Origin of the sequence: Mariprofundus sp. EBB-1, from assembly GCF_003665155.1 — a bacterium.
In the GTDB taxonomy this organism is placed as follows: Bacteria; Pseudomonadota; Zetaproteobacteria; order Mariprofundales; family Mariprofundaceae; genus Mariprofundus.
The window spans coordinates 1-44,615 of sequence record NZ_RCFQ01000026.1; the positions used below are offsets into that span (position 1 = coordinate 1).

Consider the following 44,615-nt stretch of genomic DNA (forward strand, 5'->3'; position numbering starts at 1 on the left):
CCAAAAAAACCTTCGTAGAGCAAATTGAAGCGGATAACTTAGAAACCCAAGATATTTTGACTTTCATGCGCATTTGCAGATGTACATTGAAACCTGATCTGCGTTTTCACACACTCTGGGCCAATAGCGGACGATCAGAGATACAATCCGATGTTCTATCAATGATTTAATAACCCCATATTTAGGTTATCCATATTAGCCAATCTTTATAGCTAATGCTTCTAAAAGATCAAAATATTCATCCTCTATTTGAGGGGATTTAAGGTTATTAAATAAATGCTCCTTAACTTGATTTAAAAATCCTGCGACCTCATCTTGTGGGCAATTATTACTGCGTAGCCATTGTTTAAGCCATTCGATCTTGCCTGCTGATATGGATAGATCAGACAGCTCAATCTTAACCCATCCGTGTTGGACTCGGGCAATAGAATCAGCAACTTTTTTAATCGCATCTGCCTTAACGAAGTCTTCGCCTGTTTTAGCTTGAGTGGATGGGATTAAATTTGAATAGACAAGCCATTCTCCATAACCTTCATATTTCTTTTGTTGCTCCAGCGATGGCGGATCATTATCAGCAATAATCCAACATGCTCGATTAGCTAGCTCTATAAGCGGAGTAATCCTACCAACATCCTTCACTCCTTTAGCGTGACAACAGCCCACTTTCTTTAAGCCTTTAACTTCAGCAGTTAACCCTCGCTTATTCAAAGCCACCTTAAATAGCCTTTTATCCCGCCATCCTTCAAACACAATATTTCTTTCATTTAAGCTTTCGAAAACCGAGTATCCAAGAGCATTATATATCACTTCTTCATCAACAATGTTCGATTGCTCAACCCTTGCAATTGTTGTTTCTTCTTTTTTCTTAGTGACAATCAAGTGCCTATCCACGTTTTCTCTATCAATCATGAAGATTGAGTGCGTACTAAAAATAACCAAGTTGCTACTTGATATTTCAATAAGTTCATCACGAAGGTGCCTTGCGCCTGATGGATGCATCCCAATATCAGGTTCATCAATTATTAAAACAGCGTTTTCTAATGTGCCCACCCGTTCTTTTGCCGAAATCATCAGCAGGAAAGTAATAAACCTTTTAAATCCATCGCTCCTTCTTGAGAAGTCATAAGCATTAAATTCATCTTGAATATTAGCTACAATATTAGAACCATTTTCCGCCAAGGAAACTTGAATGTTTTTATAATCTTTCCAAACTGCCCGTATATGTTCCGTAGTTATTCGTGCCACACGCTTCAGAAGGTTGCTCATACCATTTTTTTTCTCTCCAGCCTTACTGAGAGCCTGTTGAATACTTGTTGTACCTTCAAACCCAGACAGTTCAAACATATGGCGAAGAGGAAGGCACGAGTTAGGGTCTGCTGTAAATGCCGCTAGTGGTATAGCCCCTGGCATAAGGTTGTCATCACTGTATTGCCACACTCGACAATCAGGATGGTCATCAGCAATTAGCTTAACTATCTTAATGCCTATCACATCCCATAGATACTTAAAATCCACATCTTCTAGATAGGCATCTGCGATTGCACCGGAATCAAAGTCGCCCAAATATATGAGCTCAGATTGATTTGATGCCACTTCCTCTGGCTGCTTACTTTTTGCTACCGTATAAGCTGCAGGCCATAAAGCTGAGGGCTTCTTCCAGTTGGTATTAACATCATAGTTTTTGTGACTATTGGGCATACTCCAATATTTATGGCTTTTGCTTTGGGAAATAATGTCGACTTCATATAAGCCTCCTTTATGCATCCGACAAACATCTAGGAGAGTGTGGTTTTTACCGTCAATTGTAGTAACTACTTTTCCACAAGAAGGTGAGCCAACTATAAGAGACATGCACTTATCCAATTCTTTGTATGCTTCACCATCAAAAGGGTAAATAAATCTAACATAGGACTCTTCAACAGGAGCTTCATCAGGCATAACTTCTCTTTCATCATTAACGTCTGGGACATATTGGTCAGACAGCATTGAAATAGCTCGCAGTATATTAGTTTTTCCTGATTCATTAATGCCAACCAGAACAAGGCAGTCTGGATCCCAATTTAGATCTATGTGTTTTATCGACCTAAAATTTTTAATTATTACATTTTTAACCCTCATACTTCCCCCGTCCCAGTAACTCGAGGGTCTACGGATACATGAACCATATCTCCCCTAATATTCTACTATAGCCTAAATCTGTGGGTTATCCATGCATGAACTAGATTGGATGAAATAGTGCCTGGTACTACTTCCGAGCAGGACTCGAACTTCAAGGGCTCGCGAGTGTCCGAGATTGGCCTTCACGACGGTCGCATTACGGCCGAACCTCGTCGTTGGCAACTCACGAAAACTGGGCTGGCCTAGTTTCTTTCTTTACTATGCATTGATTAGCCTAGCTGCCTAATCAAACTGTCGTATACTTCTTGTTCATAAGGGTATTTTAAGACTTCAAATGCTGGCCGTTCTCCATTTTCGTACATTCGCCATATTTGGTTATAGCAGTGCCAAATTGATTCTAATGCAGTCTCCATTTCATCGAAACTGAGCTGATCTGTAATTTCTGCGATAGAGGAGTAATCTAAATGTATTGCGTGAGCATATATTTTTGATGCAGCATCGCTATATATACCCTTCATACGCTTTGATCTTTTACGGACAATTATAGCCAGATTTTTGAAATCATCATTATTTGGCTCATAGACATTTTCCATAAACGAATCAATCCATTCATTTGCATTAGAACTACCTGCTATCTTTCTACATCTAAGTGATTCGGCAGAAAAATCATCCATATTCTCAAGGCACTTTCTTATTACTTGCTGGAAATTGAATGTTCCATTTTTACCTTCATACAAGCGCCTAATTCCTATGAAGAGATTTGTTCTGACAGATACCTCGAATATTTTCCAGAAATCTGGGTTTTCATTTATTTTATTTACATCATTCTGTCTTGAGACAAACAACCTAAATTGCTTCAACGCGTACAGCATCCTGAGAGTTGTCTCAGTTTCTCTTCTTAAATTATCGATTGTTTCACGCATATTGCGTTCCTATATGCACTCTTATTTTCCTTGATGTTGGATGTGAAAGAGCAAGCAAGGAATATGATAAAATCATCTTGAACGTATTATAGACTATCACTGCAAGGTTTCCGAATGTCGCTTTTTGGCCGGAATCCGCCCTTGGGGTTTGGTCTGGTATGATCAGGGAACAGAGTCCTGAATGGTTAGCGTTGTAATCATTCGGACATTGATATCTCTCATCTGCTGGTTTGGCGAACTCGCTTCAAAGTAATACCTGACAAAGCCGAATTATTTTGCTTTGACCTTGACCCTGCTGGTTACCTTCGAAACACCTTTTATGCTTTTTACGATCTTGATCGCTTTGTTTAGCTCTGTTTTGGATAGGGCACGACCAAACAGGAACACGTGGCCTCCGACAGAGCGCCAGCGAAAGTTGGTGACATTCACATTCTTGCCTTCCAATAGCAGGGCATTGGTCTTTTTTTCTATGACGGTATCATCTACAAAGCCTTCGACAGCGCCTTTATCCTTATCGTTTTTCTTGTGGACAATGATTTCGTTGTAAACCTTTTTAACGCCTTTCACTAATTTCGCGATTCCGCTGGCCTGTTGCTTCTGTTTGAGGGTTTCAACGATTCCCGTAAGCATAACATCCTGTTCATAGACATCGGAAGATACTGAAACGACATCGGAGCCCATCTGATCGGTGATCTTGGAGACAATGCTGGCTTTGATTTTGGTGTCTTTGCCGATATCCGATGAGCTGCGATCTTCAGCTACCGCTTCCACTGCACCTTTTATATACCCCAGCGGATTGAAATCAAAAGCATGAACAGGACTTACGTGGCATAAAAGAGCGAATAGAACGGGGTAAAATATTTTCTGCATGTCAGGCCTCCCGGGAGTTAATGATCTCATTATAGCTGTTTGAACGCTTCACAATACCGTTGATGCTTGATGTAATCTATGTGGGATCAGGGCTGATCCAATCCTCCTGCTGCGTTCGTGAGGGCGGGACAGGAACACTGGCAGCTATTGGATAAACAGCGTTTAAAGGCCGCTTGAGATGGACTCAGGCTGTTGGTTTCTGTTTATCTGACTCGGTACTTATTTCTGTAGCCTTGATGGGTTCATTGCTGATATTTTCATCAGTTCCTGAGTCTCCACTCGCATTGCTACCCTGATCCGATTCCACGTCTGTCGTTGTATCTTTATCTTCGACAGTTTGTGTGTCTGTTGTGTTCTCCGGACTCTCGTTGTTCGGAGCTGAATCCGTATCGGCGTCAGCTTTACTTGCAACCACTTCAGGTTTGATTGGTGTTTCTTCATCGAGATCCGGGCTTCTGTTCAGCTCATCCATCAGTTTTGGAGTATCATCATTGTTACATAATTCCTGCGCTCCCTGGGCCAGATGTTCATAAACATTGCGGCAATTTTCCGTTAATGCATTGACCTTGAAAGCAGTTTTCTGGAAATGATTGGTAACTTCAGAGCGGTATTTGTTCAGCTCTTCCCTGCTTGCTGCCAATTCCGTCTCAAGATGTTTGTTACCCTTGCGTCTGCCGCTGACCAGGTAACCAATAAGGAAAGCAGTGATAGCAATCGAAATCATAATTATAATGCCGGTTAGGGAAGTGATTTCCATCTGTTGAACCTCCAAGGCTTGGTAAGCTTAACAGGTAGTATAGCGGCGAAAAATGCTGTTGGCATCAAGGAATTGATGATTTGTAGGTGCACAATGAATGTGTCTGGAACCCTCAGATATGTAGCCAACGTTCCAATATTCGGAATGACCGGATTTTAAACTGCTTGTTTGAGCTGGCTTTGGTGGCTGGTTGAAGTTGCCTGGGTGAGGACATCTTTGAACATTGCCGCGGTTAGGCGGCGGGTCTGGGTGTTGTAGCGCGAGCAGTGGTAGGAATCGATGAGTGTGCGGCCATCGGGGAGTGTGTGTTGGGCAGCATGGCCGAAGCTTAACGTTGATAATTTCAGGTCATAAGCTCGCAGGATTGCATCGTGGGCTATTTTTCCGAGAGCTAGTAAATTACAAGATTTCGGCAGGGTATTGATCTCTGCAATGAGGTAAGGAACGCAGTTTTTTATTTCAGCGGTGCTGGGCTTGTTCTGGGGTGGCAGGCATTTGACTGCATTGGTGATGCGTACGCCGTGTAATGTGAGACCATCATTGGCAGATGTGGATGCTGGGGCAGAGGCAAGTCCTAAATCGAACAGGGTTTGATAAAGTAGTTCACCGGAGGCATCACCCGTGAATGGGCGGCCGGTGCGATTGGCACCATGCATGCCGGGCGCAAGACCTATTATCAGTAGTGTTGGTGTTTCATCCCCAAAGTCGGGTACTGGTGCGCAAAAATAATCCGGTTTATCTGTTTTGATCTCATCAAGAAAGCTGTTGAGGCGCGGGCACTTTTGGCAATCTGGGTTGAACGTGGAGGGGTTAAACATCGGTTTTAATGATGCGTTTCTACGACTTCATTTTTAACTGATTTGCCAGTTGTCTTAAAGCACGTCCACGGTGCGAGATGGATGATTTCTCTTCGGCTGTAGCATCGGCAAAGGCCTTACCCAGCTCAGGGCAGAAGAAGAGCGGATCATAACCGAAACCACTGTTGCCGGATGGTTGTTCAAGCATGTGGCCTGCGACGCTGCCTTGAGCTTTTAACGCTTTATCGCTATCCGGCCATGCCAGATGCAGTGCGCAGACAAAATGGGCGGATCGGTTGGGATTGTTTTTGAGTTCGGCCAATAGTTTGCGGTTGTTGTCGGCATCTGTGGCTGATTCACCAGCGAAGCGCGCTGAATAGACACCCGGCGCACCGTTTAAGGCATCGACACAGAGGCCTGAATCATCAGCGATGGCAGGGCAGTTGTTGACTCTGGCAAAGGCTTCAGCCTTTTTTTGTGCATTTCCTGCAAATGTATCTGCATCTTCAATGACATCGATGAAAACAGTCTGCTCGGCATCGATCAGTTCGATACCAAGCAGTCCTAAAATCGCTGAAATCTCTTTACGCTTTTTTGCATTATTGCTGGCAACAACAAGTTTCATTTTAGATCGCTTCACGCATGGTGTTTCCTCAGAAGTAGTTTATAAGCTATATAATCATTTACCGCAGAGACACAGAGAGCGCGAAGTAAAGGCAATAGCGTGTATCAAAGAGTGTTGAGAAGAGAGCGTGTCTTTCATGTTACCTTTTGACATTCTCTGCGTAACTTTGCGTACTCTGCGGTAAAATGTTTGTGTTTTATTTGTTGGCGATCCAATTATTGAGCGCTTCAGCCGTTCTTGGTGCGCCACTCATGCGCCGTCCATCACCAGCAATAAGAGCCGGCGTGCCATGAATATTTAGTTTGTTGGCTATTGCAGCAATGTCATCAATAGGTGTTTTGCATGATGTGTCGGCCGCCTGACGTGACTTTTCATCAGCCAACTGGCCATCAAGCATGACATTTTGCAGCATTTTATGCTGATCTTTACTGCACCAGATGGCTTCGGATTTTTTGCGGGAATCAGGATGCAGCTGAGAAAGTGGATAGAGGAAGGTATAGATTTTCACGCCCTTAACCTCTTTGAGTGTGTTTTCGAGGCCTTTGCAAAATGGGCAATCAGGATCGGTGAAGATAGCGATGCTTGTTTTCGAATCTTTGTCACCGGATACGATGGCTTTATCCAATGGAAGGGAGCTCCATTCAACGCGGTTGATATCTTCAAGTCGTTGTTGGGTGAGATCCTTCTGCTCTTGCATATCGAGGATGTGGCCACCGCGCATGAGGTAGCGGCCAGTGTTGTCGGAATAGAGAATTTGGGTGCCAACCTGTAGTTCATATAGTCCAGGCATGGGTGAAGCTTTAATCGCAACGATAGGAACCATCGGTAGTGCTTTACGAATTTGCTCGGCTGTTTTGTTGTCCATAGTAGTGGCTTCGCCCGCTAAGGCCTGTGTGGATAGCAACATCATGGTGATCATCAGTAATAAAGTGCGCATGTGAACTCCTTAAATATATTGGCGACATCATGCTACGGGAGCGCCGCACTGTGAAGGGTATAAGTTGCGCGCATCAGGGTAATCGGACTAAAACATTAAAGGCAATTACCGCAAAGTACGCAGAGTTCACCCCAGGGCGCTTTCTCTTGCGCAAGCACAATTCACCTTGCCGCAGAGTAAACCTTTATATTTTAATATGTTGGGTTTTATGTGTTTAGCTCTTAGCGTGAGAGTGCTGTAGTGAATGATTTGTCTGTCCAATCTTGTGGTCCCAGATGGTGCTGGCTAATGCTGCCATCGGCGGCAATAAGCAACGTGGTTGGCAGGCCACGCACGCCAAGCTGTCGGGCTTGATCTGAATCGCTGAGCAGAGCCGGTATATTGATCTTTTCTGCGGTAAGAAATGCTGTGACATCGCTAATATGATCATCGAGTGAAACTGGAATGGTGGTGATGCCCTGATGAGTATTAAACCAGGCTGAGAACTCAGGTAGTTCTGATTGGCAGGGTGGGCACCATGAGGCCCACAGATGCAATATAACTGGCTTGCCTTTCATTTCTGAGAGGTGATGCGTGGTACCGTTCTGATCGATCCATTGAAATTCGGCTGCTTGGGCTGACATTGATGTGAAGATGAGTAAAACAAATGTGATCCAGTATTTCATATTAAGCTCCTTTGCGCGGGTAGTCGGTAAATTATATGAAATCTTGCAACTGGAAATGCTTACTCCATGATTGCCTCTATGCGTAAGTGTTTTTCTCTCTTTATTGTTGCCACGCTGCTGTTTGTCAGCAGTGTACCGATGATGGGTGAGGCAGCAACGTGTGAGATTCCTGTGTCAGCAAACATGCAAGTGGAACAGGTGGATCATGATGCTGTGCAGTATCAAGGTGTGGTGAAGATGGCCGCATATTTACCCTTGAACCGCATGGAGTGCGGCTGTGGTTGTCATCGCACTATTGATGCCTTGCCGCATTTGTTGGCTCCTTACGCTTTTTCTATAGATAGACATAAAACCGACCGCTCTGTTGTGACCCACGCAGTACGATTGCCTGTGGTGCTGATAGCCAGGGCTATTCAGGTTCAAGTTCCACCTCCACGCGTCTGATTTTTTCATTCCGGATCATCGTTTTAAACGACGGTCCCAGGTATCTGTTCTCAACGTGATGTTGTTACAGTGCCAGATCATGAATAATGAATGTAATAGGGTGGATATCATAATGAAAAGAATAAAATTAGTGCGTTTGATGTTGGGGCTGTTTGCACTGCTATTGCCGCAGCAGGCCGCAGCGTATATGGGTATTTGCTGTGGCAAGTGTGGTGGTAATATGCCGATGAATATTGCTGGTGGAGGTGTGCCGGAAACCCATGAGTTTCGTTTCAAGATCAATCCGGAATTGATGCACATGCAAGGTTTGCGCAGTGGTACAACGACTGTTGATGGTGGCTCACTGCTAGGAAATCCTGCGCTAGGGAAGTATATGGCTGTGCAAGAACGTATGGACATGAGCATGCTCAATATTTCTGCCGGTTATAGTTTCAGTGAGCGCTTTTTTGCCGGTGTGATGGGCATGTATGTGGATAAGCGAATGGATATGAAGTTCAGCTCTATGATGAGCATGCCAGCGATGGCCGGTGTGCCCGGCTTTACCATGAAATCACATGGTGTGGGTGACACCATGCTGATGGCCAAATACCTGTTGTGGGCCGATGATATCTTGATTCCGAGCAGTCAGGTTTCTCTGTTTGCTGGTTTGAGTCTGCCCACCGGTTCTATCAGTCAACGAAATAGTGAACATCCAATGGCAGTACGTAAAAATGAACTTTTGCCTTATGGTATGCAGCTGGGAACGGGGACTTATGACCCTACCTTGGGATTGTTGTATCAGGGTTCAAACTCGCCCATGTGGTGGGGGCTTAATGGTATGTACACGGCGCGTTTGCATGATAATAGCCAAGGTTATCGGCATGGTAACAGAGGCAAAGTGGATGCCTATCTGATGTATCAGCCGCGTGTGGATACCGTGCTTGAGCTTCAACTTAATGGGACGTGGGATGGTACATTGAAAGGGCAGGCCAATGCAGCACTTTCCGGTGCATCCGGGCATGCCGTACAGGGCAATGCTGCTTCACCATTTATGACGCCATTGTGGGATACCAACAATTACGGTGGAACGCAGTTGTTTGCGACAACAGGGGTGCAGTGGCAACCGATGCCATTCAATATTATCAATGCACAAGTGAGTCTGCCGCTCTATCGCAGGCTCAATGGCGTGCAAATGGAGACGGATTGGCGCGTATCGTTGACATGGTATGTTGAGTTGCCAACAGCGAAAAGCATTCGTTCTCAAAAGCTCGATCATGGCCCAAGCCACTTGGGATTTTAGGCGTTTATCATGAGAAAAGTAATGATGATTCTGCTGTTTTCTGTGATTTTACCCGGTTTGGCATGTGCTGAAATTCCTGATGCAAACTCCCCGGATGCACAGGTGTATGCCAACCATTGTGCCAGTTGCCATGTGTTACCGCATCCGGGCCGGTTGGATTGGCAGGGCTGGCGTAACATGCTCTATTTGATGGAAAAGCGTATGGAAGAACGTGGTGTGGATAAACCGACTGCTGAGCAGTGGCAGGCGATTGCGCGTTATGTGAAATCGCATGCACGTTAGATTGAGTGGTATGAAAAGAGGGAGGATGAACTGGATGCGGATGTTGATGATGATGTGTGCACTATTTCTGCATTCAGCGTTGATCTATGCAGATCCGATGGAAATATTTGGTGTAGTACAACCGAAGGTTCGTATGATGGCGCCGGATTTTTCTCTGAAAGGTGTGGATGGCAACATGCGAACGCTCTCTTCTCTACGCGGTAAATCAGTGATACTACACTTTTGGGCAACATGGTGCGCACCTTGTCGTCAGGAGATGCCTGTATTGCACGCGTTGAGCAAAGAGTTGGAGGATAAAAACTTTGTCTTGCTCTGCGTGAATGTGGATCGCGGTAATCAGGACGGTGTGAAAGCATTTATGGAGGAGATTAAGCCCGGTTTTAATTCCTTGCTTGATCCTGAAGGTGATGTGCGCAATGCCTATTCGATTCGAGCTCTACCAACGAGCTATTTGATAGGCAGGGATGGCAAAATTTCGGGTTTGATTATGGGTGAGCGTGATTGGAGCAAAGCTGCACCAGCCTTATTTAACATGATGCAGGGAGATGTGAAAGATATTGTGGAGTAAATTTTCGAGTTTTATGATTGCTTTCATTAGTTTATCGATTCACTCTGACTTCTTAGCGATATGAAAAAGGCACATCTTCTCTGTGTATCTTGCAGGGTGTCAAATGGCGTTGTATTGAGATGATGAAGGTGTGCGAATAACTTTGGTACTTGCGTTTTACGAAATGCATACGATACTTCGCGCACATATTAAATCCGGTTTATTCAGAGCGGTGGAGGGTGCAGGCCCTACGAGACCGCGGCAACCGCCCAACGATACCTATACGGAATCCGAGGAGAATGGTGCCAATGCCTGCCTGAGAAGTTTACTTCGAGGGAGCGATGATGCGGGTTGTTACGGTTTGGTGCACGTTCGCGTGTACTCTCTCTTTCAACCTTCGCCATCATTGCGGAGGTTTTTTTATATCTGCTTTTTGCTTGCAGATATCATTACGCTTCTCTGAATACCGTCATGGAGTTTGATGAATGAATATTGTACGTGCTTTGAAATGTCGCGAATGTGGTCAGGAATATGATATTGAGCCGACGCATGTGTGTGAGTTCTGTTTTGGACCGCTGGAAGTGGTATATGACTATGAAAAGCTGGATGGGTATTTTACCCGGGAGCTGATTGAGTCGCGTCCACAGACCATGTGGCGTTATAAAGAGCTGTTGCCAATCAATGGTGATCCGACTGTAGGGGCTCAGAATGGTTTTACACCATTGGTGCGTGCGAAGAACCTTGAGAAGGTGCTTGGTGTTAAAGAGCTTTATATTAAAAACGATTCAGTCTGTTATCCGACCCTCTCATTTAAGGACCGTGTGGTATCTGTTGCTTTATCCAAAGCTGTTGAATTCGGCTTTACAACCGTGGCTTGTGCATCAACCGGTAACCTGGCTGGTTCGGTAGCGGCCAATGCAGCGGCAGCGGGCTTGGAATCCTATGTGTTTATTCCACATGATCTGGAGCAAGGTAAAATCCTTGGTGCTGGTGTGTTTGGTACCAATATCATCGGTATCAAAGGTAAATATGACGATGTAAACCGTTTGTGCTCGGAAGTGGCCGGTAAATATGGTTGGGCATTTGTGAATGTGAATGTGCGCCCGTTTTATGCTGAAGGTTCCAAATCACTGGGTTATGAAGTGATGGAGCAACTGGGCTGGAAAGCGCCTAAACATATTGTTGTGCCGATGGCTTCAGGTTCTTTATGTACTAAGGTTGATAAATCAATTAAGGAATTTATCAAACTTGGTCTGATCGAAGATAACCAAACAGCAGTATATGGTGCTCAGGCAACGGGTTGTTCTCCGATTGCCAAGTCTGTGAAAGATGGTACGGATATGATTCATCCGGTGCATGCCGATACGATTGCCAAGTCTTTGGCGATTGGTAATCCTGCTGATGGTTACTACGCCAACCGGGTGATCAATGAATCCGGTGGCTGGGCTGAAGATATTTCGGATGATGAAGTGGTTGCAGCCATGAAGCTATTGGCTGAAACTGAAGGCATCTTTGCTGAAACGGCTGGTGGTGTGACACTGGGCTGTGCCAAGAAGATGATTGAATCAGGTAAGTTGCCGCGTGATGAGTCCATTGTATTGTGTATTACTGGTAATGGCTTGAAGACAATGGAAGCTGTGGCTGATGCGGTTACTAAGCCACGTATTATTGAAGCAAGCTTGAAAGAGTTTGATCTGTTAGCAGAAGCCGACGGCGTCAATGTGTAACTGACTCAGTTCACTACTGACGTTCTATAGACAGTGTTGAAAATGCTCACAAAAAGGCAGGATGCCGTTTGCACAAGCTTTAGCTTGCCTGAGAGAGCCATGGATGGCTCGAATGACTTACAGTAGTAAGCTGTGCTTTCCCGCCTTGTTCTCAAGCTATCCAGCGGTAACCTGAATCAGTTAAGTGAAATTGAAGTTTGAAAAATGAATAGAAATAGGAGAAACAAATGAGTGTAACTGTACGTATCCCAACCCCTTTGCGTAAATTGACTGCTGGTGCTGATGAAGTATCGATTGAAGGCGCTAATGTAGGCGCGATGATTGATAATCTGGAAGCAGCTCACCCTGGCCTGAAAGAGCGTCTATGTGATGATACCGGTGAAATCCGTCGTTTTGTAAACATATATGTAAATGATGAAGATGTGCGTTTTATGGGTGGCCGTAATGCTGAGTTGAAAGATGGTGATGAACTATCCATCGTTCCTGCAATTGCAGGCGGTATTTAATGAAATCCCGCGTCTATCTGACATTTGTTCAAAGTCATATTCGCGAGCCGCTTATCTGGAAATTGGCCAAAGAGTTTGATGTTGTAACCAATATCAGAATGGCTGAAGTCAAAGATGGCATGGGTCTGGTTGGTCTGGAAATTGACGGCGCTGATGATGTGGTTGAGGCTGCAATTCAGTGGTTGATTTCAGAGGGTGTTCAGGTCTCTCCGATTGAACAGGACGTTATCGAAGGTTAAAACCGTTTACCACGAAGGCACAGAGACACAAAGAAAACCCATTTAATGGAATGCTTTGTGCCTTGCTGTCTTTGTGCTGATAAAGGTTAAGGTGAAAGGAGTGGGTTATGACGATATACAATAATGCAGCCGAAACAGTGGGGAACACTCCTCTGATTCGTTTAAATCGCATTGGTGCTGATCTTGATGCTGAAATCATTGCAAAATGTGAATTTTACAATCCCTTGAATTCAGTCAAAGATCGTATTGGTAAAGCCATGATTGAAGCGGCAGAAGCTGACGGTAGTTTGAAACCGGGTGGCGTGATCGTTGAAGCTACATCGGGAAATACCGGTATTGCACTGGCTTTTGTTGCACGAGCCAAGGGTTATCGTTGTATTTTGGTGATGCCTGAATCAATGAGTCTTGAGCGTCGCAAATTGTTGAAACTACTGGGTGCCGAATTGGTTTTAACACCTGCTGAAAAAGGCATGAAAGGAGCGCTTGCTGAAGCTGAGGCGATAACAGCATCTTCTGAAGGCGCATTTATGGCGCAGCAATTTGATAACCCGGCCAACCCTGAAATTCACCGCCAGACTACGGCAGAAGAGATCTGGGCTGATACCGATGGTAATGTTGATGTGTTGGTGGCTGGCGTTGGTACAGGTGGTACGATCACAGGTACGGCAGAAGTATTGAAAGCGCGTAATCCGAATTTCAAGGCTATTGCGGTAGAGCCTGCTGATTCGCCGGTGATGTCCGGTGAAGCTCCTGGTCCTCATAAAATTCAAGGTATTGGCGCTGGTTTTATTCCCAAGAACTTGAATATGGATATTGTTGATGGTGTTGAAAAGGTCAGCAATGACGAAGCATTTGCAATGGCACGCCGTCTCTCCAGTGAAGAGGGAATCCCTGGTGGTATTTCATCTGGTGCTGCTGTTGCCGCTGCACTTAAAGTGGCAGCTAAACCTGAAATGAAAGGCAAACGCATTGTCGTGATTCTGCCATCAATGGCAGAGCGTTATATGTCTACGGATCTGTTTAAAGGCATCGAAATTTAAAAAGACTTAACCACAGAGTCACAGAGACATAGAGAAAACCAGATAGGTTTTTCCTTTGCGTCCTTTGCGTCCTTTGCGGTAAACGAGGTTTAGTTATCTATGATTGATTTTACAGAAGAACAAATTGAGCGCTATTCGCGCCATATTATTTTGCCGGAAGTGGGTGCTGAAGGGCAGTCTAAACTGCTTGAATCCAAAGTATTTATGATTGGTGCTGGTGGGCTTGGTTCGCCAGTAGCTTACTATCTGGCTGCAGCCGGTGTTGGTACCATTGGTATCGCCGATGCGGACGTGGTGGATTCATCCAATTTACAGCGTCAGATTATTCACAATCAGGATCGTATTGGTATGCCCAAGGTGGAGAGTGCGCGTGAAACCATGCAAGCACTGAATCCTGATGTGAAGGTCAATACCTACAACTATTTTGTGACCGAAGACAATATTCGTGAGATTATTTCCGAGTATGATTTGATCATCGATGGCTGTGATAATTTTCCGACCCGGTTCCTGGTTAATGATGCCTGCTATATGGAAAAGAAACCGTTGATTTCCGGTGCGATGTTCCGTTTTGAAGGTCAGGTTGCCACGTTCAAACCACATCAGGTGAAGGGCGCTCCATGTTACCGTTGTCTCTATCCTGAGCCACCACCAGCAGGTTTGGTTCCCTCTTGTTCGGAAGCGGGTATTTTGGGTGCCTTAGCTGGTGCAGTGGGTACGATTCAGGCTGTTGAAGCCGTAAAAGAATTGCTTGGTATTGGTGATTCTCTGGCTGGCAAGTTGATGGTGTTCGATGCGCTGCGCATGGAATGGAAGAAACTGAAACTGCGTAAAGATCCGGGTTGCCCTCTTTGTGGTGATAATCCAACCATTACTGAGCTACAAACTTACGAACAAGCCTGCGAACTGAAGTTCGGCGAGTAAAAGACTTAACCACGAAGAGCACGAAGAGCATGAAGGGATATTTTATTTTTCTTCGTGTGCTTCGTGTCCTCTGTGGTGAAAAGAGGTTAAACGATGACAACATTTGATTTTGCACAGACGGCCGATGTCGATGAGTTCGAAGCGGGTTATAAGGCCTTTAAAGCTGGTACCATGTCTGAAGAGCGCTTTACACCATTTCGTTTACAGATGGGTGTATATGGTCAACGTCAGGAAGGCGTGCAGATGGTGCGTGTTAAATTGCCGGGTGGTAATGTTACACCGGATCAGCTGGATGTGATCGGAGATTGTGTGGCTGATTATGCCGGTTGTATGCCAACTGATGGTACGCTGAGCCAGGCTCCTGAGAAATTTGCCCATGTCACTACACGTCAGGACATTCAGGCGAATTTTGTAAGTCTGGATGATGTGCCGGCTTTTTTACGAAGGCTGGATGCCGCAGGGCTGACTACACGCGAGGCGTGTGGTAATACAGTACGCAATGTCACGACCTGTTTTTTAGCTGGGCGTTGTCCAGCAGAAAATACCGATGTGTCGGTACATGCACGCCGTTTTGCTGAATATTTTTTACGTCATCCCCTGGCGCAGCAATTTCCACGCAAGTTTAAAGTAACATTCTCCGGTTGTGATACCGATTGCGGTCTTTCCGGTATGCACGATGCAGGTTTCATTGCTACAGTGAAAGATGGTGTGAACGGCTTTAAAGTGTGGGCTGCTGGCGGTTTGTCGTCCCAGCCAATGAGCGCGCTATTGTTGGAAGACTTTATTCCTGAATCCGATGTTCTGCTTGTCGGTGAAGCGTTAATGCGTATGCATTTTAAATTTTCTGATCGTAAACGTCGTGCCCGTGCACGCTTGAAATACGTGGCGCAGAAGCTCGGTGCAGAAGGATTTGTTGAAGAGTATAAAAAACAACGCGCAGTGATTGAAAGCACGCATGTTGGTGATAGCGATTATGTTGCGTCAAATTGGCGTCAACCTACTGCTGCATTACCGAGTTCTGACACCGGTGTGGTTGATCAGCATAATGGTAAAAAAGCGGTCTTGCTGAATCTGTTCCGTGGTGACCTTATACCGGCACAGTGTCACGCGGTTGCTGATGCAGCACGTGCAGCAGGTACGCATGCATTGAGTGTTACCGCTGAGCAGGGCTTTGTGATTGCCGACGTTGATGCTGATCAAGTTGAAACATTGGTGAGCAGCCTGGTTGATGCCGGTTTGGCTGTTGAGTATGCCCGTGGTATCGCTGATGTGACTGCTTGCCCCGGTACAGAAACCTGCCGTCTGGGTATTACTTCCAGCCGTGGTTTGGCACAAGCACTGCAGCCTTTGATGGCTGACTTGAAAAAGGATGCAACATTGGCCGGTATTACGGTTAAAGCATCAGGCTGTCAGCACTCTTGTGGCCGTCACCATATTGCCGATCTCGGTTTCCATGGTATGGCCAAAAAAGTGGCAGGTCAGGCTGTACCGCACTATCAATTGCATGTGGGTGGTTCAGGGGTAGGTGGTTCAGCCCTGGCATTTGCGACAGACCCGGTACCAGCTAAATATGCACCGGAAGCGGGTATTGCTGTGCTAAATGCATACAAATCCGGTCGTCTTGAAAATGAGTCCACCCATGATTGGGCTGCGCGTTTGGGCAAAGAAGGTTTATCTGAAATTCTAGCTCCGTTTAAAGCCGATGCTGGTGAAGTCGATGGTCTGATTTACGACTGGAGCGAAAACGAAGCGTTTAATACCAAGGGCAATAAGAAGGGCGAGTGTGCCGGAGCGGTACTCTCGATGTCTGATGCGTTGATCTCAGAGGCAGAGTATGAAATGCTGCTTGCACGCGCACATATTGATGCCATGTTCTGGGCTGAAGCACAGACTGCTCTGCGCCGTTCTGTTATCTCAGCAGCACGTGCTTTTCTTGTCGCTTATGGCGAAGCACCGGAAGCAGATGCTGAGGTGTTTGGTCTGTTAATCGCTAATGCCGGTGCTGATGCCGATGTGATGGCTGGTTTTAATGCCGTGCAGGGTGCGATGATGAGTATTGATCTGGCCGATCCGGGTGCCGGTGTGACCAAATTACGTGAAGTACAGTCGGCCTGGTTAGCAGTGGCTCAGAAACGTTTTGCTGCGGTTCCGGAAACGCCTGAAGCTGTTGTGACTGAAGAAGTAGCAGTAGTCGTTGAGAGTTCGGATGTTACCTTGCTTGATTTGACTGGTGTGGCGTGTCCGATGAATTTTGTGAAAACCAAAATTAAGATGAGCATGATGCCTGTTGGTTCTTTGCTGGATGTGATTCTTGATGATGGTGCACCGATTGAGAATGTACCGCTATCACTTGAAGAGCAGGGGCAGACAGTGCACAGCAAAGAGAAGATTTCAGATAGCCAGTGGAAAATAAGAGTGGAGAAAATTTCGTCGATTTAAACGTCGATAGAAGTAATCAATAGGCTTCACTGATGATGTCATCCAGTACTGATCTGCATCCATTTGCTAATCCGGGGCGTACCAAGCTCTCTCTGGTTAGTCGTGGCGTGGCGTTGCCTGATGGCTTGCAGCATGCATCCCAATGGGTGTCGCAGGCCAATGCCATTGAGACTGTACTGGATATTAAACTACCCACCGGCCAGTTGTGCACGGTGCCGGTTGGCCAACCTTATACACAGCAAAGTAGTTTTTCTTTAGAACAGAAGGGTGATAAAACGTTGCTGCATTGCGGTGGTGAAGTGTCTGAAGTGACGCTGATTCCTGCTCCTGTATTTTATCAGAAGAAAACACGTAGTGGTGCCCGCATGGGCAGCTTTGCGTCGCTGCATGATAGATTGTTGATTCTGCATCCGTTCATGGGCTGTGGTTTTTTTAATCAGTCGGGTAACGCCTGTCAGTATTGTCAGTACGAATCGATGACGAATGAGGATCAGCCGCCACTGCGTGATCCACTGGAGCTGGTTGAGGCGGTGCGTGCTGCCTTGGCTGAACGTGAAGTAGAAACGGTGTATCTGTACAATGGTTATTCCCCTTCCGATGATGTGGGGTTGAGACAGTTGGTGGCCGTGATTGCACTGCTGCGTAAACATCTGGGACACCGGCAAATTGCGCTGGAAACAATTGCACCGCTTGATGTACAAGTGATTGATGAACTGTATGAAGCTGGCCTTGATGTGTTTGTCTGTAATCTTGAGATCAATGATGCAGAGCGATTCGCACAAGTGTGTCCGGGTAAGCATGCGTCCGGTGGACAGGATGCGATTTATGGCGCACTGCAATATGCTCGTTCTGTGTTTCGTGCAGGTGCTGTGGTTAGCCATCTGATTGTGGGGTTGGAGCCACTGCAATCTACACTTGATGGTATGAAAAAGTTAATTGAACAGGGCATTGTACCGATGTTATTGCCATTCAGGCCACTGCCGGGTACGCCGTTATGTGACAATTCATTACCTAGCCTGGATGACGTCGAGCATGCGCTGTTGGTGCAATATGAGCTGCTTGAGCATTCTGGCCTACCCACGCATCGTTTAAGAGATATGGGACGCGTATTAACGCCGATGGAGAGTGGGCTGCTGATTGGTAAAGATCCTTATCTTTCAGAACAGGTTATTACTTCAAGTATGGGTAGTCATGTGTCGGGCTGGATGGATGCTTTGCGTCGTTATCTGCGCTCCAATGGCAAAGTGGATGAGAACTATCAGCAAACACTGAACAAGCCGATGCACTTGCTATTGGCCAAAGAGGGGATTCCCTATTTCGCACTGATCATACTCTCTGCTCTGGGGCTCTGGGCAGGTGCTCAGGATATTCCTGCCGGATTAACTGATAGCGGCTGGAATGCATTGCTGATCTTCCTCTTCTGTCTTGCGCTATGGGTGTCTGGTTTAATCCCGTTGGCAGCGACTTCGTTGCTGGGGTTGGCTCTATTGCCGCTGACCGGGGTGTTGGATGCAGCAGAGGCCTATAGCATGTTTGGTTCATCGGCGCTGTTTTTTATACTTGGTGCCTTTATGTTGGCAGCTGGTGCGCGCGTAACCGGCCTCTCAGAGCACATGGCTCTGGCATTGATTGACCGCGTGGGTTCCGGGCCCAAGCAGTTGCTGATGGCGATGTTGTTTCTCCCTGCTGTGATGGCATTTTTTATGCCGGAGCATGCGGTGGCGGCTGTGTTTTTACCCATTGCATGGGAAATTGTACGCAGTCTGGATCTGAAAATCGGTGATCGTTATGCCCAATCGTTATTTTTTGCGGTGGCCTGGGGAGCTATCATTGGTGGAGTGATGACGCTGCTCGGTGGAGCACGCGGGCCTTTGGCGCTGGGTATGGTACAGGAGATTAGCGGGCAATCCTTTAGCTTTATGGACTGGACAATGGCAGCAGCACCTGTGGTGATTCTGATGCTGCTGCTGGCCGCAGTGATTTTGTTGGTGATTACACCCTTTGAAGGTGTGAATGTTGATCGGGCACGTCAGTGTGTCGAGCGTCGTCAGTTGGAAGTGGGTAATTTAGAGCCGCGTGGCTGGTTGATGGGCGGATTGTTATTGGTGACAGTGATTGCCTGGATGTTTGCCGGCCATGCGCTGTCATTGGCTTCGATAGCTCTGCTCAGTGTGGCAGCTATGTTTGCATTGCGGTTGGTGCGCTGGGATGAAATTGAGCAGCATGTTAGCTGGAGTGTGGTGCTGATGTATGGTGGTGCTATTGCAGTAGGCTCTGCTTTGAGTGTCAGTGGTGCAGGGGCGTGGGTAGCGATGCAATTTTTCCCGGCCGGTCTGGTTGGTCTGTCATTGATGATTGTATTGACGATTGCAACGCTGTTGCTGACAGAAGGGGTGAGTAATGCTGCTGCGGTCGCTATACTGCTGCCCATTGCGATTCCGGTTGGTCTTTCTGCCGGTATTGACCCGTTAACGGTTGCGTTAACGGTTGGTATTGTAGCGGGTTTTGCTTTTATGCTGCCGATGGGAACACCACCGAATGCGATGATTTATGCAACGGGTTTTGTGCAGCGTTTGGCCATGCTACGTTTTGGCGGCATGCTTTCGCTGGCTGCATTGATCCTGTTCGTTGTTGTTTCAAGCCTGTGGTGGCCAATGGTAGGCGTTGGGCTTAGTGGTTCATAAAAGCGTGGATGATAAGCTTACGTTAAAGATGATGAAGATACGCGTAATAATGGTAGGAGATACAAATGTCTGACAATAAAATATCTGAGCATAAACTGACCCAGCTGAAAGCGTTGGAAGCAGAATCGATTCATATCATACGTGAAGTGGTGGCTGAGTTTCGTAATCCGGTGATGCTCTATTCAGTGGGTAAAGATTCGAGTGTGATGCTGCATCTGGCACGCAAGGCTTTTTATCCTGCGCCGTTGCCATTTTCGCTGTTGCACGTGGATACAGGCTATAAATTTAAAGAGATGTATGAGTTCCGTGACAGCTACTGCAAAGAAGTTGGCGCTGATCTGATTGTGCGTCGCAATGAAGATGCGATTGCTAAGGGCATGAACCCGAAAGAACATGGTGTGGCGCGTTGCTGTGGTGCGCTAAAGACACAGGGGCTTCTGGATGCGCTGGAAGAGGGTGAATATGATGCGGCCTTCGGTGGGGCGCGTCGTGATGAAGAGCGCTCGCGTGCGAAGGAACGTGTGTTTTCCATGCGTGATGAATTTGGTCAGTGGGATCCGAAAAATCAGCGGCCTGAATTATGGAGTCTCTATAATGGCAAGATTCACGATGGTGAATCCGTACGTGTATTCCCGATCTCCAACTGGACCGAGATGGATGTCTGGCTCTATATCCGCGAAGAGAATATTCCAATCGTTCCTCTTTATTTTGCTAAAGAGCGTCCAATGGTTATACGCAAAGATTTCCTTATTCCGTATTATGAAGAAACCAAAGATCAGCTGCTTGAAGGTGAAGAGCCTACCATGGTGATGTCCCGTTTCCGGACCTTGGGTTGCGGCCCTTGCACAGGTGCAGTGCGTTCGGATGCAACCAATATGGATGAGATTGTTATTGAAGCTGCAGCAGCGCGTCGTTCGGAACGTGAGACCCGTATCATCGATCACGGTTCCAACAGCATGGAAGATAAGAAGAAAGAAGGCTATTTCTGATTGTTTGATCCGCAAAAGGGCTCCTGCCCTTTTGCTTTAACGGCAGAAGAAAAGTGTGATTTTCTTCTGCCTTACGAATCAGCAGCGCTGATTCGCCACCCCTCCTGGGTGGAGATGGAGCTTCTATGGAAGTGTTTGAAAGGTTTATGAGGGTTTGTGATGACAAAATTGAATATCAAAATGGCTAAGGAAATTGAGCTGCTGCGTCTGGTGACGGTGGGTAGCGTGGATGATGGTAAATCGACGTTGATTGGCCGTCTGTTGGTGGATACCAAAGGTGCTTTTGAAGATCAGCTTTTGGCCGTGCGCAAGAAGAAGGGCACAACACATATTGCCTCGGCTGGCGAGATTGATCTGGCTATGCTGACCGATGGTTTGTCAGCTGAGCGTGAGCAGGGCATTACGATTGATGTGGCCTACCGTTATTTCGCGACGCCAAAACGTAAATTTATCATGGCTGATTGTCCGGGGCATGAGCAGTACACGCGTAATATGGTGACCGGTGCCTCTACAGCCCATGCAGCCATTATTTTGATTGATGCACGTAATGGAGTGTTGGCACAAACCAAACGTCATACCCATATTCTTGGACTGTTGAATATTCCGCATCTCATCGTAGCTGTGAACAAGATGGACATGGTTGGCCATGATCAGGCGGTGTTTGAAAAGATTCGTCTGGATATGCAGGAGTATTGTGCCAAGCAGGGTATCAATGATCTGATCTGCCTGCCGATGTCAGCGCTTGATGGTGATATGGTGGCAGTACGTGGTGATAAGATGGACTGGTATGAAGGTAATACCTTACTGGAGACACTGGAAACACTGTCAGCACTTGGTGATATCGATAAGCAGCCATTCCGTCTGCCTGTACAGCTGGTGAATCGTCCTCAAACAGCAGATTTGCCGGATTACCGTGGTTTTATGGGAACGATTGCTTCGGGTACGGTGAAGGTGGGTGATGAAGTGGTTGCCGTGCCAAGTGGTAACACCTCTACTGTAAAAGAGATTGTGACCTTTGATGGCAATCTGGAAGAGGCATTTGCACCGCAGAGCATTACGTTGACCTTGAATGATGAGATTGATGTCTCGCGTGGGGATATGTTGACCCACGTTGGAGATAAGGCGCTCGACGCCAAAGAACTGACGGCCAATGTCTGTTGGATCGGTGATGAGCCGCTGACTGAGCGCAAAAAGTATCTTCTGAAGCATACAACCAATACGGTGAAAGCGATGGTGGCCAGTATTGATTTTCGTCGCGACATCCATACCTTGAATAAGGATGCGTCGGATGAGCTGGCGATGAACGAGATTGGCCAGATTACGTTCAAGCTGATGAAGCCACTGCACTACGATTCATATGCAGACAACCGTTTCACTGGCAGCTTTATTCTAATCGATACCTTTACCAATAATACTGTGGGTGCAGGCATGATTGTCTGAAGCTGAATGCTTCTCTGTTTATAAAGGGCGGTGCTTTCGAGCACTGCCCTTTTTTCTTGGTAAATATTGTTGCTCTAAAGACAGTTATTGCTGGACATATCCAGCATTACTGTCTATTACTAAGTATGATTGTATATCTGAAGAAGCAACACGTGTGCATAGGGCGAATGTGGAGTGGCAAATGAATGAAGCAGTGTCGTTGCATGCCAATGCAGCAGAATTACTGGGGGCAGAAAACATTCAGTTGAAAGAGACCATTGCGACCTTGCGGGATGTACTTGAGTCTAATAATGCAGCGTCGGCACAACGCACTGCCGATGCCTGTATGGCACTGGAACGAGAAGTATCGCAGCTCAAAAAAACGATCTCAGAAATTCGCCAGACAATGGATGCGCTGCATGCCGATCATGTGGAACAGTTGTTTGTGATGAAGCAGGAGTGTGCAAAAGAGGTTGGACAATACCAACAGAATATTGCAAAGCTCAGGGCTCGTCTGGAAGTAAATATACATGAAAGCATACAGCGTGGGCATGCTGAGCATATGAAGTCCAGTGCTGAAGTGATGCAATTACAAGATACGATTGTTGCTCTCAGAGAAGCATTGGAGAGGAAACAATAATGGCCGACTATCCCTTGCAAAGGGATGATATAGCAGGTTCAGATGGCGAAAAAATGCGTCATATGGAGATGTTGCTAAATATTACCCATACCATTGCTATCATGGATAGCATTGATGATGTATTGAATGCATTGGTGGCACTGACAACGACTGAAATTAATGCAGAGCGGGGCACTATCTTTCTCAATGACCCCAACACGGGTGAGCTTTTTTCACGCATTGCCCATGGTGATGTGCAGAGAGAAATTCGTTTTCTGAACAGTAGTGGTGTGGCTGGTTGGGTGTTTCATGCCGATCAGGGTAAAATTATTCCTGATGCTTATAAAGAAGAGCGCTTTAACCGTGATATTGATGAGCAAACAGGTTATGTGACCAAAAATATTCTATGCGCACCGATTCGAACCGTAAAAGGTGAAGTGATCGGTGTGGCTCAGGTACTGAATAAAAAGAAAGGTAAATTTACTACTAACGATCTCTCCTTGCTGGAGTCGATGACTACCCAGGCAGCGATAACCTTACAGAATGCTCAGTTGGTGGATCAGGCTAAAAAGAGCCATGGTAAAGAACTGGAATTTCTTGATCTGGTCTCGAATGTGATTGCTGAACTCGATCTTACCGTGCTGTTGCAACGGGTGATGAAAGAAGCAACACGCATGCTCAATGCCGAGCGTTCCACCCTGTTTTTGAATGATGAGAAAACAGATGAATTATGGTCGCAGGTGGGCATGGGTATTGAGTCCAGCATTATTCGTTTCCCCAATCATCTGGGTATCGCAGGCAAGGTGTTTACCAGCGGAGAGACCATGAATATTCCGCATGCTTATGCGGATCTGAATTTTAATCCTGCATTTGATAAACAGACCGGTTTTTTCACCCGTTCCATTTTGTGTGTGCCGGTGGTGAACAAGCAAGGTAAGTTGATAGGTGTTACGCAGGTGCTGAATAAAAAGGGTGGCCCGTTCTCGTCCGAGGACGAGTCCCGTTTGCGGGCATTCACGGCGCAAATTTCTATTGCCTTGGAAAATGCCAAATTGTTTGATGATGTGCAGAAGATGCAAAACTATAATGATAGTATGCTGGAAAGTATGTCTAATGGTGTGATTACATTCGATGAAGATGGCTATATTGTGACTTGTAATACGCCGGCTTTGAATATGTTGCATGTTGCAGATGAATCTGAGCTTATCGGTCAAAAAGCTGAAGTTTTCTTTGTGAATGGGAATGGCTGGATTGTTGAAGAACTGCAGCGTTTAAATGACAAGGAAGAACCATATCTTGCCATGGATGTGGAGCTTAATATTGAAGGTGGTTCTATATTTGCCAACCTGACTTTTGTGCATCTGCTTGATCAAGATAAACAGCGCTTGGGCAAGATGATGATGATTGAGGATATTAGCTCCGAGAAACGTATGCGCTCGACGCTGTCCAAGCATATGGATCCTAGTATCGCCAATAATTTATTGGATGAATCAGAAGATATATTGGGTGGCAAAGAGACGAACGCAACCATTCTCTTCTCTGATATTCGTAGTTTCACCAGCATTACAGAAGAGCTGGGGGCGTTAGGGACAGTTAATTTATTGAATGAATATTTCACTTTAATGGTGGAGTGTATTCGTGCCGAGGGGGGCATGCTCGATAAATTCATTGGTGATGCGATTATGGCTGCCTTTGGTGTACCGTTGAAGCATGAAGATGATGAAGACAGGGCGGTGCGTGTGGCGATCAGTATGATGAAGGCACTAAGTCGATGGAATATTGAGCGCGAGGCTGCTGGCAAACCTGCCGTGCATATTGGTATCGGTTTGAATAGTGGTCATGTGATTACAGGCAATATCGGTTCACCGACCCGAATGGATTACACCATCATTGGTGACGGCGTGAATTTGGCGGCTAGATTGGAGAGTGCTTGTAAATATTATAAAACACAAATTCTGATCAGTGAGAATACCTATAAGGCCTTAAAAGGCACGTACAAAATCAGGCCGGTTGATCGCGTGGTTGTAAAGGGTAAATCGTTACCGGTAGATATCTATGAAGTGCTGGATCATCATTGTGAAGAGAGTTTCCCTGATTTGATGGATACGGTGAACTATTTCACCGAAGGTTTATCTTGTTACAGGGCATCAGAATGGGATAAAGCAATCAGCAAATTTGAACGTGCCTTAGAGCACCATCCAGATGATGGTCTATCTCAGATGTATATTGAACGTTGTATGGTGCTTAAGAAAAACCCTCCAGCAGATGAATGGGATGGTGTGTGGGAAATGACAGATAAATAGTGTGTTAGGGAACTACTGAATGATTCAGCGTTTCCTTTGAAAGAAAGCATGCATACTGCAAAATCAGAAAATTAGTCTATGCTCACGAGACAAGTAAACTTGTTCAGATTGTTCTCTTTGGCAGTATCCGCAAAGAATATTAAATAGTTGAGCAATCATTGTTGGTCAGGAGTTCAAATATGACAGGGAAATTAAACCCCAGTGCATTATGGCACAACTACTTTAAACCGCAGGATGATTGGGTTGAAGATACGGCGAAGAAGTGCGAATCAAGCCTGTTGTTTCAAGGGTTTTCTCCGACTGTAATCCGTTGGTTTGCTGCTAAAATGCACCCCCGTGAATATGATGCGGGCGAAACGGTTTTCCATGCTGGAGATGAAGGTGCTGGAGCCATTTTACTGCGCTCTGGCAGTATCGCTATTCGTAGTAAAGGAGTTGATCTGGCCACCATGAAAGCGGGAGATTTGTTTGGTGAAGTTGCACTGGTGGATGGACAAGCGCGTACAGCAGATGCAGTAGCTATTGAACCGTGTGAACTGGTGTTCTTATTGCGTACTGACTTGAATGACTGGATTAATAGTCAGCCTAAACATGCTTGTATTTTGTTGAAAAATTTGGGAGCAATGTTGGCCGGGCGTTTGTTAGAATCCAATAAGAACTTCTCCAGTGTGGTCAAGGAGGAGTCTTCCAGATGATTGAGCGTCGCCATAGCGATCGACGGGCAGGATCAAGCTATCACCCTGTTATTTTGGCTACAGGTGTATTTCTGGCTGGTTTGCTGGCGGTTTTTTGTATTCTGTTTGTTGCTAATCCGGTTATTTTTGCACTTTGTGTGTCGCTTGCACTGTTTGCTGTGCTATCGCCTGCAGTTGACTATTTTCTTCAGCGGGGATGGCCGACAGCCAAAGCTTCAGGCACTGTGATGGGGCTGGCAACGATTGGACTGATTCTTGTCGCGGCACTGTTGTATCCACTCTTGATGACACAAGTGAAACAGATATCTGAGCAAGTCAGTCATCTGGATCAACAACTGTTGCTTGTGTTAACCAATACAAACACCTGGTTGGTTAGTCATGAAATTTCATCGATCAATGCACAGGAATTAACAGACTCTATTCTCAAACAAGTAGGAGAGCAGGGGTCAAGTACGATTGATAGTATGACTACGTTCTTTTCCCATATTGCAACCTCTCTGGTATTGATTCCCTTGGTGACATTTTTCTTGTTATGTGATTTTTTAACATTGCGGAATCAGGCGATGCAGCTGTTGCCGAATCGTCATTTTGAACTGGGCTGGTTGATCTATATTCGAGCTGCTACTCAACTGCAAAGTTATATTCGCGGTATTTCCATACAAGCGGTGATTATGGCTACAGTGACGACTATCGGTTTCTGGATAGCTGGTATTGATTATGCCCCCTTGTTGGGGATTATAGTTGGATTGCTCAATATGATTCCTTTCTTTGGTATCTCATTGGCTAAAATACCACCTGTTGTGGCCGTGTTGATCTCCAGTGATCCCAGCGCATTAAATATTATTTTAGCGCTTGCCGTAGTGATGATTGCGCAGGCTGTGGATAATGGTTTTGTGATCCCACGTATTGTCGCAAAGGCTGCCAGCTTGCATCCATTAACAGTTATGCTTGGCGTGATGTTGGGTGGGTATTACTTTGGTTTCTTTGGTCTGATTCTTACGGTTCCGGTGATGTTTTCTGTCAAAGTTATTTTCAGCGAACTGGTGAGAGGGCTTAGTCATCAGCATTTGAATATTCGTATGGATGCGCTAATTCAGAAAAAACATTAAGAAGATGCTGATGTGTTGGCTCCTGCCAAAAATCAGTTCGTAGAAATAAAAGCGTGGTTTTGTTTCTACTTTCACAAGCTCGCAGGAGAGCGTACTTGCACATCTCATGCCTGAAGAGTGCCATACATGGATGTATTGACATGAAACAGATCCCTTATTACCCGCTTTGATTCGCAGCTTCTGCTGCTCACCGGGTGACGGCGCTGGCAGTCCAATATCTTTATCCTGAGCGGTTGTGGCTGGGCATCCGTGCCCTGCGCGGAAATGCTGAATACATCAGCACTGTCTAAAGTACTGTTTAATTGACCTTCGTTGGTTTGTCGGGTGAATCATTTAATGAGGCAATACCATCAAAGGGAACAGGGTCGGGGCAGTAACCCATAATATCTCCCAGCTCCTGGAACTTATTTACACCACTACTCACCTCAATTTTATCCGGCGTAAATTGGGCTGGATGTTCGAGACCTGCGGTGTGCGCCAGTGAATTGAGTTCTGTTCTGAAGCCCCGTAGAAACTGGGTTAAGCGGATGGCCTTGGTTTCAATCACCAGACCACGCATTTTTCTGGGATCCATGGTGGCGATGCCGGTTGGGCAATGGCCGGTGTGACAGGTCTGAGACTGAATGCAGCCGATCGAGAGCATGGCTTCCCGGGCAATGTTGATACAATCACAGCCCAATGAGAGGGCAACCACAGTACGATCGGGAAAGCCAAGCTTTCCACTGCCAACCCAGACGATATCGTTGGCAATCCCTTTTTTCTGAAAGGTTTGGTATACTCTTGAAAACCCCACCTTAAATGGCAGTGATACATGATCTGAGTAGGTGAGAGGGGCAGCACCGGTACCACCCTCTGACCCATCAATAACGATAAAATCGGGGCCAACCTTATTATGCGCCATTTTTTCGGCCAGCTCTTCCCAAAACGTTGTTTCTCCAATGGCGGATTTGATACCGATAGGCAAACCAGTTGCATCAGCAAGCTTTTCAATAAATTCAATCATCGAATCAACATCATGAAACTGACTGTGAGAGGCAGGAGAGATACAGGCTTCACCAACAGGAATGCCCCGGATTTTGGCAATTTCAGGGGTGACTTTAGTGCCGGGTAGTACACCACCCTTACCGGGTTTAGCACCCTGAGAGAGTTTGATTTCAATGGCCCGGATTTGTGGATGTGTTTTCACTTGTTGAACAACCATATCGATGGAGAACTGTTGTGATGCATCACGAGCTCCAAAATAACCGGTACCTAATTGCCAGACAATATCTGCACCCAACAAGTGAAAGGGGCTAATGCCTCCTTCACCGGTAGTGTGATATGCACCTGCCTGTGCAGCTCCGAGGTTGAGTGCGGAAATCGCGTGTTTACCGAGTGCTCCATAGGACATAGCCGAGATATTGATGATGGATTTGGGTCGAAATGGACGTTTGCGACCATGTGCCAGCCCCATTATTTTCAGACAGGGGATAGCTGTTTTATCACCATCGGGGTAAACGATTTTGGATTCAGGAAAAGGAAATGCGGCATGTTTAATGATGGGATAGCCGATGCCGTATTGTTGTTCTGTTGTACCAAAACCGAAATGATTGTCGATGTTTTTGGCGGTGCGATAAACCCATGATCGTTCATCACGGTTGAAGGGTTGCTCCTCTTTATCATTGGTTACCCAGTATTGTCGCATACCCGGGCCGACCTTTTGCAGAATATAACGGGTGTGCCCGATAACTGGGAAATTGCGTAAAATAGTATGGTGTTTTTGTGTGTAGTCCCGAATACCCAGGATAATAATGCACGCTGCAAGAGTAACCATAATGCCTAGAAACATGTTCTTCCCCCTGATCTGTAAGATTCATTGCCCATGTATGCTTATTACAGAGATCTGAATCAACTGCCCGATACTTCGTATTAAGCATAGATGATATAAGAAGAAAGCCCAAGTTGGAGATGTGTATGCCTTCCAATGTGCAATGATATCAGGACTAAACGCATCAAATTCAACGCTGTTTTTTTTAGTTTTTCCATCGTTACTCAGTGGGGAAGTGTTTGTTACTCATCGAGATACATCGGTTTGTTGTCTGCTAAGGCCAGCCAGCCTTTGGCGATGCGGTAGATGATCCAAATGCTTACGCCGACAAGGATAAAATAACCAATGCCGATGAGTAGTGTTATCACTCCGAATCCAGCCCATAACAGAGCAAACCAAAAGGTTCTTATTTGCCATCTGAAGTGCGATGTTAACCACGTATCTGCAACATCATCCCTTTTCAGGTAATTGATGATGAGAGCAGCAATAAAGGTGAAAAACAACAGGAATGATGCCGCCTGCAGTGCATAAACCAGGGTGGTGGTTCTGATGGCAGATTGGGTGCGGTTATTGTCGTTAGGTTGAGGGTTATCCATCATCGTCTTCCGTCATAGGTTGCTGAACCTCTAATACCAGTTTGGCAGTGATGACACCGGCTTCCAGCAGATCGTGTGCTGCTGCCGCCTTATCCAGTGGCAATGTATCGGAGACAAAGACAGAGAGCTGCTGTTGATCAAAAAATTGGGCGCATTGATCGAGAATGTCGCCATGATGTTCGGCGGCATCTGTCAATCCCATCAACATCGGGGTAAGCATTAACGCTTGTGTCACGCGAATATTGCGCAGGCGAATGTTTTTCCAGTCGGCATTCTCAGGCACCTGAAGAATAGTGACAATATCACCATAGATGCGGGTGGCATTGACCAGTTGATTAAATGCTTCGCCACCCACGGTGTCCAATGCAACATCAACACCGCTACCATCCGTCCATGTTAACAGTGCCTCACAGACATCCTGTTCCTTGTAGTTGATAATCAAGTCTGCGCCAAGCTGGCGAACAAAATCGGCTTTTTCTGTATTACTGACAGTGGTGGCAACGTCACATCCGGCCAGTTTGGCTAGCTGGATCGCAACATGTCCCACACCACCTGCTCCGGCATGAATGAAGACCTTTTGACCGCCCTGAATGCGGGCGCGATCAAATAGCGCTTCCCAGGCTGTGATCAGTACCAGCGGTGCTGCGGCTGCATCAATGAAATCCAGACAATCCGGCTTGATGGCAACGAAAGGTTCGGGCACGGCGATATATTCGGCATAGTTACCGGCTTGTTGGCCTAAACCACCGTAGCAGTAATAGACGGCATCGCCTGCTTTGAAGCGTGTGACATTGGCACCGATCTTTTCAACAATGCCGGAACCATCACAGCCGAGAATCGTTGGCCCTGTCTGTTTGATCATGGGGCCATTCATGCGCACTTTGGTATCGACCGGGTTGATGCCGGCTGCCATGACCTGGATCAATAGTTCATCTTCACCGCATTCCGGGCGCTCGATTTCTGTGAGTTTCAATACACTGCTTGAACCTGCTTCAGTCATGATGATTGCACGCATGATGTTGTTGCTCCTTGATCAATAAATTGAAAATCGGATTTCAGCACAATTGAAGGGTGAATGAAACCGGTATCATTTTTTTTTCTCAAGCGTAAAATGCTGCGCCTCTATGAAACATCAATTCTCTTCTCATATCGATGCACAAAAAGAACTACCATCCAGCGTAGCATTGTTTGATACAACGCTGCGTGATGGGGCTCAAACCGCGGGTATCAGTTTCTCAGTCGAAGATAAAAAACGTATTGCCAATCGTTTGGCAGAATTCGGCATAGACTGGATTGAAGGTGGATGGCCTGGGGCCAGTCCCAAAGACGACTTGTTCTTTGAACAGATGAGGGGGCGAGATTGGCAGCGAAGTAAGCTGGTGGCCTTTGGCTGTACGGCACGACCGGGGCAGGCCGTGCAAGATGATCGTGGCTTGAATCTGTTGCTCGCTAGTGGCGCTGATGCAGCCTGTATTTTTGGCAAGAGTTGGGATGTGCATGTTACCAAGGCGCTGGGTATTTCATTGCAGGAGAACCTGCATCTGGTGCGGGAGTCGGTGGCTTTCCTTAAACAGCATTTTGATACGGTGTTTTTTGATGCTGAACATTTCTTTGATGGTTTCGCAGCCAATGAGAGCTACGCTTTGAATGTGCTGGAAGCTGCTGTTGAGGGCGGTGCAGATGCGGTTGTGCTCTGTGATACCAATGGTGGTTCTACGCCATTTCCGGTCTTTGATGTGGTTTCACAGGTAAAACAGCATCTACCGGGGCAAGTGCTTGGTATTCATGCGCATAATGATTGTGAAATGAGTGTGGCCAACTCGGTGGCTGCTGTGCGTGCTGGCGTGAGTCATGTGCAGGGCACAATGAATGGTATTGGTGAGCGGTGTGGTAATGCCAATCTTGTTTCGATTATACCTGTATTACAGTTGAAAATGGGGATGGATTGCGGCGTGTCACCTGAACGCTTGAGTCAGCTCTCCTCGCTATCCCACTTTGTCAATGAGATGGCCAATCGTCTGCCGTGGTTGCATCAGCCTTTTGTGGGCCAGAATGCGTTTGCCCATAAAGGTGGCATCCATGTTTCAGCTATTCGTAAACAGAGTAATTTATATGAACATATGGATCCCGTACTGGTGGGTAATGAACCCCGTATTTTGGTGTCGGATCAGGCAGGCCGAAGTAATATACTGAGCAAACTGCAGAAATTGGATCCTGATGCGGGCCTGGATGCGGGTAATCCAGCTGTAGCTGATGCATTGCAACGCATCAAATATCTGGAGTCGATCGGTTATGCCTTTGAAGGTGCAGATGCTTCGTTCCAGTTATTATTGTACCGTTCAATGCTGAAATTTAAACGCCATTATGAGTTGATTCGTTTTCGTGTGTATGACGAAAAACGCGGTCATGATCTGGATACCGAATCAGAGGCTACGGTGCAGGTACGGGTTGCAGGGAAAATGACCCATGCGGCAGCACTTGGTAATGGCCCTGTCAATGCGATGGACAAAGCATTGAGAGCAGCATTGGTTGACGCATATCCCATTCTTGAAACGATGTTTATGACTGACTTTAAAGTGCGTGTATTAACCAGTAAAGAGGCGACGGCCGCAGCAGTGCGTGTGTTGATTGAATCCACCGATGGGAAGCGTAAATGGAGCACGGTTGGGGTTTCCACTGATGTACTGGAAGCTACCTATCGGGCGCTCAATGATGCGATTGAATACAAATTGGTAACCGAACACGTGCCACCGCCTGAAGCGGAAAATACGGACGACCTGTCAGGGGTGAATGGTAAGCAGTAAACGTGCTCTGGTAGATTGCCAGAGTAGCCTCATTACACCTGAGATATCTCTCTACAATCCCAGTTCGAAGAAGCTGGATTTTTCCTGATTCTGTGGGCTGTTTTCAGGGCTGGTAGCCGGAGACTCTTGCGTCGGTGCAGTATCTGTACGGAACGCCTCCATAAAAATATCGGTGCTGTCAGGTCCGGGTAACTTTCCTGTTTTGCGATCAATAGCGACCCATTCAATGCCTTGTGGTGGAACAAAGTCACGCACTTTTTTACCCTTGTGAAAGGATTGCATCGCATCAAGCCAGGCTGGAAGTGCTGCTTTGGAACCTGTTTCACTACGTCCCATTGGGGACGGTGTATCTCTACCTGTCCAAACAGCAGTAAGAATTTGCGGTGTATAGCCCATATACCAGGCATCTACCTGTTTATTGGTGGTGCCTGTTTTCCCTGCAGAGGGGCGATTGAGCGCACGGGCACGTCGGCCGGTACCATTTTCAACGACACCTTTCATGATATTGGTGATAAGAAATGCGTCGATAGGGTCAAGCACCTGTTCAGCGGGTTGCATGGATGCATTGATACTCATCACAGGATCAACATGGCATACCTGACAGCGTTTACCTGCCACTGCTCGGTGTACCGTATTTCCTGTGCGATCTTGTACTTGTTGTACGGCAATCGGCTTCCATTTGCGCCCCTGGTCAGCCAAAAGAATATAGGATTCCGTTAATGCTTCCGGTGTTACTTCGGTTGCACCGAGAGCGAGTGCCAATTGAGCCGGGAATGTGTGACCTAATGGATATTGAGACAGATCCTTTAAAAAATTATTGATACCTACATTTTGTAATACTTTAATCGAGGCCAGGTTGCGGGAATGTTCGAGTGCATTGCGTAGTGGTACCGGGCCTGCAAATTTGTTTTTATAATTTTCAGGGCGCCAAAAGTCATCGCCCTTATTGTTATCAAAGATAACAGGTGTATCCATTACAATGGTGGCTGCAGTAGAACCTGCTGCAAGTGCAGAAGTATAAAGGAATGGTTTAAAGGCACTGCCCGGTTGCCGTAATGCTTTGCCTACACGGTCAAAACCGCTGGTCTGATAATTATAACCACCGACTCTGGCTAATACGGTTCCGCGCTCCATATCAATAGCATACAGGGCTGATTCGACAGATGGCTCCTGGGATATACGGACGCCTTGTTTGCGTAAGCCTTGCAAACGTATTTCATCACCGGCTATCCATGTGCGTGGGCGTGATTTCAGAGCAGCTAATGTCGCTTCGTCAGCACCGTCTTTTTTATAGTTTTTGATAGATTTCCAGCGCCAGTTACTTTTCTTAATTTTCCATTGGCGGCTGCCATCATTGACGGTCATGGTGCCTTTTCTATCGACCTTTTCAACCAAGGCAGGGATTAATGTTGTACTTGATGGTGGCGGTGGGTTCGCCCCCGCAGCCTGTCGCCAGGTGTTTAACAAATCAGGCCATGTGTCGCGCGGATGATGTGTCGGATAACGGTAAAACTGACGCTGTTCAATTTCCAGTACATTGCGGCGAACGGCATCAATCGCGGCGGCCTGTGCATGTGCATCGTATGGGACAGTAATGGTCAGGCCCTGACGGCGTAGTGTTTTTAAGCCAAAACGATCAATTAACTCTTGATAGACCTGATCGGCATAGGCATCAGTGAGTTTGCTGGCTTCTAACGGTGCAATGATCATTGGTTCACGAGAAGCGATACGCACAGCATTGGCTTTGGCGACATGGCTGCTTTTCATCAAAGAGAGCACCGTATTACGTCGCTGAAGGGCTTTCTTGGGGTTGATATGCGGTGCATATCTGCCAGGAGCTTTAGGCAGGCCTGCTAAAGTGGCGCATTCGGCCAGCGTAAGTTCATCCAGATTTTTATGGAAATAACGCCATGCGGCAGAGGCCACGCCATAAGAACCACGGCCAAGGTAAATATGATTGAGGTAGAGATAGAGAATTTCATCTTTGGAGAAGGCCTGTTCTATGCGGTAGGCGAGAATGGCTTCCCGTATTTTACGAACATAGGACTTTTCGGATGTCAGTAAGAAGTTTTTAGCCACCTGCTGGGTGATGGTTGAACCACCTTGCACAGTATGCCCGGCGCGCAGATTGGCCAGTGCCGCGGAAGCAATACGGGCCGGATTGATGCCGGGATGCTCGTAAAACTGTTGATCTTCAGCAGCCAGAAATGCATCTTTTAATTGTTTAGGGATCTCTTTGAAAGGGGTGAGAATACGGTGTTCATCGGCATATTCAGCCAGTAATTCACCATCGGTACTGTAAACGCGTGATACCAGCGGTGGTTGATATTCAGACAGAGCATTCAATTTTGGTAGATTGCTGGAGAAAAGCATATATCCTATGATGGCGGTCAAGGCCATGAGAATACTTAAGGAGATAACGATTTTGGCGATAAAAGATAAGATGCGCATTATCCCGAATCTAATCGGAAGCGATCAGGGCAAGCAAGCCGGAGTTTTACCAAGCTCTGCTTTGCTGGATCGTCAACGTGGTTTTACACTGCTTGAAGTGATCATTGTAATGGCGATTATGGGGATTGTAGCGGCCATCGGTATTCCATCTTTTTCAGACTGGCGTGAGAAGCAGGCTGTACGCTCGGCGGCACAGGCACTGTTGGCGCAAATGAAGCAGGCAAGAATTATGGCCGTGGCGGATAACCGCAGCGTGAGCATCAATTTTACATCCTCCTCATATACCTTTGATGCGGATACTACGAACAGCAGCTCATGTGGCCTATGTAAAAATGAACTGGTTCCTTTAAGCCAATTTGCCAATAATTTAACGGTTTCGCCAACCACGCGGCGTACTTTCAGCAGTCGCGGAACAGCGAATGCAGGCAGCGTTACATTAACATCAGGTGGCTCCAGTAAAATTATCACCATAAATGTAGTTGGTCGGGCGTATTTACATTGATGAATAGAATTGATGTGGCGGGTTTTACGCTGATTGAGGTGCTTGTGGCCCTGGTTATTGTATCGGTAGCTGTACTCTCATTGGGTAGTTTTACTGTTTCGACTATGACCAGTGGGCAAGAATCAAGGGAACGCCTCACGGCAGTGCATCTGGCTGAACAGGTGCTGGAGTCCTGGCAGCAATCTACCAAGGATTACGCGCCGGTGATTGGCACTGATTGCGTTGCAACGCTCAATAATACCGTGCTTCCGACGTATCCGTTTAGTGTGACATGTACACCCGCTACGGGTATTGCCATTAGTTATACAATGAATGTGTCCCGAGCAGCCGTGACAGGCCCTTTGCCTGCTAATTTATCGACGTTTCAGACCTTTACCAAGCAGGGCTATTATGCGCTAACGCCTCTGGCTCAACCGCAAAGCAAACTGGTGACGGTAACATGGTCGCATAAAGCGATATCCCATTCTATTCACCTGACACATCTGTCGATGGTGAAATAATGGAGAGAAGAGGGCTATACATGGCCAAAATGTGCGGCCGAAACCAAGGTCAACAGCGCGGTTTTACACTGATAGAAATGCTTATCAGTATGTCGATGGGACTGATGATTGTCGGAGGCATCTCGATGATATTTATGTCGAATAGTAATGTGTCCAGAGTGATCTCTTCACAGACTGAAATCATGGGGGATTTGTACTTGGCCTCGCATTTAATGCAGGCTGATTTAAGAGAGTCGATAGTGGTGACTGCACCTGTCCCCTCTTTTCCCGCAGATCTGGTGTCCGGAGCGCGAAAACCTACTGGTGTGTGTGCCAGTCCGAATAATAAAAGTGTGAGTTTACCAACCAATTACCCGGCTAGTTTTCCCTCTTATCCTTATTGGGATGCGACCAGTAAAACACTGACCTATCAGGACATGGATGGACATACCGGTATAATACAGTATCAGCGACCGAGTTCGACTTGTCCAAACAATGGGGCTGGCTGTATCTCCTGGCTCAGGCCTGATATTTGTGCGTGGAAGTTTGAAGAGTTGATTCGGGGTATGGATGAAGCCAATGGTCTGGCCATCACAATTTCGACTACGGGTGAAGTGAATGTGGTCTTAACTGCGGCCTATGACAATGAGCAGCATCAGAGCCGCACCTTGTCGTTATCATTTAAAACATGGCCGAGGAATTGATGATGCGCGTGACGATAAATAAAGAGCCATCGCAATATGGTGAGTCCGGCTTTGTGCTGGTGACGTCGTTGATTATGCTCAGCCTGCTAACCCTGATGTCGGTGGGGATGTATTTTGCCAGCAAATCGGGCATTCAAACCAGTGCTTCCGCACAAACCTCGACTGAGGCCTATTATTATGCTGAGAGCGCGATCAATTATATGGCATGGGCGATTGCCAATGATGCGGAGTTTGATAATCACACCTATGCAGGCACCTATGTTGCAGCTCCCTTTGGAGAGCCTCTCGTGCCCACGAATGCGAGTGCGATAGGTGATTATCTGGAGTTGAGAAATTATACATGGGATCCGGGTCCAACGGGTGTGGCTGGAAGTAGTGCAGTAGATACCGATGCTACAGTATATACTGCCGGCCAGGTCATGTATTTTGATAATTCGCCGATGGGAAGCCGCTATCTATGTATGGAGAGCTATCTCAATTTTCCCAACTGTCTGGATGTTACGCTCTCTGAGGGGGATGCCAATCGGGTTCAGCCATCGATGTATCGCATCAGTGCGAAATTGCCGCGTTATATCAAATTGGATATTGCCACGGATGGCGTGATCACCGCGTCTATTCCACCGTTGCCACATGCAGCAGTACCGGTGGTTGGGAACGATATTCCACTCAACGGTGCTATTGTATGGATTACAGCGGTAGATGCGGTTAACCCGGCCATAGATGTAGAAATTTATCCATTGGATCCTGGTAACTTTTATGGCGGTACGGCTGCTACGGCATGTGTAGGTGGCACCTTGCCTGATTGTCCATGCACGGCGCCTGCTCCGAGCGATGCGAATTATGCAACCTATATGGGAGCATGGGCGTGTGATGCCAACAGTCGAACATGGATAACTAATTATGGTATTGTCGCGTATGCCATTGGCTATGTGAATGGCCGTGCCTCACATCTGATCCGTTCGATTATTCAGTAATACAAATTGCATAATCACTTTTTTCGTCTATATTACTTTATTAGGAGACACTAAGATCAGGAGAATGGAGGGGAGTATGATGAAAAAAAGTATTGTTTTATCTGCGGTGTTATTTGCAGGGGTATCAACTGCGCAAGCGGCAGGCTTTCAAATCCCGGAAATGGGGATTAAAGCGATGGGGATGGGCAATGCTTTTACTGCCGTTGCAGATGATCCCTCAGCCAACTGGTTTAATCCGGCTGGTTTGTCTTTTCAGGAGGGCGCTGCTGTGACCGTGGGTGGTGTTGTGGTGTTGCCATCGGTTGATTTTGCGCCTAATGCCAGCAATCTTAATCCTGCAGCCACATCTGCCAGTGCCGATAAGAAAACCATTGTTGTTCCTCATACCTATCTGACGATTGGTACTGCTTCAGGCCTTACTGCCGGCATTGGCATCAACGCACCATTTGGTTTGGAAATGCAGTGGCCGACCACAGCAGCTTTTGCGAGCGGGGCTGAATATGGACGTCTGCAGGCCGTGAACGTGAATGGCAATGTTGCATTCAAACTGAGTGATCATTTTGCTGTTGCCGCCGGTGTCGATTTTGTCGATATGTACAAGGTTGACTTTAACGGTACAGCCTTGAAACAAAATTTCAAAGGCACAGGTTGGGGATACAATGTGGCGGCGCTTTATAAGAGCGAGTTGTTCAATGCAGGTGTTAGTTATCGCTCAAGTGTTAAAATTAAATCGAACGGAAGTTCGACTACTATAGCTCCATTTTTTCCGGCATCGACTGCCAATAATTCAATCACTGTGACTATGCCTGATCTGCTGAATATCGGTCTTGCGGTGCATCCAACTGAGCAATGGACAGTGAGCTTTGATGCCGATTGGGTGAACTGGAAGAAATTTGATAAACTGGCTTTCACATATAGTCCAACCTTATCTATTGGTACTTCATTAAGTGTGCCAGAAAAGTGGAAAGCAGTTTGGGCACTGCGTGTAGGTGCAGAATGGGCTTATTCGGATACCATGCGTGCCCGTATGGGGTATACCTATGACCCTACGCCTATCAGTGCTCCAGAATTCACGCCATTGCTACCTGGTAATGACAGGCAGGCGGTGCATATTGGTTACGGTGTTGATCTCTCGGATCAGGCAACGATTGACCTGGCATACACCTTTGTCTGGTTAATGGATCGCCATCAGACCCAATCCACCGGCACCAATGCGCTACGTAATGGTACATATAAAACCACCATTCATCTGGCCGCAGCTTCGCTGACATATCACTTTTAAATGTTGAATTTTTTACCGCAAAGGACGCAATGTTACGTAAAGTAAAACCAAACAATAGATGTGATTTTGGTGCTCTCTCATTGGTACAATAGTTTTCCATGTTTCAATGATCGTTCTTTTTGCTCCATTACATTCATATTGAGTGCTGTAATACAATGCTTTTGATTTTCTCTGCGTAACTCTGCGTACTCCGCGGTGAAAAAATACTGAATCATGATAATAAAACAAAGGATAATTTAGTGCGATTGCCTTATTCGGATTCCCTTTTTTTCTGGGTGTTTGAAAGAAATAGGCATATGCTAAAGACCAACAAGCTCTAGGAGGTCACCGATGTTCTGGATTTTTATTGCGTTATTATTCTTGGGAATGCTGTTTTTATTAACCAGAGAGAAGCTCTCTTTACGCAGTTGGCTGGCAGGCTTTGCCCTGTTCGATCTTGTTTTACTGTTCAATGGTGAGTTGAGCGGTGCCGTAGTGACTGTTCTCATGCTTATGATTATTGCCTTGTATGTGCTGTTCTGTGTTGATGATGTACGTAAAAAGTGGATTAGCTTGCCACTGAAAGCTTATATCAGGCGATCATTGCCGCCGATGTCAGCAACAGAAAAAGATGCTATTGAGGCCGGTTCCGTATGGTGGGATGCGGAGCTGTTACAGGGTAACCCGGATTGGCGCAAACTGCTGGATATGCCAGCGCCGGTATTGTCTGCAGAAGAGCGGCTGTTTCTCGATGGGCCTGTCGATGAGCTCTGTTCCATGCTGGATGACTGGCAGATTAATCATGTAGAGCATGATTTAAGCCCGGAAGTGTGGAACTTTATTAAGTCGAATGGCTTTTTCGCAATGATTATCCCGAAAGCATATGGTGGGCTGGCCTTCTCCGCATATGCACATTCGCGCGTGATTCAGAAAATCGCCAGCCGAAGTGGGGCAACAGCAGTTACCGTGATGGTACCGAATTCCTTAGGGCCTGCTGAACTGTTGATATCCTATGGCACGGATGATCAGAAAAACCATTATCTGCCGCGTTTGGCCAGTGGTGAAGAGGTGCCATGTTTTGCCCTGACGAATCCGGATGCCGGATCAGATGCCGGTGCAATTCCGGATACAGGTATTGTCTGTAAGGCTGAGTTTGAAGGTGAAGAAACACTGGGTCTGTTGCTGAATTGGGAAAAACGATATATCACCCTTGGCCCCATTGCGACGTTGCTAGGTCTGGCTTTTAGGGTCTATGACCCCGATCATCTACTGGGTTTGGAAGAAGATCTTGGCATTACCTGTGCACTGGTTCCTACCAGCACGGCCGGGATTGAGATTGGTCGTCGTCATGATCCGCTGAATATTGCTTTTCAAAATGGTCCTAATCGTGGCACCAATGTCTTTATTCCCATGCACTGGGTCATCGGTGGACAAGATATGATTGGTAAAGGCTGGCGCATGCTGGTTGAACGCTTGTCAATTGGACGTGGTGTTTCGCTGCCCTCATTAAGTAGTGCGGCAGGTAAAATGGCTAGTGACAGTACCGGTGCTTATGCACGTCTGCGGAAACAGTTTAATACGCCAATCGGGCGTTTTGAGGGGGTGGAAGAAGCCCTCGCTCGCATTGGTGGTATGACCTATATGATGGATGCCACGGTGCGATTGACGACCTCAGCCCTTGATGCAGGGGAAAAGCCAGCTGTATTGACTGCAATATCCAAACGATATCTGACTGAATGTATGCGACAGGTCATTAATGATGCCATGGATGTACATGGTGGCCGTGGTATTTGTATGGGGCCATCAAATTATCTGGGGCGCACCTATCAATCGATACCTGTCGCGATTACGGTGGAAGGTGCAAATATTCTGACGCGTAGTTTGATTGTGTTCGGTCAGGGAGTGATGCGGTGTCATCCCTATTTACAGGATGAAATCACAGCGGCTGATATGGATGGAGATGAAGGTGTAGCGCGTTTTGATCAAGCGTTGATGGGGCATTTTGCATATACGATAGCAAATGTGTCGCGGGCACTGCTGTTTGGGCTATCAGGTAGCCTGCTCGCACCATCACCCGTGGATGGTGAAACATCCCGTTATTACAAACAGATTTCCCGTTTCAGTGCAGCTACATCTGCGATGGCTGATGTGGCATTACTGGTTTTAGGAGGGGAGTTGAAACGTAAAGAATGCATATCCGGTCGATTTGCTGATGCGCTGGCCTACCTCTATCTAAGTTCAGCAACATTGAAGCGTTTTGAGGATGACGGTCGCCCGGAAGGTGACTTGCCGCTAGTACACTGGGTATGTCAATACAGTCTGTTTCAGGTGCAACAGGCGCTTGAAGGTGTGATTCGGAATTTTCCTGTGCGATTGCTGGCCTGGAAAATGAGGGTTTGGGTGTTTCCACTGGGTTGCCGTTGCAGGCTGCCTGATGATCACTTACAACACCGCGTAGCGCAGATGCTGATCGAACCATCGGTTTCGAGAGATCGTTTGGTGGCTGGTGTTTATGTGTCAGATTCAAAGGATGATGTAATAGGGCGACTTCATCATGCTATGAAAATATTGATGCAGGTTGAACCGATAGAGCGCAAGTTACGCAAGCAAAAGCAGGTTTACAGGTCTGATCAGGCATATGACGCATGGCTTGAGATATTAGTGCAGGAGAAGGTCTTGAATCAGCAAGAAGCAGATTTGTTGTCAGAGTCGCGTGAGTCTGTCAGGCAGGCTATTATGGTTGATGATTTTCCTGCGGATGAGTGGGGTTGATCTGGGTTGCGACTTTTCACAGGCCGTGTTTGCGCAAGCACAATCACCTTGTACCCCAGGGCAATCGCATTAAAATACCCTATGTTTTACAGCTTATTCAGTATTTTCTACCGCAGTCCGCCAGGGGAGTCTCTCTTGCACAAGTGTAATTCACCTTCAGGACCAAAGTTTCGCAAGGTAAGTCAAAGGCGACCCTTGTAAAAGTAGATGTATTCACCAGATAACTATAGTAAGTCCTAGGCAGGAAACCTAATATATTAAAATAAAGGGGTTTACTCTGCGAAACTTTGCGTCCTTTGCGGTAAATTCTGTTGTTATCTATACTTTGTGAAACCTGCGTCCTAGATGGTTATAAGCCGCCACTGATTTTCCAGCCATCGCTTGTTTTGCTTAAGGTAATGCGTTCGCGCTGATTTAGCTGTCGCCAGGTGCCATCTGCTTTGACCCTGAGCAAGTAACTCTGTTCACATTCGGCGCTATGTTCATCAAGCATCCTGATGACCCGATTGCTGGATGTCATTTCAGTTTCTTCAAATTGAGCGAACAGTTTGTTCATTTTACTAACGATATCAAATTCACTTTGTCCGGATTTATCATGGTAGTCTGGTAGCAGCAAAGCATCGTAGCCTCTGATATTATGGGTGCTAACGGCTATATCGCGCGCATCCAGCAAGGCATTGATGGCTTGTTTATCATAATCACTGCAGGCTAAAAGATTGAACAGCATAAAGATGCTGATGGTAAGAATATGATTCCTGTGTGAAGTGAAAAAACGCATTATCTGAGAATGATAGAGTGCTTATAATAGAATAAGGTGCGGCAGCTACAGGTATTGCTCAGATTTTGAGCTCCATGGGCTATTTGGGTGGTTGTGTTTGAGGATCATGGCTGTTTGACGCGCATCTCGTTTTAACCCCATCTTGGCATAGGATGCAGCTAGATAATACAGGGCTTCTTCAATAGAAGATGTAGTTTGATACAAGCGTACCAATTCTTGAAAGCGGTTAGCTGATGCAACAAAACGATCATGGTCGAAATAATATTTTCCAATAATCAGTTCATGCTCAGCTAGTATGTTATATAGCGATTGTAGTCGATTCTGCGCGCTTTCAGCATATGCGCTTTCCGGATGCTCTTTGATGAGGCGTTCAAAGGCACTTATCGAAGATTTATACATGCTGATATCTTTTTCTGCTGAAGTCCGTTGCTGATAGTAGCTCATGGCCAGCATGTATTTGGCATAATCAACATTTTTATGGGTGGGATGACGATCAATAAAGCGGAGGCTCATGGTTTCAGACAGGACAAACTCATTGCCTTTGTAAGCAGAAAAAATACGCATCAGCTCTGATTGAATGGCCAGTTTGCTGTAAGGGTATTTTGAATCGAATTTTTCCAGTCTTTTGGTGGCCATGCCAAATTCACCTTCTTCAATCAATTGCTTGGCGTGGGCGTACTCTTGATCAGCATTATCGCTGAAATCCTTATCGTTAGAAGCACAGCCACTGAGAAGAGCAATGATGATGAATGGAAATATAGGTAAGCGCATGAAGTTCATCGGCGCAGTTTACGGTTTAGATGCGATGGCGACAACGGCAATGTGACGACCCGTGACGCCGGCATCTCGCCTGAATGAAAAAAATTGCGCCTTATCGCATGCTGTACAAGCGTTGATGCATTCAATATTGCCCTCGCTCAGACCGGAATCAAGTATCTGTAAACGATTGATCTGACGCAAATCTGCGTGGTCGTTTACAAAGCTTTCTGCTCCAATAACACTATTTTTTAACGCAGTAGCAACATCTGCGCCGATGTTGAAACAGCAGGATCCAATGCATGGGCCAAGTGAGGCGAGTATATGTGCACTGCTGGCTCCTCGATTGAGCATGGCCTGGACGGCATGTTGAACAACGTTTGAGGCTGTGCCTCGCCAGCCAGCATGTACAGCTGCAGTAATGCCGGTTGCAGGATCTGCAAGCAGGATAGGAAGGCAGTCTGCGGTGCGGATTGCAAGTGGTGTGTTGTGCTGACTGCTTAATAAGATGTCTGCCTCAGTGCTATGCATATAGCCGGGGCCGTTACACCACAGTGTAGCAATCTGATGCGTTTGAATGGCCTGATGAGGTGGGCCTGGAATATCAGACGAGTCGAGCAGTCTATGCAGGTTATGTTCTATATTGGCATCCGGATCACCCAGCCCTGAACCAAAGTTCTGGCTATCAAATGGAGCGGGGCTGATGCCACCGCTTCGCGTAGTGAAAATGCCGCGGATGCCGTATCGGTTAAACAGTTTAGATTCAATAAAGGCCGATCGGGTTACCGAAAGATTAGCCATAGTTCTCTTGAAGTGACTGAGAGAGCCGGTTTAGATCTTCAGGAAGAGGCGCACGGAAACTTAACGCTTCACCACTGACAGGATGTTCAAATTCGAGCAGTTCAGCATGCAGCGCTTGTCGTTTGAGTGCAGTAATGGCGCTGTGTGTTGGGTCAGGGATGTTGGAGGCCGGGTTGTAGCTGCGTGCATAGACCGGATCACCAAGGATTGGCAGTAGTTCGTGTGACAGGTGCACACGTATTTGATGGGTACGCCCGGTATGTAGCGTTAAACGCAGCCGACTAAACGGACCGAACAGTTGTTCTACCTGAGCATTGGTGATCGCTTCCTTGCCGTTGGGATTCACAGCCATTTTTTGACGATGTTGAGGGTGGCGGGCAATAGGTAGTTCAATACATTTCTGTCGCCAGCGGGGGTTACCTCGACACCAGGCAATGTATTGGCGGTTTAAATTGTGCTCTGCAAACATCTCACTGAGTTGACGATGAGCAATTTCACTTTTGGCCACAACAAGACTGCCAGAGGTGTCTTTGTCCAGACGGTGGACGATGCCCGGGCGTTGCATGCCATTGATGCCTGATAATGTGTCGCAATGAAACAGCAGAGCATGAACCAGCGTGCCACGATCATGGCCATGGGCCGGATGTACCACCATGCCAGCGGGCTTATTGATGACAATGATATGTTCATCTTCAAACAGAATATCGAGTGGTATATCTTCAGGTTCGAGATTCAATATTTCGAGCGGCGGGATGTGCACATTATATGTATCGTCTTCAAAAACACGTAAGGAGGCTTGCTGCATGATTTTGCCAGAAATATTACATACGTGGCCACTCTTCAGTAGTTGTTGAATGTGGTTGCGACTCAGGCCACTCAGGGTTGCTAAAGCCGCATCCAGTCGCTTTCCATCCTGAGCTTCCGGGATACAGAAGCTCAGGATGTTATGGCTTGATGCGCTGTTCACTCAGTTGCTTCAGCTGACTTGGCAGTAGT

40 protein-coding genes and 1 riboswitch are annotated in these 44,615 nt (G+C 46.6%); of the genes, 24 read left to right on the forward strand and 16 right to left on the reverse strand.

What is annotated here, in order from left to right:
* Window positions 1-195: 195 nt before the first annotated feature.
* From D8Y20_RS10270 to D8Y20_RS10305, 8 genes are all read right to left on the reverse strand, one after another.
* The gene (locus D8Y20_RS10270) at window positions 196-2,118 is read right to left on the reverse strand and encodes an AAA family ATPase (RefSeq protein ID WP_121543413.1); all 1,923 of its coding nucleotides are present in this window, start codon (window positions 2,116-2,118) and stop codon (window positions 196-198) included.
* A gap of 269 nt (window positions 2,119-2,387) precedes the next feature.
* Complete coding sequence (locus tag D8Y20_RS10275; RefSeq protein ID WP_121543415.1) at window positions 2,388-3,041, reverse strand: hypothetical protein; 654 nt, start codon at window positions 3,039-3,041, stop codon at window positions 2,388-2,390.
* Window positions 3,042-3,311: 270 nt separating this feature from the next.
* Window positions 3,312-3,911 (reverse strand): BON domain-containing protein, encoded by a 600-nt coding sequence (locus D8Y20_RS10280; protein ID WP_161957619.1) that lies wholly within the window; start codon window positions 3,909-3,911, stop codon window positions 3,312-3,314.
* A gap of 184 nt (window positions 3,912-4,095) precedes the next feature.
* Entirely contained in the window at window positions 4,096-4,668 is a 573-nt protein-coding gene (locus D8Y20_RS10285) for a YhcB family protein (protein WP_121543419.1), read from the reverse strand.
* 155 nt (window positions 4,669-4,823) lie between these two features.
* On the reverse strand, window positions 4,824-5,486 hold the full coding sequence (locus D8Y20_RS10290) for a uracil-DNA glycosylase (protein WP_121543421.1): 663 nt from the start codon (window positions 5,484-5,486) through the stop codon (window positions 4,824-4,826).
* A 19-nt stretch (window positions 5,487-5,505) separates the two neighbouring features.
* Complete coding sequence (gene rdgB, locus D8Y20_RS10295; RefSeq protein WP_236075390.1) at window positions 5,506-6,105, reverse strand: RdgB/HAM1 family non-canonical purine NTP pyrophosphatase; 600 nt, start codon at window positions 6,103-6,105, stop codon at window positions 5,506-5,508.
* Between the two features lie 181 nt (window positions 6,106-6,286).
* Window positions 6,287-7,027 (reverse strand): DsbC family protein, encoded by a 741-nt coding sequence (locus D8Y20_RS10300; protein WP_121543425.1) that lies wholly within the window; start codon window positions 7,025-7,027, stop codon window positions 6,287-6,289.
* A gap of 221 nt (window positions 7,028-7,248) precedes the next feature.
* Window positions 7,249-7,692 carry a TlpA disulfide reductase family protein gene (locus D8Y20_RS10305; protein WP_121543426.1) on the reverse strand — a complete coding sequence of 148 codons (444 nt, stop codon included), beginning with the start codon at window positions 7,690-7,692 and terminating at the stop codon, window positions 7,249-7,251.
* Between the two features lie 78 nt (window positions 7,693-7,770).
* Between D8Y20_RS10305 and D8Y20_RS10310 the strand changes: the two genes are divergently transcribed.
* From D8Y20_RS10310 to D8Y20_RS10390, 17 genes are all read left to right on the forward strand, one after another.
* Window positions 7,771-8,136, forward strand: coding sequence for a hypothetical protein (locus D8Y20_RS10310; RefSeq protein ID WP_161957620.1), 366 nt, complete (start codon window positions 7,771-7,773; stop codon window positions 8,134-8,136).
* 112 nt (window positions 8,137-8,248) lie between these two features.
* Window positions 8,249-9,415 (forward strand): transporter, encoded by a 1,167-nt coding sequence (locus D8Y20_RS10315; protein WP_121543430.1) that lies wholly within the window; start codon window positions 8,249-8,251, stop codon window positions 9,413-9,415.
* 9 nt (window positions 9,416-9,424) lie between these two features.
* A complete protein-coding gene (locus D8Y20_RS10320) occupies window positions 9,425-9,697 on the forward strand; it encodes a cytochrome c (RefSeq protein WP_147434056.1) in 273 nt (90 codons plus the stop codon).
* Between the two features lie 25 nt (window positions 9,698-9,722).
* On the forward strand, window positions 9,723-10,265 hold the full coding sequence (locus tag D8Y20_RS10325) for a TlpA disulfide reductase family protein (RefSeq protein WP_201265622.1): 543 nt from the start codon (window positions 9,723-9,725) through the stop codon (window positions 10,263-10,265).
* A 196-nt stretch (window positions 10,266-10,461) separates the two neighbouring features.
* A riboswitch (SAM riboswitch) is annotated at window positions 10,462-10,592 on the forward strand.
* Window positions 10,593-10,729: 137 nt separating this feature from the next.
* Entirely contained in the window at window positions 10,730-11,971 is a 1,242-nt protein-coding gene (thrC, locus tag D8Y20_RS10330; RefSeq protein WP_121543434.1) for a threonine synthase, read from the forward strand.
* Between the two features lie 227 nt (window positions 11,972-12,198).
* Window positions 12,199-12,477, forward strand: a complete 279-nt coding sequence (locus D8Y20_RS10335) for a ubiquitin-like small modifier protein 1 (RefSeq protein WP_121543436.1) — start codon at window positions 12,199-12,201, stop codon at window positions 12,475-12,477.
* Window positions 12,477-12,716, forward strand: a complete 240-nt coding sequence (locus tag D8Y20_RS10340) for an NIL domain-containing protein (protein ID WP_121543438.1) — start codon at window positions 12,477-12,479, stop codon at window positions 12,714-12,716. Before D8Y20_RS10335 ends, D8Y20_RS10340 begins: the two co-directional genes overlap by 1 nt.
* A gap of 107 nt (window positions 12,717-12,823) precedes the next feature.
* Window positions 12,824-13,756 carry a cysteine synthase A gene (cysK, locus tag D8Y20_RS10345; protein WP_121543440.1) on the forward strand — a complete coding sequence of 311 codons (933 nt, stop codon included), beginning with the start codon at window positions 12,824-12,826 and terminating at the stop codon, window positions 13,754-13,756.
* A 99-nt stretch (window positions 13,757-13,855) separates the two neighbouring features.
* Window positions 13,856-14,677: a molybdopterin-synthase adenylyltransferase MoeB gene (moeB, locus tag D8Y20_RS10350; protein WP_121543442.1), complete on the forward strand. Its 822-nt coding sequence runs from the start codon at window positions 13,856-13,858 to the stop codon at window positions 14,675-14,677.
* 93 nt (window positions 14,678-14,770) lie between these two features.
* Entirely contained in the window at window positions 14,771-17,116 is a 2,346-nt protein-coding gene (locus D8Y20_RS10355) for a sulfurtransferase TusA family protein (RefSeq protein ID WP_121543444.1), read from the forward strand.
* A gap of 32 nt (window positions 17,117-17,148) precedes the next feature.
* A complete protein-coding gene (locus D8Y20_RS10360; RefSeq protein WP_236075391.1) occupies window positions 17,149-19,800 on the forward strand; it encodes a DASS family sodium-coupled anion symporter in 2,652 nt (883 codons plus the stop codon).
* Between the two features lie 65 nt (window positions 19,801-19,865).
* Window positions 19,866-20,789 (forward strand): sulfate adenylyltransferase subunit CysD, encoded by a 924-nt coding sequence (cysD, locus tag D8Y20_RS10365; RefSeq protein WP_201265623.1) that lies wholly within the window; start codon window positions 19,866-19,868, stop codon window positions 20,787-20,789.
* A 159-nt stretch (window positions 20,790-20,948) separates the two neighbouring features.
* The gene (locus tag D8Y20_RS10370; RefSeq protein WP_121543446.1) at window positions 20,949-22,229 is read left to right on the forward strand and encodes a sulfate adenylyltransferase subunit 1; all 1,281 of its coding nucleotides are present in this window, start codon (window positions 20,949-20,951) and stop codon (window positions 22,227-22,229) included.
* Window positions 22,230-22,410: 181 nt separating this feature from the next.
* Window positions 22,411-22,848, forward strand: coding sequence for a hypothetical protein (locus D8Y20_RS10375; RefSeq protein ID WP_121543448.1), 438 nt, complete (start codon window positions 22,411-22,413; stop codon window positions 22,846-22,848).
* A complete protein-coding gene (locus tag D8Y20_RS10380) occupies window positions 22,848-25,130 on the forward strand; it encodes an adenylate/guanylate cyclase domain-containing protein (RefSeq protein WP_121543450.1) in 2,283 nt (760 codons plus the stop codon). Before D8Y20_RS10375 ends, D8Y20_RS10380 begins: the two co-directional genes overlap by 1 nt.
* A gap of 179 nt (window positions 25,131-25,309) precedes the next feature.
* Window positions 25,310-25,825 (forward strand): cyclic nucleotide-binding domain-containing protein, encoded by a 516-nt coding sequence (locus D8Y20_RS10385; RefSeq protein WP_121543452.1) that lies wholly within the window; start codon window positions 25,310-25,312, stop codon window positions 25,823-25,825.
* Complete coding sequence (locus D8Y20_RS10390; protein ID WP_121543454.1) at window positions 25,822-26,934, forward strand: AI-2E family transporter; 1,113 nt, start codon at window positions 25,822-25,824, stop codon at window positions 26,932-26,934. The genes D8Y20_RS10385 and D8Y20_RS10390 overlap by 4 nt, the downstream gene beginning before the upstream one ends.
* A gap of 298 nt (window positions 26,935-27,232) precedes the next feature.
* On the opposite strand, the gene D8Y20_RS10395 is transcribed toward D8Y20_RS10390, so the two are convergent.
* From D8Y20_RS10395 to D8Y20_RS10405, 3 genes are all read right to left on the reverse strand, one after another.
* Complete coding sequence (locus D8Y20_RS10395; RefSeq protein ID WP_121543456.1) at window positions 27,233-28,762, reverse strand: FMN-binding glutamate synthase family protein; 1,530 nt, start codon at window positions 28,760-28,762, stop codon at window positions 27,233-27,235.
* A 221-nt stretch (window positions 28,763-28,983) separates the two neighbouring features.
* Window positions 28,984-29,337 carry a hypothetical protein gene (locus D8Y20_RS10400; RefSeq protein ID WP_121543486.1) on the reverse strand — a complete coding sequence of 118 codons (354 nt, stop codon included), beginning with the start codon at window positions 29,335-29,337 and terminating at the stop codon, window positions 28,984-28,986.
* A complete protein-coding gene (locus tag D8Y20_RS10405; protein WP_121543458.1) occupies window positions 29,330-30,352 on the reverse strand; it encodes a zinc-dependent alcohol dehydrogenase family protein in 1,023 nt (340 codons plus the stop codon). The genes D8Y20_RS10400 and D8Y20_RS10405 overlap by 8 nt, the downstream gene beginning before the upstream one ends.
* A 109-nt stretch (window positions 30,353-30,461) precedes the next feature.
* Here D8Y20_RS10405 and cimA point away from each other — a divergent pair, with 109 nt between their 5' ends.
* On the forward strand, window positions 30,462-32,141 hold the full coding sequence (gene cimA, locus D8Y20_RS10410; protein ID WP_121543460.1) for a citramalate synthase: 1,680 nt from the start codon (window positions 30,462-30,464) through the stop codon (window positions 32,139-32,141).
* A 51-nt stretch (window positions 32,142-32,192) separates the two neighbouring features.
* Here cimA and D8Y20_RS10415 read toward each other — a convergent pair whose 3' ends face one another.
* A complete protein-coding gene (locus tag D8Y20_RS10415) occupies window positions 32,193-34,592 on the reverse strand; it encodes a penicillin-binding protein 1A (protein ID WP_236075392.1) in 2,400 nt (799 codons plus the stop codon).
* On the opposite strand from D8Y20_RS10415, the gene D8Y20_RS10420 reads away from it, so the two are divergent.
* The 6 genes from D8Y20_RS10420 to D8Y20_RS10445 all read left to right on the forward strand — a co-directional run bounded on the left by D8Y20_RS10420 (window position 34,567) and on the right by D8Y20_RS10445 (window position 41,284).
* A complete protein-coding gene (locus tag D8Y20_RS10420) occupies window positions 34,567-35,094 on the forward strand; it encodes a GspH/FimT family pseudopilin (protein WP_236075393.1) in 528 nt (175 codons plus the stop codon). The genes D8Y20_RS10415 and D8Y20_RS10420 overlap by 26 nt on opposite strands.
* A complete protein-coding gene (locus tag D8Y20_RS10425; RefSeq protein WP_121543464.1) occupies window positions 35,094-35,594 on the forward strand; it encodes a prepilin-type N-terminal cleavage/methylation domain-containing protein in 501 nt (166 codons plus the stop codon). The genes D8Y20_RS10420 and D8Y20_RS10425 overlap by 1 nt, the downstream gene beginning before the upstream one ends.
* A 20-nt stretch (window positions 35,595-35,614) precedes the next feature.
* A complete protein-coding gene (locus D8Y20_RS10430; RefSeq protein WP_236075394.1) occupies window positions 35,615-36,277 on the forward strand; it encodes a PilW family protein in 663 nt (220 codons plus the stop codon).
* Window positions 36,262-37,251: a pilus assembly PilX N-terminal domain-containing protein gene (locus D8Y20_RS10435; protein WP_121543466.1), complete on the forward strand. Its 990-nt coding sequence runs from the start codon at window positions 36,262-36,264 to the stop codon at window positions 37,249-37,251. Before D8Y20_RS10430 ends, D8Y20_RS10435 begins: the two co-directional genes overlap by 16 nt.
* Before the next feature lie 76 nt (window positions 37,252-37,327).
* Window positions 37,328-38,533: an OmpP1/FadL family transporter gene (locus D8Y20_RS10440; protein WP_121543468.1), complete on the forward strand. Its 1,206-nt coding sequence runs from the start codon at window positions 37,328-37,330 to the stop codon at window positions 38,531-38,533.
* A 330-nt stretch (window positions 38,534-38,863) separates the two neighbouring features.
* Complete coding sequence (locus D8Y20_RS10445) at window positions 38,864-41,284, forward strand: acyl-CoA dehydrogenase (RefSeq protein ID WP_121543470.1); 2,421 nt, start codon at window positions 38,864-38,866, stop codon at window positions 41,282-41,284.
* A gap of 349 nt (window positions 41,285-41,633) precedes the next feature.
* Here D8Y20_RS10445 and D8Y20_RS10450 read toward each other — a convergent pair whose 3' ends face one another.
* From D8Y20_RS10450 to D8Y20_RS10465, 4 genes are all read right to left on the reverse strand, one after another.
* A complete protein-coding gene (locus D8Y20_RS10450) occupies window positions 41,634-42,011 on the reverse strand; it encodes a hypothetical protein (RefSeq protein WP_236075395.1) in 378 nt (125 codons plus the stop codon).
* Window positions 42,012-42,107: 96 nt separating this feature from the next.
* Window positions 42,108-42,842, reverse strand: a complete 735-nt coding sequence (locus tag D8Y20_RS10455) for an outer membrane protein assembly factor BamD (RefSeq protein ID WP_121543474.1) — start codon at window positions 42,840-42,842, stop codon at window positions 42,108-42,110.
* 9 nt (window positions 42,843-42,851) lie between these two features.
* Window positions 42,852-43,619, reverse strand: a complete 768-nt coding sequence (gene pgeF / locus D8Y20_RS10460; RefSeq protein WP_121543476.1) for a peptidoglycan editing factor PgeF — start codon at window positions 43,617-43,619, stop codon at window positions 42,852-42,854.
* Complete coding sequence (locus D8Y20_RS10465; RefSeq protein ID WP_121543478.1) at window positions 43,612-44,586, reverse strand: RluA family pseudouridine synthase; 975 nt, start codon at window positions 44,584-44,586, stop codon at window positions 43,612-43,614. Before D8Y20_RS10465 ends, pgeF begins: the two co-directional genes overlap by 8 nt.
* Window positions 44,587-44,615: the final 29 nt, after the last annotated feature.

What these genes read in the sequence shown, in the direction of transcription:
- D8Y20_RS10270 (WP_121543413.1), bottom strand. Translation starts at nt 2,118, where the DNA reads ATGAGGGTTAAAAATGTAATAATTAAAAATTTTAGGTCGATAAAACAC.
- D8Y20_RS10275 (WP_121543415.1), bottom strand. Translation starts at nt 3,041, where the DNA reads ATGCGTGAAACAATCGATAATTTAAGAAGAGAAACTGAGACAACTCTC.
- D8Y20_RS10280 (WP_161957619.1), bottom strand. Translation starts at nt 3,911, where the DNA reads ATGCAGAAAATATTTTACCCCGTTCTATTCGCTCTTTTATGCCACGTA.
- D8Y20_RS10285 (WP_121543419.1), bottom strand. Translation starts at nt 4,668, where the DNA reads ATGGAAATCACTTCCCTAACCGGCATTATAATTATGATTTCGATTGCT.
- D8Y20_RS10290 (WP_121543421.1), bottom strand. Translation starts at nt 5,486, where the DNA reads ATGTTTAACCCCTCCACGTTCAACCCAGATTGCCAAAAGTGCCCGCGC.
- D8Y20_RS10300 (WP_121543425.1), bottom strand. Translation starts at nt 7,027, where the DNA reads ATGCGCACTTTATTACTGATGATCACCATGATGTTGCTATCCACACAG.
- D8Y20_RS10305 (WP_121543426.1), bottom strand. Translation starts at nt 7,692, where the DNA reads ATGAAATACTGGATCACATTTGTTTTACTCATCTTCACATCAATGTCA.
- D8Y20_RS10310 (WP_161957620.1), top strand. Translation starts at nt 7,771, where the DNA reads ATGCGTAAGTGTTTTTCTCTCTTTATTGTTGCCACGCTGCTGTTTGTC.
- D8Y20_RS10315 (WP_121543430.1), top strand. Translation starts at nt 8,249, where the DNA reads ATGAAAAGAATAAAATTAGTGCGTTTGATGTTGGGGCTGTTTGCACTG.
- D8Y20_RS10320 (WP_147434056.1), top strand. Translation starts at nt 9,425, where the DNA reads ATGAGAAAAGTAATGATGATTCTGCTGTTTTCTGTGATTTTACCCGGT.
- D8Y20_RS10325 (WP_201265622.1), top strand. Translation starts at nt 9,723, where the DNA reads ATGAACTGGATGCGGATGTTGATGATGATGTGTGCACTATTTCTGCAT.
- thrC (WP_121543434.1), top strand. Translation starts at nt 10,730, where the DNA reads ATGAATATTGTACGTGCTTTGAAATGTCGCGAATGTGGTCAGGAATAT.
- D8Y20_RS10335 (WP_121543436.1), top strand. Translation starts at nt 12,199, where the DNA reads ATGAGTGTAACTGTACGTATCCCAACCCCTTTGCGTAAATTGACTGCT.
- D8Y20_RS10340 (WP_121543438.1), top strand. Translation starts at nt 12,477, where the DNA reads ATGAAATCCCGCGTCTATCTGACATTTGTTCAAAGTCATATTCGCGAG.
- cysK (WP_121543440.1), top strand. Translation starts at nt 12,824, where the DNA reads ATGACGATATACAATAATGCAGCCGAAACAGTGGGGAACACTCCTCTG.
- moeB (WP_121543442.1), top strand. Translation starts at nt 13,856, where the DNA reads ATGATTGATTTTACAGAAGAACAAATTGAGCGCTATTCGCGCCATATT.
- D8Y20_RS10355 (WP_121543444.1), top strand. Translation starts at nt 14,771, where the DNA reads ATGACAACATTTGATTTTGCACAGACGGCCGATGTCGATGAGTTCGAA.
- D8Y20_RS10360 (WP_236075391.1), top strand. Translation starts at nt 17,149, where the DNA reads ATGATGTCATCCAGTACTGATCTGCATCCATTTGCTAATCCGGGGCGT.
- cysD (WP_201265623.1), top strand. Translation starts at nt 19,866, where the DNA reads ATGTCTGACAATAAAATATCTGAGCATAAACTGACCCAGCTGAAAGCG.
- D8Y20_RS10370 (WP_121543446.1), top strand. Translation starts at nt 20,949, where the DNA reads ATGACAAAATTGAATATCAAAATGGCTAAGGAAATTGAGCTGCTGCGT.
- D8Y20_RS10375 (WP_121543448.1), top strand. Translation starts at nt 22,411, where the DNA reads ATGAATGAAGCAGTGTCGTTGCATGCCAATGCAGCAGAATTACTGGGG.
- D8Y20_RS10380 (WP_121543450.1), top strand. Translation starts at nt 22,848, where the DNA reads ATGGCCGACTATCCCTTGCAAAGGGATGATATAGCAGGTTCAGATGGC.
- D8Y20_RS10385 (WP_121543452.1), top strand. Translation starts at nt 25,310, where the DNA reads ATGACAGGGAAATTAAACCCCAGTGCATTATGGCACAACTACTTTAAA.
- D8Y20_RS10390 (WP_121543454.1), top strand. Translation starts at nt 25,822, where the DNA reads ATGATTGAGCGTCGCCATAGCGATCGACGGGCAGGATCAAGCTATCAC.
- D8Y20_RS10395 (WP_121543456.1), bottom strand. Translation starts at nt 28,762, where the DNA reads ATGTTTCTAGGCATTATGGTTACTCTTGCAGCGTGCATTATTATCCTG.
- D8Y20_RS10400 (WP_121543486.1), bottom strand. Translation starts at nt 29,337, where the DNA reads ATGGATAACCCTCAACCTAACGACAATAACCGCACCCAATCTGCCATC.
- D8Y20_RS10405 (WP_121543458.1), bottom strand. Translation starts at nt 30,352, where the DNA reads ATGCGTGCAATCATCATGACTGAAGCAGGTTCAAGCAGTGTATTGAAA.
- cimA (WP_121543460.1), top strand. Translation starts at nt 30,462, where the DNA reads ATGAAACATCAATTCTCTTCTCATATCGATGCACAAAAAGAACTACCA.
- D8Y20_RS10415 (WP_236075392.1), bottom strand. Translation starts at nt 34,592, where the DNA reads ATGCGCATCTTATCTTTTATCGCCAAAATCGTTATCTCCTTAAGTATT.
- D8Y20_RS10425 (WP_121543464.1), top strand. Translation starts at nt 35,094, where the DNA reads ATGAATAGAATTGATGTGGCGGGTTTTACGCTGATTGAGGTGCTTGTG.
- D8Y20_RS10430 (WP_236075394.1), top strand. Translation starts at nt 35,615, where the DNA reads ATGGCCAAAATGTGCGGCCGAAACCAAGGTCAACAGCGCGGTTTTACA.
- D8Y20_RS10435 (WP_121543466.1), top strand. Translation starts at nt 36,262, where the DNA reads ATGGCCGAGGAATTGATGATGCGCGTGACGATAAATAAAGAGCCATCG.
- D8Y20_RS10440 (WP_121543468.1), top strand. Translation starts at nt 37,328, where the DNA reads ATGATGAAAAAAAGTATTGTTTTATCTGCGGTGTTATTTGCAGGGGTA.
- D8Y20_RS10445 (WP_121543470.1), top strand. Translation starts at nt 38,864, where the DNA reads ATGTTCTGGATTTTTATTGCGTTATTATTCTTGGGAATGCTGTTTTTA.
- D8Y20_RS10450 (WP_236075395.1), bottom strand. Translation starts at nt 42,011, where the DNA reads ATGCTGTTCAATCTTTTAGCCTGCAGTGATTATGATAAACAAGCCATC.
- D8Y20_RS10455 (WP_121543474.1), bottom strand. Translation starts at nt 42,842, where the DNA reads ATGAACTTCATGCGCTTACCTATATTTCCATTCATCATCATTGCTCTT.
- pgeF (WP_121543476.1), bottom strand. Translation starts at nt 43,619, where the DNA reads ATGGCTAATCTTTCGGTAACCCGATCGGCCTTTATTGAATCTAAACTG.